Annotated in this window: 54 protein-coding genes and 1 pseudogene (1 of these 55 cut by a window edge); 32 read left to right on the forward strand and 23 right to left on the reverse strand. The window is 66.9% G+C overall.

Annotated elements, in window-relative coordinates; genetic code table 11:
* Both QTI24_RS18000 and QTI24_RS18005 read left to right on the forward strand, forming a co-directional pair.
* Positions 1–107 carry the end of an SDR family NAD(P)-dependent oxidoreductase gene (locus QTI24_RS18000; RefSeq protein WP_286602247.1) on the forward strand. It extends 658 nt beyond the left edge of the window, so the window shows 107 of its 765 coding nt (coding positions 659–765); the start codon falls outside the window, past its left edge; the stop codon is at positions 105–107.
* A 22-nt stretch (positions 108–129) separates the two neighbouring features.
* A complete protein-coding gene (locus tag QTI24_RS18005; protein ID WP_286602248.1) occupies positions 130–1365 on the forward strand; it encodes an acyl-CoA dehydrogenase family protein in 1236 nt (411 codons plus the stop codon).
* Between the two features lie 17 nt (positions 1366–1382).
* Here the strand turns inward: QTI24_RS18005 and QTI24_RS18010 are convergent, their stop codons facing one another.
* From QTI24_RS18010 to QTI24_RS18035, 6 genes are read right to left on the reverse strand one after another with little or no spacing between them, the layout of a single operon-like run.
* Positions 1383–2150, reverse strand: coding sequence for a crotonase/enoyl-CoA hydratase family protein (locus tag QTI24_RS18010; RefSeq protein ID WP_286602250.1), 768 nt, complete (start codon positions 2148–2150; stop codon positions 1383–1385).
* A gap of 45 nt (positions 2151–2195) precedes the next feature.
* Positions 2196–3380, reverse strand: coding sequence for an ABC transporter substrate-binding protein (locus QTI24_RS18015; RefSeq protein ID WP_286602251.1), 1185 nt, complete (start codon positions 3378–3380; stop codon positions 2196–2198).
* Positions 3381–3425: 45 nt separating this feature from the next.
* A complete protein-coding gene (locus tag QTI24_RS18020; protein ID WP_286567674.1) occupies positions 3426–4133 on the reverse strand; it encodes an ABC transporter ATP-binding protein in 708 nt (235 codons plus the stop codon).
* Positions 4120–4884, reverse strand: a complete 765-nt coding sequence (locus QTI24_RS18025; RefSeq protein ID WP_286602252.1) for an ABC transporter ATP-binding protein — start codon at positions 4882–4884, stop codon at positions 4120–4122. The genes QTI24_RS18020 and QTI24_RS18025 overlap by 14 nt, the downstream gene beginning before the upstream one ends.
* Positions 4877–5899 (reverse strand): branched-chain amino acid ABC transporter permease, encoded by a 1023-nt coding sequence (locus QTI24_RS18030; RefSeq protein ID WP_286602255.1) that lies wholly within the window; start codon positions 5897–5899, stop codon positions 4877–4879. Before QTI24_RS18030 ends, QTI24_RS18025 begins: the two co-directional genes overlap by 8 nt.
* Positions 5899–6765 (reverse strand): branched-chain amino acid ABC transporter permease, encoded by an 867-nt coding sequence (locus QTI24_RS18035; RefSeq protein ID WP_286602257.1) that lies wholly within the window; start codon positions 6763–6765, stop codon positions 5899–5901. Before QTI24_RS18035 ends, QTI24_RS18030 begins: the two co-directional genes overlap by 1 nt.
* Positions 6766–6948: 183 nt before the next feature.
* On the opposite strand from QTI24_RS18035, the gene QTI24_RS18040 reads away from it, so the two are divergent.
* Positions 6949–7197, forward strand: a complete 249-nt coding sequence (locus QTI24_RS18040; RefSeq protein WP_286602258.1) for a DUF3297 family protein — start codon at positions 6949–6951, stop codon at positions 7195–7197.
* Here QTI24_RS18040 and QTI24_RS18045 read toward each other — a convergent pair.
* The 6 genes from QTI24_RS18045 to QTI24_RS18070 all read right to left on the reverse strand — a co-directional run bounded on the left by QTI24_RS18045 (position 7188) and on the right by QTI24_RS18070 (position 11752).
* The gene (locus QTI24_RS18045) at positions 7188–7898 is read right to left on the reverse strand and encodes a hypothetical protein (protein WP_286602260.1); all 711 of its coding nucleotides are present in this window, start codon (positions 7896–7898) and stop codon (positions 7188–7190) included. The two genes, QTI24_RS18040 and QTI24_RS18045, sit on opposite strands and share 10 nt — an antisense overlap.
* Before the next feature lie 21 nt (positions 7899–7919).
* Complete coding sequence (locus QTI24_RS18050; protein WP_286602261.1) at positions 7920–8690, reverse strand: class II aldolase/adducin family protein; 771 nt, start codon at positions 8688–8690, stop codon at positions 7920–7922.
* Positions 8691–8762: 72 nt separating this feature from the next.
* Positions 8763–9416 (reverse strand): hypothetical protein, encoded by a 654-nt coding sequence (locus QTI24_RS18055; RefSeq protein ID WP_286602263.1) that lies wholly within the window; start codon positions 9414–9416, stop codon positions 8763–8765.
* A 90-nt stretch (positions 9417–9506) separates the two neighbouring features.
* Positions 9507–10121, reverse strand: coding sequence for a murein L,D-transpeptidase catalytic domain-containing protein (locus QTI24_RS18060; RefSeq protein ID WP_286602264.1), 615 nt, complete (start codon positions 10119–10121; stop codon positions 9507–9509).
* Between the two features lie 108 nt (positions 10122–10229).
* A complete protein-coding gene (locus QTI24_RS18065; RefSeq protein ID WP_286602266.1) occupies positions 10230–11078 on the reverse strand; it encodes an alpha/beta hydrolase in 849 nt (282 codons plus the stop codon).
* 8 nt (positions 11079–11086) lie between these two features.
* The gene (locus tag QTI24_RS18070; protein WP_286602268.1) at positions 11087–11752 is read right to left on the reverse strand and encodes a TetR/AcrR family transcriptional regulator; all 666 of its coding nucleotides are present in this window, start codon (positions 11750–11752) and stop codon (positions 11087–11089) included.
* Positions 11753–11931: 179 nt separating this feature from the next.
* Here QTI24_RS18070 and QTI24_RS18075 point away from each other — a divergent pair, with 179 nt between their 5' ends.
* The 16 genes and pseudogenes from QTI24_RS18075 to QTI24_RS18150 all read left to right on the forward strand — a co-directional run bounded on the left by QTI24_RS18075 (position 11932) and on the right by QTI24_RS18150 (position 28101).
* Complete coding sequence (locus QTI24_RS18075; RefSeq protein ID WP_286602271.1) at positions 11932–12804, forward strand: fumarylacetoacetate hydrolase family protein; 873 nt, start codon at positions 11932–11934, stop codon at positions 12802–12804.
* A complete protein-coding gene (locus QTI24_RS18080; protein ID WP_286602272.1) occupies positions 12801–13598 on the forward strand; it encodes an alpha/beta fold hydrolase in 798 nt (265 codons plus the stop codon). The genes QTI24_RS18075 and QTI24_RS18080 overlap by 4 nt, the downstream gene beginning before the upstream one ends.
* Before the next feature lie 2 nt (positions 13599–13600).
* Positions 13601–14890: a metal-dependent hydrolase family protein gene (locus tag QTI24_RS18085; RefSeq protein WP_286602339.1), complete on the forward strand. Its 1290-nt coding sequence runs from the start codon at positions 13601–13603 to the stop codon at positions 14888–14890.
* A 19-nt stretch (positions 14891–14909) separates the two neighbouring features.
* A complete protein-coding gene (locus QTI24_RS18090) occupies positions 14910–16193 on the forward strand; it encodes a metal-dependent hydrolase family protein (protein WP_286602273.1) in 1284 nt (427 codons plus the stop codon).
* Positions 16190–17131, forward strand: coding sequence for a branched-chain amino acid ABC transporter permease (locus QTI24_RS18095; protein WP_286602274.1), 942 nt, complete (start codon positions 16190–16192; stop codon positions 17129–17131). Before QTI24_RS18090 ends, QTI24_RS18095 begins: the two co-directional genes overlap by 4 nt.
* 23 nt (positions 17132–17154) lie before the next feature.
* A complete protein-coding gene (locus QTI24_RS18100; RefSeq protein WP_286602276.1) occupies positions 17155–18297 on the forward strand; it encodes a branched-chain amino acid ABC transporter permease in 1143 nt (380 codons plus the stop codon).
* Positions 18298–18313: 16 nt separating this feature from the next.
* A complete protein-coding gene (locus QTI24_RS18105) occupies positions 18314–19567 on the forward strand; it encodes an ABC transporter substrate-binding protein (protein WP_286602278.1) in 1254 nt (417 codons plus the stop codon).
* 8 nt (positions 19568–19575) lie between these two features.
* The gene (locus QTI24_RS18110) at positions 19576–20412 is read left to right on the forward strand and encodes an ABC transporter ATP-binding protein (RefSeq protein WP_286602279.1); all 837 of its coding nucleotides are present in this window, start codon (positions 19576–19578) and stop codon (positions 20410–20412) included.
* Positions 20412–20906, forward strand: a pseudogene (locus QTI24_RS18115) (ABC transporter ATP-binding protein); the annotation flags it as partial. The gene QTI24_RS18110 and the pseudogene QTI24_RS18115, both read left to right, overlap by 1 nt.
* A gap of 531 nt (positions 20907–21437) precedes the next feature.
* Complete coding sequence (locus QTI24_RS18120) at positions 21438–22655, forward strand: Tm-1-like ATP-binding domain-containing protein (RefSeq protein WP_286602340.1); 1218 nt, start codon at positions 21438–21440, stop codon at positions 22653–22655.
* 28 nt (positions 22656–22683) lie between these two features.
* Positions 22684–23514, forward strand: coding sequence for a phosphoenolpyruvate hydrolase family protein (locus QTI24_RS18125; protein ID WP_286602281.1), 831 nt, complete (start codon positions 22684–22686; stop codon positions 23512–23514).
* A gap of 20 nt (positions 23515–23534) precedes the next feature.
* Positions 23535–25232 (forward strand): flotillin family protein, encoded by a 1698-nt coding sequence (locus tag QTI24_RS18130; protein ID WP_286602283.1) that lies wholly within the window; start codon positions 23535–23537, stop codon positions 25230–25232.
* Between the two features lie 3 nt (positions 25233–25235).
* On the forward strand, positions 25236–25676 hold the full coding sequence (locus QTI24_RS18135; RefSeq protein ID WP_286602284.1) for an SRPBCC family protein: 441 nt from the start codon (positions 25236–25238) through the stop codon (positions 25674–25676).
* Positions 25676–27157, forward strand: a complete 1482-nt coding sequence (locus QTI24_RS18140; protein WP_286602286.1) for an SRPBCC family protein — start codon at positions 25676–25678, stop codon at positions 27155–27157. The genes QTI24_RS18135 and QTI24_RS18140 overlap by 1 nt, the downstream gene beginning before the upstream one ends.
* Before the next feature lie 37 nt (positions 27158–27194).
* Positions 27195–27572 (forward strand): VOC family protein, encoded by a 378-nt coding sequence (locus QTI24_RS18145; RefSeq protein WP_286602288.1) that lies wholly within the window; start codon positions 27195–27197, stop codon positions 27570–27572.
* A gap of 211 nt (positions 27573–27783) precedes the next feature.
* Entirely contained in the window at positions 27784–28101 is a 318-nt protein-coding gene (locus QTI24_RS18150; RefSeq protein WP_286602289.1) for a response regulator, read from the forward strand.
* Between the two features lie 16 nt (positions 28102–28117).
* Here QTI24_RS18150 and QTI24_RS18155 read toward each other — a convergent pair whose 3' ends face one another.
* Positions 28118–28405, reverse strand: a complete 288-nt coding sequence (locus tag QTI24_RS18155) for a hypothetical protein (RefSeq protein WP_286602290.1) — start codon at positions 28403–28405, stop codon at positions 28118–28120.
* Between the two features lie 279 nt (positions 28406–28684).
* On the opposite strand from QTI24_RS18155, the gene QTI24_RS18160 reads away from it, so the two are divergent.
* A complete protein-coding gene (locus QTI24_RS18160) occupies positions 28685–29347 on the forward strand; it encodes an RICIN domain-containing protein (protein ID WP_286602292.1) in 663 nt (220 codons plus the stop codon).
* A gap of 20 nt (positions 29348–29367) precedes the next feature.
* On the opposite strand, the gene QTI24_RS18165 is transcribed toward QTI24_RS18160, so the two are convergent.
* From QTI24_RS18165 to QTI24_RS18185, 5 genes are all read right to left on the reverse strand, one after another.
* On the reverse strand, positions 29368–29898 hold the full coding sequence (locus QTI24_RS18165; RefSeq protein WP_286602294.1) for a hypothetical protein: 531 nt from the start codon (positions 29896–29898) through the stop codon (positions 29368–29370).
* Between the two features lie 62 nt (positions 29899–29960).
* A complete protein-coding gene (locus QTI24_RS18170; protein ID WP_286602296.1) occupies positions 29961–31727 on the reverse strand; it encodes an alkaline phosphatase D family protein in 1767 nt (588 codons plus the stop codon).
* 172 nt (positions 31728–31899) lie between these two features.
* Complete coding sequence (locus QTI24_RS18175) at positions 31900–33327, reverse strand: efflux transporter outer membrane subunit (RefSeq protein WP_353506096.1); 1428 nt, start codon at positions 33325–33327, stop codon at positions 31900–31902.
* Positions 33305–36514 carry a multidrug efflux RND transporter permease subunit gene (locus QTI24_RS18180; RefSeq protein ID WP_286602299.1) on the reverse strand — a complete coding sequence of 1070 codons (3210 nt, stop codon included), beginning with the start codon at positions 36512–36514 and terminating at the stop codon, positions 33305–33307. The genes QTI24_RS18175 and QTI24_RS18180 overlap by 23 nt, the downstream gene beginning before the upstream one ends.
* A gap of 14 nt (positions 36515–36528) precedes the next feature.
* On the reverse strand, positions 36529–37692 hold the full coding sequence (locus tag QTI24_RS18185) for an efflux RND transporter periplasmic adaptor subunit (protein WP_286602301.1): 1164 nt from the start codon (positions 37690–37692) through the stop codon (positions 36529–36531).
* A 200-nt stretch (positions 37693–37892) separates the two neighbouring features.
* Here QTI24_RS18185 and QTI24_RS18190 point away from each other — a divergent pair, with 200 nt between their 5' ends.
* The 4 genes from QTI24_RS18190 to QTI24_RS18205 all read left to right on the forward strand — a co-directional run bounded on the left by QTI24_RS18190 (position 37893) and on the right by QTI24_RS18205 (position 41331).
* Complete coding sequence (locus tag QTI24_RS18190) at positions 37893–38999, forward strand: calcium:cation antiporter (protein WP_286602302.1); 1107 nt, start codon at positions 37893–37895, stop codon at positions 38997–38999.
* A gap of 137 nt (positions 39000–39136) precedes the next feature.
* Positions 39137–40333, forward strand: coding sequence for an SMP-30/gluconolactonase/LRE family protein (locus tag QTI24_RS18195; RefSeq protein ID WP_286602304.1), 1197 nt, complete (start codon positions 39137–39139; stop codon positions 40331–40333).
* Between the two features lie 85 nt (positions 40334–40418).
* Positions 40419–40751, forward strand: a complete 333-nt coding sequence (locus QTI24_RS18200; RefSeq protein ID WP_286602306.1) for an SH3 domain-containing protein — start codon at positions 40419–40421, stop codon at positions 40749–40751.
* A gap of 28 nt (positions 40752–40779) precedes the next feature.
* Positions 40780–41331: a DUF4124 domain-containing protein gene (locus tag QTI24_RS18205; protein WP_286602307.1), complete on the forward strand. Its 552-nt coding sequence runs from the start codon at positions 40780–40782 to the stop codon at positions 41329–41331.
* 6 nt (positions 41332–41337) lie between these two features.
* Here QTI24_RS18205 and lolD read toward each other — a convergent pair whose 3' ends face one another.
* Both lolD and QTI24_RS18215 read right to left on the reverse strand, forming a co-directional pair.
* Complete coding sequence (gene lolD / locus QTI24_RS18210) at positions 41338–42015, reverse strand: lipoprotein-releasing ABC transporter ATP-binding protein LolD (RefSeq protein WP_286602308.1); 678 nt, start codon at positions 42013–42015, stop codon at positions 41338–41340.
* Positions 42008–43264, reverse strand: a complete 1257-nt coding sequence (locus QTI24_RS18215) for a lipoprotein-releasing ABC transporter permease subunit (protein ID WP_286602309.1) — start codon at positions 43262–43264, stop codon at positions 42008–42010. Before QTI24_RS18215 ends, lolD begins: the two co-directional genes overlap by 8 nt.
* A gap of 122 nt (positions 43265–43386) precedes the next feature.
* On the opposite strand from QTI24_RS18215, the gene QTI24_RS18220 reads away from it, so the two are divergent.
* Together QTI24_RS18220 and recJ are read left to right on the forward strand one after the other, a co-directional pair.
* Complete coding sequence (locus tag QTI24_RS18220) at positions 43387–44355, forward strand: hypothetical protein (RefSeq protein WP_286602310.1); 969 nt, start codon at positions 43387–43389, stop codon at positions 44353–44355.
* Positions 44356–44357: 2 nt separating this feature from the next.
* The gene (gene recJ, locus QTI24_RS18225) at positions 44358–46067 is read left to right on the forward strand and encodes a single-stranded-DNA-specific exonuclease RecJ (RefSeq protein WP_286602311.1); all 1710 of its coding nucleotides are present in this window, start codon (positions 44358–44360) and stop codon (positions 46065–46067) included.
* Positions 46068–46088: 21 nt separating this feature from the next.
* Here the strand turns inward: recJ and QTI24_RS18230 are convergent, their stop codons facing one another.
* From QTI24_RS18230 to QTI24_RS18240, 3 genes are all read right to left on the reverse strand, one after another.
* Positions 46089–46760: a PA4824 family protein gene (locus QTI24_RS18230; protein WP_286602312.1), complete on the reverse strand. Its 672-nt coding sequence runs from the start codon at positions 46758–46760 to the stop codon at positions 46089–46091.
* Between the two features lie 75 nt (positions 46761–46835).
* The gene (locus QTI24_RS18235) at positions 46836–47843 is read right to left on the reverse strand and encodes a response regulator transcription factor (protein WP_286602313.1); all 1008 of its coding nucleotides are present in this window, start codon (positions 47841–47843) and stop codon (positions 46836–46838) included.
* Positions 47840–51460 carry an ATP-binding protein gene (locus QTI24_RS18240; protein ID WP_503011277.1) on the reverse strand — a complete coding sequence of 1207 codons (3621 nt, stop codon included), beginning with the start codon at positions 51458–51460 and terminating at the stop codon, positions 47840–47842. The genes QTI24_RS18235 and QTI24_RS18240 overlap by 4 nt, the downstream gene beginning before the upstream one ends.
* A gap of 21 nt (positions 51461–51481) precedes the next feature.
* Here QTI24_RS18240 and QTI24_RS18245 point away from each other — a divergent pair, with 21 nt between their 5' ends.
* The 6 genes from QTI24_RS18245 to QTI24_RS18270 all read left to right on the forward strand — a co-directional run.
* Entirely contained in the window at positions 51482–51784 is a 303-nt protein-coding gene (locus QTI24_RS18245; protein WP_286602315.1) for an urease subunit gamma, read from the forward strand.
* A gap of 65 nt (positions 51785–51849) precedes the next feature.
* Positions 51850–52449: a HupE/UreJ family protein gene (locus QTI24_RS18250; RefSeq protein WP_286602317.1), complete on the forward strand. Its 600-nt coding sequence runs from the start codon at positions 51850–51852 to the stop codon at positions 52447–52449.
* A gap of 10 nt (positions 52450–52459) precedes the next feature.
* Positions 52460–52765 (forward strand): urease subunit beta, encoded by a 306-nt coding sequence (locus tag QTI24_RS18255; RefSeq protein ID WP_286602319.1) that lies wholly within the window; start codon positions 52460–52462, stop codon positions 52763–52765.
* Positions 52766–54484: an urease subunit alpha gene (gene ureC, locus QTI24_RS18260; protein ID WP_286602320.1), complete on the forward strand. Its 1719-nt coding sequence runs from the start codon at positions 52766–52768 to the stop codon at positions 54482–54484.
* A 55-nt stretch (positions 54485–54539) separates the two neighbouring features.
* Positions 54540–55127 (forward strand): urease accessory protein UreE, encoded by a 588-nt coding sequence (gene ureE / locus QTI24_RS18265; RefSeq protein ID WP_286602322.1) that lies wholly within the window; start codon positions 54540–54542, stop codon positions 55125–55127.
* Positions 55127–55488: urease accessory protein UreF (locus QTI24_RS18270; protein ID WP_286602323.1), on the forward strand; the 362-nt coding region annotated here is incomplete at its 3' end. The genes ureE and QTI24_RS18270, both read left to right, overlap by 1 nt.

Genomic DNA, 55488 nt, shown 5'->3' on the forward strand with positions numbered 1-55488 from the left:
TCGGAGAGCCCGACGAGATCGCCGGCGCTGCCATCTTCCTCGCCTCGCAGGCGGGGGCCTTCATGACGGGTCAATCCCTCGTCATCGATGGCGGCGTCACCTGCTGAAATCCCTTTCAAGAAAGCCCCCATGGACTTCACCCTTTCCGACAAGCAGGTGCACTGGCGCGACCGCGTCGTGGCCTTCATGAACCAACACATCTACCCCGCCGTGCCGGTGTACGTGCAGCAGATGAAGGACTTCGGTGAGAACCGCTGGCAGGTCGTTCCCATCGTCGAGGAACTCAAGGCCAAGGCCAAGTCAGAGGGGCTGTGGAACCTGTTCCTGCCGCGCGACTCGGTGCCGGAAGGCAGCCCCTACCGCGGCGCGGGCCTGACCAATCTCGAATACGCCGTGTGCGCGGAAGAGATGGGCAAGGTCGGCTTTGCCTCCGAGGTCTTCAATTGCTCGGCGCCGGACACCGGCAACATGGAAGTGCTGATCCGCTACGGCAGCGACGCGCACAAGGACCGCTGGCTGCAGCCGCTGCTGGCTGGCGAGATCCGCTCGGCCTTCCTGATGACCGAGCCCGACGTGGCTTCGTCGGACGCGACCAACATCCAGACCGAGATCCGCCGCGACGGCGACAACTACGTCATCAACGGCCGCAAGTGGTGGTCGTCGGGCGTGGGTGATCCGCGCTGCCAGATCGCCATCGTCATGGGCAAGACCGACCCCGAGGCGCCGCGCCATTCGCAGCAGTCGCAGATCCTCGTGCCGCTGGACACGCCCGGCATCGAAATCGTCCGCATGCTGCCGGTGTTCGGCTTCGACGATGCGCCGCACGGCCATGCCGAGGTGGTGTTTCGCGACGTGCGCGTGCCGGTGTCCAACCTGCTGCTGGGCGAAGGCCGCGGCTTCGAGATCGCGCAGGGGCGTCTCGGCCCGGGACGCATCCACCATTGCATGCGCACCATCGGCAGCGCCGAAGCCGCCCTGGAGAAGATGGTCAAGCGCCTGCAATCGCGTGTGGCCTTCGGCAAGCGCATCTCCGAACAATCCGTGTGGGAGCAGCGCGTGGCCGAAGCGCGCATCGACATCGAGATGACGCGCCTGCTGTGCCTCAAGGCGGCCGACATGATGGACCGCGTGGGCAACAAGGTCGCGCAGCTCGAGATCGCGATGATCAAGGTCGCCGCACCGCGCATGGCGCTGAAGATCATCGACGACGCCATCCAGGCGCATGGCGCGGGCGGCGTGACGACGGACTTCGGCCTGGCCAAGCAGTACGCCAGCATGCGCACGATGCGGCTGGCCGACGGCCCCGACGAAGTGCACAACCGCGCGATCGCCCGCATGGAGTACGGCAGGCACCGCGTGGCCTGACGATTCGCCGGCGTCCCCTACGTGCCGTGACGGCCGGCGCCGGCGACGAAGCGTGCCGCGCCGGCCTCGCCTCCCGCCAGCACCACGGGCACGCCCTGCGCGCCTTCACGACGAAGTGCCACGTCGAGCGGAAGATCCCACTGCTCGTACGCTGACCTTCGATCGGCCAACATGCATTGCTGCGGAAAGGCGGCGATCTGCCGGGCCAGTTCCTGCGCCGCGGCCAATGCGCCGCCCGGCGGGGTAAGCCGGTTGACCAGGCCCATCGCCAACGCTTCGGGTGCTGGCACGGCACGTCCCGTGAGAATGAGGTCGAGCGCACGCCCCATCCCGACGATGCGCGGCAAACGCACGGTGCCGCCGTCGATCAGCGGCACGCCCCAGCGGCGGCAGAACACGCCGAAGGTCGCGTCCTGGTCCGCGACGCGAAGATCCGCCAGCAGCGCGAGTTCCAGCCCTCCGGCCACCGCATAGCCGTTGACCGCAGCGATCAGCGGCTTCGACAGCGCCATCCGCGTCGGCCCCATCGGCCCGTTCCCGCCGCCTTCGGGGTCGAGTTCGTTGCGCTCAGCCGGATTGCTGACCGCGCCGAGATCAGCGCCGCCGCAAAAGTGACCACCCCCGCCTGTCAGCACGGCGACGCGCAAAGTCTCATCGGCCTCGAAGCGCTCGAACGCGGCCAGCAGTTCTGCCGCGACAACACCGTTGACGGCGTTGCGCTTCTCCGGCCGGTTCAGCGTGATGGTGCAGACCGCCTGATCGACTTCGAATGAAACATGGGACATGGCATGCCTCTCTTCCTTCGAGTGGACCGGGCGCGGCCCACCGGTTTACTTCATCAGATCGCTCAGGTTCACGGGCTTGATCTTGCCACCCTCGACCGTGGCGACCAGCGGATCGACGATCGTGCCGCCGACGGCGTCCACGCCGTTGAAGTTGCCGGCGTTCGTTTCCTTCGGCAGCTTGGTGAGCGCCTCGCCGATCTTGGAGCGGATGGCGGTGGCGTCCGTCGTCGTGCCGGCCAGCTTCATGGCGAGGGCCACCGCATGCGTCAGCGCGTAGTTGTACGAGGACTCGGTGGTCGGGTCCTTGTCGGCGCCGTAGGCCTTGCGATAGGCGGCGGCGAAGGTCTTGGGGCCCACGCGATCGTCGTACGACACCGGCAGCACGCCGATCGATCCTTCGAGCGGCGCGAGGCCGCCCGTGACCTTCGCCATCTCGTCGAGCTTGGCCTGGTCCATGATCAGGAAGCCGCCCTTGAAGCCCAGCTCGCGCGCCTGCTTGGCGACCAGCGCGGTCGGCTCCGACGGGCCGCCGACGAAGAGCACATCCGGCTTCTCGGCCAGCACGCGGCTCACGCCGCTGTAGAAGTCGGCCGAGCGGTTGTAGGACATCGGGTTGTTGGATGCGATGGTGCCGCCCGCCTTCTCCCAGGCCGGACCGAAGAGCTGGGACCAGTTCTTCGCGTATTCGTGGTCGCCCGGCAGCATGCCGACCTTCTTGCCGAACTTCTTCATCTCGTACTGGGTGAAGGGCTCGATGTACGAGTTGAAGGTCGGCGGAATGCGAATGGTGAGCTTGTTGCCGGTTTCGGTGATCTTCGGCGTGCTGGAGTACGCCATCACGATGAACTTTTCCTGCTCGTTGAACGCCTGCATCGCGTAGATGCCGCCCGAGTGCGGCACGAACACCGCCGGTGTCTGGTACTGCTGCACCAGGCGGCGCGCGTTGATCGCGGCATCGGCCGGCGAGTACTTGTCGTCCAGCGCCACCAGTTCGAGCTTGACCTTCTTGCCGCCGACCTCCAGGCCCGCGGCGTTGATTTCCTTAATGGCCATTTCCATGCCGTTCACCACGTTCTTTCCATAGAGCGCGGCGCCGCCGCTCAGCGGACCGGTGAAGCCGATCTTGACCGTGTCCTGCGCGAGGGCGCTGCCGGCGCCGAACGCACCCGCGAGGGCCACGGCGATGGGCAGCAGGTTCAGGCGACGGCGGGAAATTGCAGATCTGTTCATGAGGGAATGTCTCCGGTTGATGGAAAGAAGAAGAAGGGCGTCGGCTCAGGCGCCGATGTAGGCGGCGCGCACGGCCTCGTTGTGGAGCAGCGAATCGCGATCGCCTTCCAGCGTGATGTGGCCGCGCTCGATCACATAGGCGCGGTGGGCGATGGCCAAGGCCGAGTAAGCGTTCTGCTCGGCCAACAGTACGGTGGTGCCGGACTGGTTGATGCGCTGGATGACTTCGAACACCTGCTTGACGATCAGCGGCGCGAGGCCGAGCGACGGCTCGTCGAGCAGCAGCAGCTTGGGTCGCCCGAGCATCGCGCGGCCGATGGCCACCATCTGCTGCTGCCCGCCCGACAGCGAGCCGGCCGGATCGTTCTGCTTTTTCTCGAGGATCGGAAACAGCTCGAACACCTCGTCGAGCGAGCGCTGGATGCCCGCCTTGTCGCGCCGGTGCACGTAGGCACCGAGCGTGAGGTTCTTCTTGACCGACATCATCGGGAACAGCTTGCGTCCCTCGGGGCAATGCACCAGGCCCGCGCCGACGATCTGCGCGGGCCGCTGGCCCACGAGTTCGCGATCGCCGAAGCGGATGCTGCCGGCGCTCGGCTTCTGGATGCCGCTCGCGGCCATGAAGATCGAGGTCTTGCCCGCGCCATTGGCGCCCAGCAGCACGACCAACTCGCCGGGCGCGGCGTGCAGGTTGACGCCGCTCAGCGCGCGGAAGCTGCCGTAGTGCAGGTCGACGCCTTCAAACCGCAGCATGGTCGGCTCCCAGGTAGGCCTCGATCACGTGCGGATCGCGCCGGATCTCGGCGGGCGTGCCCTCGGCGATCTTGGCGCCGTTGTTCAGCACAACGATCTTGTCGGCCAGTCGCATGATCATGTCCATCTTGTGCTCGATCAGGCACACGGTCTTGCCGTGGTCCACCAGCTTGCGGATCAGGGCCGCGAGGCCCACCGTCTCCTCGGGGTTCACGCCGCCGGCCGGCTCGTCGAGCAGCAGCAGTTCCGGGTCGGTCGCGAGCGCCAGCGCGAAGGCCACGCGCTTGCGTTCCTCCTGCGTAATGTCGGCCGCGATGCGGTTGGCAACGTGCGACAGGCCCACGAAGTCGAGCGCTTCCTGTGCCTTGTCGCGGCACAGGCGCTCTTCCTCCTTCAGCCGCCGCGTGTTCGCGAGCACGTCCCACAGCCCCGACTTCGTGCGCAGCCGGCGGCCGACGATCAGGTTGTCCAGCACGGTCGCGTTGTCGAACAGGTGCGTGGTCTGGAAGGTGCGCGCGATGCCCAGCTTGGCGACGTGATCGGGCCGCATGCCCGTGACGTCCCGGCCGTTGAAGGCGATGCGACCGGAGGTGGGCTTGTGCGTGCCCGCCACCAGGTTGAAGAAGGTGGTCTTGCCCGCGCCGTTCGGTCCGATGATGGCGCTGACCTGCCCGCGCTCGAAGCGCGTCGATACCTGGTCCACCGCGGTGAGGCCGAAGAACTGCTTTGTCAGGTCGTTGATCTCAAGCATTGCCTTGTGCCTCCCTCGCGCCTGCGTCGACGACGACTGGTTCCGCCGGCCGCGCTTTCGCCGCCTTGGCCGCATCCGCGCGCTGCGCGCGCCGCTTGAGCCAAGTGCCGACGATGCCGTCGGGCAGGAAGATGATCAGCGCAATCAGCACGGGGCCGAACACCACCATGCGGTAGTCCTGCAGGAACTGCAGGCTCTGCGTGAGCCAGGTGACCAAAAAGGTGCCGACCAGCGGCCCGAGCAGCGTGCCGATGCCGCCGACCAGCGTGAACATGACGAGGTCGAAGGTCACCACCTCGCTCGCGAGATCCGGCCCGAGAAAGCGGACCTGCCCCGCGTACAGCGCGCCAGCAAACCCGGCATAGACCACGGACAGTACGAAGGACAGCGTCTTGGTGCGCATCAGGTCGATGCCGAGCGCTTCAGCCAGGTCGTCGCTGTTGCGCACCGCCATGAAGCTGCGGCCGAGCAGCGAATGCACGATGCGCGACATGATCCAGATGCCCAGCGCGAGGAAGGCGAGCACCAGGTAGTACTGCGAGAGCGGCGTGCCGAACTGCACCGGCCCGATCCCCGTGGGCGCCGGGATGCCCATGATGCCCACCGGCCCGTGCGTCAGGCTCTCCCACTTCTCGATGAGCAGAAACATGATGTAGCTCACGCACAGCGTGAAGATCGAGAAGTAGTGGCCCTTGAGCCGCAGTGACAGCAGGCCGATGAAGAAGCCGAGCACGCCGGTCACGACACCGGCCAGCACGAAGGCCAGCCAGAACGCGACGTGGTGATCGACCGTCAGGATGCCGACCGTGTACGCACCGACGGCCATGAAGGCGCCATGCGCGAGATTGAACTGGCCCGTGTAGCCGGTGATCAGGTTCAGCCCCAGCGCGGCGATGGCCATGATGAAGGCCTGCGTCGCCACCGAGATCAGGTAGTTGTTCTGCGCGAAGTAGGGGAACACGAGCGCCACGACGGCGAGCAGCGCCCAGCCCGTTCTGCCTTGAAGCCAGTTCATCAGCGCGCCCCTTTCGCGGTGAAGAGGCCCTGCGGCCGAAAGGACAGGATGACGACCAGCAGCACGAAGGCGATGATGTCCTTGTAGTCCGTCGAGAAATAGAAGCCGCCGAAGCTCTCGGCCATGCCGATGATCAGCCCGCCGACGATCGCCCCCGGGAAGCTGCCCATGCCACCCAGAATGATGATCACGAAGGCCTTGGTGATCACCAGGTTGCCCATGGCCGGGTAGACAAGATTGATCGGCGCATAGAGCACCGCCGCGATCGCGGCCAGCGCGCCCGAGATGGCGAACACCAGCAGCGTCACGCGCGTCGCGTCGATGCCGACCAGCGCGGCGCCGTCGCGGTTCTGCGCCATCGCGATGATCGTCGAGCCGAGCACCGTGTGGTTGAGGAACAGGTGCAGCAGCACCATCAGCCCGAAGGCGCCCGCGATGATCAACAGGCGCTGCAGCGGCGCGGTGAGACCGAAGATCTCGACCACCTGCCCGTAGGGCGTCGGCATGCGGTGGAAGTCCGCTCCGAAGAGGGCCTGCGCACCCGCCTCGAGGAACAGCAGGATGCCGATGGCCGCGATCATGTCGTGCAGTTCGGGTGCATTGCGCAGGGGATGGAACACCAGCCTCTGCGCCAGCATCGCGATCACCGCGACGATCGCCGCCGCCCCGGCCATGGAAAGCCAGTAGTTCACGCCCAGCTTGGCCATCAGGTAGTAGCCGGCGAACGCTCCGGTCATGTAGAACGCGCCGTGCGCGAAATTGGGCACGTGCAGGATGCCGTACACCAGTGTCAGGCCCAGTGCCACCAGGCTGTAGACGCCGCCGATGGTGAGGCCGTTCAGAAGTTGCTGAAAAAAGAGCTCCACGTGTTCCTCGGAATGACTCGGGGGGAACGACGCCGGTGCGGCATCGAGGCGAGGCGCTGATTGTGGAAGTGGCACCGGTCGTACGGCCTCAAGGTTTCACCTGAGAGTGCGTCACGTGTGAGACACCTGTTTCTACCGGCTGGTAGGTAATTCAGAATAGAGGCCCCGAGGAATCTCTATTTCATGACCGAAACTTCTCCAAAGCCACCCCTGCCCGACCACCTGTCGATCGACCCGCGCAGCCCGCATCACATCCCGGCCGTGTTCGACCACGACATCGGCATCCGCTTCAACGACAAGGAGCGCGGCGACGTCGAGGAATACTGCGTCAGCGAAGGCTGGATCAAGGTGCCCGCCGGCCGTACGCTGGACCGCAAGGGCAAGCCCCTGCTGATCAAGCTGAAGGGCAAGGTGGAGGCGTTCTACAAGTAGGCACCCGAATCCGGGCACACGCTGGCGCGCGCTCCGTTCAGCCGAACTTGCTCTTCATCCAGTTGCGACGAGGTTGCGGGGTCGATGTCGAGCGCGATCCCAAGTGCGCGTCCGACGTCGGCATGCTCGATGGGAAGCTCCCAGGTCAGGAAAATCTGGGTGCAATCCTCTTCAGGCGCGAAGTCAGCCACATCGAAGCCGCTGCTGCCGCGCCGGATGACGGCGTGCGGCTGCCCAGTGTCGAAAATCAGGGCCGTGCCCCTGACCAGGGGGATTCGCCGGCCTGCAGCGGGGAAATGAACGTCCAGCCCCCTGTCCTCGCTCACGAAGAGGTTGCAGAAGGCCGCGCCGCCATATTGGGCGCCGTCATGGTGGTACCTTGCACCTCGGCAGGCCATCAGGGCGACATCGCTGGAGGCCAGCACGTCGTGCAGACCGAGCGCGCGCGTCCAGTCGGACACCGCCTGCACGCAGTGCCTGTAGTCCGGCCAGCGCACACGCGCTCGCGCCAAGGGCAATGGCTCGACATCCCCGGGTTCGAGGCCCACGCGCAACGATATCTCCCGCTCCCAATCGGCCGTCAGCCTTGCAGGAGGCGCCGGCACGTCGAGCGTGCCCGACAGCACGACATCGCTCACGCTTCGGCTGCGGATGGCATCGCCGCTCCAGAAATAGGAGGCAAGTCGAGGGGGTTGGCTCATCGGGAGGACTACTGGCTTGCTTCAACCCACGAGATCCGGGTCGCTCGCAATGATGTCATCCCACAGTGTTTGAAACGAGAGCCAACCGAATGTTGGTGAGCCCAGTACCGACGCGAGCCAGCGGGCATCTTCCGTCTGCCAGTGGGTCGGCTTTCCTGCCGCCTCGGCCAAGAGTTGCGATTCGCAGCATCGATTCATCAGAACGAACCACCAGGCCGCCTCGTCGATGCTCTGCCCCGTCGTGAAGATGCCATGCCCGCCATGGATCGCGACGCGCTTGTCGCCGAATCCGGCAGCGAACCGGGCCGCAGCCTCCGCGTCGCGTACCACCCTCGGTTCCCGAATGAGCGCCTGGTTCTCGAAGAAGATGCAGGCATCCTGCGTGATGGGGTCGAGCAATCGCTCGAATGACGACCAGGTCGATGCATGCAAGGCATGCGCGTGGCAGACGGCGCCCACCTCCGGGCGCGCTCGATGGATGGCGGTGTGCAACAGGAGCCCGACGGGATTGACCATGCCGCTGCCGCGCACCACTTGTCCCTGATGGTTGACCTGAACCAGATCCGATACCTTGACGCGGTTCATCGCGACGCCGACCGGATTGACCCAGAAGTGATCAGGCAACTCGGGGTCACGCATCGTGATGTGCCCCAGAAGTCCCTCGGAAAATCCGCGCCGGCCAAAGATGCGACAGGCGGCGGCGAGGCGTTGCAGCAGGTAAGTCCGCTCGGCGGGTTTGTTGTCGAAACGCGGTGGAACCCGGGATGCGAAGCTCTGTACGCCGATCTGCACGATGGGTCTCCTGGAGTTCAGCCCCCGCTGGTTGGAGGGTGGGCGACAGTAGCACGTCCGCTCAGTGGTCCGTCAGGCGTTGTCGCACTGTCCCGGAAAGAGAAACCCGAACAGTGCCCTGACCGCTGGCGTCATGCTCCGGGCCTGCGGTCGCAACAGCCCTTCCTCCGCCACTAGCACCTTCGCGTACACGGCTTCGTACACGCGCTTGACGACGCCCGGCGCCACGAGTTCCCGGTCGAATCCAGGCGTGATGCCGACCAGCCGCCATCCCATACGCTCGAAGGTCGCTTGCATGTGCGGGTAGTGCATCGTGGCGAGGCCGTACGCCATCCCCATGCCCATCGCGCGGCCCAGCGCCTCCTCGAGCAGGGGAACGCTCCTGCTCAGGTGCGCGCCCCGATGCTTTGGCGAAATGGCGCAGATGCGCCCGTACAAGACCTCGCCGTCCGGATCCCGCTCGCCCGAGAACACGCCTGCCAAGTGGTCGCCCTGCTTGATCAGGACAACCATGAAGTCTCGATCGAGCTCGTCCTCCAGACACACCCTGTGCAGGTAGAAGTCCTCGCGCAGGTGACAGCTTGCGTTGCCGACAGCGATGCCCGGATACCACGCTCCAAGCGCCGAAATCAGCGCAGGGATCTGGCGCCGGTCAAGCAGCTCGTAGTGGTAGCCCGACGGCAATGGAGCGCGCAAGCCGAGCTCGGCGGCGGAGGGCCACTGCATAGTGTTCTCCTGAGGTTCGGCGCCCATTCTTTCTGTCGTGGCTCGCGGTGGATGTGCGCTTTGGCACACCCGCGCACCGAAAGGCGTCCGTCAGGCCACTCCGGCCACCGCGAAGATCAGCGCCCCTCCGCGCAACAGGTCGATCACCGTATCTCGATCGGCGGAAGAGAAGACCAAGCACCCGTCGCTGCGCCCCGCCTTGCCGTACAACGCGACGAATTCCGGCTCGACGTACCACTGAGCGTGGATGACGATCAGCCGCTTGTAGGCATTGCTGTTCGTCGGCGAAAGGCCGCGCAGGCGCATGGAGAGGCCGTTGCCCTCCGTCGGGCTCATGTAGATCTCGTCGGTCCTGAACAGGCCGATGCTGCTGGCGAAGCTGTCGGGCACATCCAGGAAGACCTGCGGGATGCCGTCGTTGTCTTCCGGCTCGGACCCGATGCCGTGCGCGACCACGAAGCTGTGAGCGATGGTCCGGGTCGAGCGATCAATCACATGAAAGCGCGGCTGGCTCGAGTGCACCGAATAGTCCAGCACCGCGGAGTAGGGATGTTCGGAGGGCTGCTCCAGCACATAGGCAATGGCCGGCCCCAGCAACGGCGAGCGGGCGGGCATGCCCTGTTGGGCCGACGCCGGACTCGCGGCCAGGTAGCCGCGAGCCAAGATGACGCCCAGCGCTGTTCGCAGCCACCATCGTCTGGTCACACCGCACCTCTCCGACGCCCACCAGAGGCATTGCTCGGCGCAGCCTAGCGTCTTCGTCCCTGGATTTGAATAGCACTTTGGTGCAACGCAGCCCGGACATTCGGCAACTCAGAGCCCAAGAAGCTGCAGGGCCTGCCGATTCGTTGTCGACTGCGGATCGGCAAGCTGATTGAGCACATCCATGTGATTGCGCCCCGCCTCGATCTCCGAAGCGATCACGACGCGCAGGCCCCAGGCCTTGGCGATCAGAGCGGCCTGCCTATGGAACTCCTCGCTTTCGGCGCCGCCCACCACCGTCACTAATGATCCGCGCGAAGGTGCTGGCATCGCAGCGGGACTGAGGCGCAGGGCCGAGGCTGCGGTCAGGCCGATATCCGCGGCGAGGAAGGGCGCATGCCGAAGCGGCTCCAATTCGTATAGGCCCGAGATCGACAGGGCCGACTTCACGAGGTCCGCCGGCAGGTCCGATGCCACCGCCTGCCAGTCGCAGGCCAGCAGCATCGTTGCCAGATGCCCGCCCGCGGAATGGCCCGCCACGACGATGCGCTTCGGGTCGCCGCCATGCACCGAGGCGTTCCGCCAGACCCAGGCCAGCGCCTTCACGAGTTGCAGGGCGATGTGTTCGATGCTCACCGAAGGACACAACGCGTAGTTGAGGTTGACGACCATCGCGCCAGCGTCCGCCAGCGGCGGCGCGACGAAGGCGTGGTCGCGCTTGTCGAGCGCGCGCCAATAGCCGCCGTGGATGTAGACGAACACCGGTGCATCTGCGCCCGCGGGAAGAATGTCGAGCCGTTCGCTCGGGTCGTCTCCGTAGGCCACATCGAACACCCAGCCCGGCCGGGCCAGCGCGCGCGCCGATGCATCGGCCCAGTGCTGGAGGATCGCCGGATGCTCGGAGATGCGTGCGCGGCTGTTGTACTGGGCGTCGAACCACTCGGGCGATCGATCGGGCATGGAACTCCTCAACTTGTCTTGCGCCTGGGCGGCGGCTTCTGCTCGGATTCGCGCAGCGCCGCATCGATCAGCGCATCGGCCATCCACAGCGCAGTGCGTTCGACCTCGCGATCGCGCAGGCCCCAGATGTCCTTGAGGATCACGTAGGGCTCGATGCCGTAGACGACGGACAGCGCGTGATGCAGCCGGTCCCGCACCGCAGGCCGCATTAGTGGCGCGAGTGGCTCGATCGCATGCTGGAGGATGCGCACGCGATGGCCTCGCCGATAGGGCTCCTCCTCCAGCAGCCCTGCACGCTCCAGGCCCCATTGCTCCAGCGACAACTGTGCGGCGGCGCGCAGTTGCGCCTCGAATTCCTTGAATCGCGGAAAAGTCTGCAGGAACAGCTCATGCACCCGCTCGCGGCCGTTGGGGTTGTCCGAAGCGAGCCTTCGCACCGGGCCGAGCGAGCTGTCGATCACTGCCGTCACCAGCGCGCTCCGGCTCGGGAAGTAGCGGTACGCGGTGGCGCGCGACACCTTCGACCGCGCCGCGCATTCGGCCACCGAGGGGATGTGGCCGCTCTCCTGGATGATGGTCATGGCGGTGTCCAGCAGCAAGCGGAAAGTCGCGGCCCTGACTCCGCGTTCGGGGGGTGTCGGGGGTTCGCTCAGCTTGTGCTTCAGTCGGGCCATGGGGTTTGTACGGGGCTCGGACAGGTCCGGAATCTATTGTGAACAGCTGCGGCCGGACCGTATGATGCAGCGATCCCGATTTGAGACGCAAGTCTCAAACCTGTCATCCGAGACTTCCGAGATCCCGAGGCAACTGGCGCACACCAGCAAGACCACGGGACGCCATGGAGACAAAGTCGATGCGTTTGGCCAGCTGGAATTGGGGTGGTCGCGACTGCGTGGGCACGATCTCGCCGGACGGGCGTGAAGCCACGCCGCTGGGCGTGCGCGACGCATCGCTCGGCGCCCTGCCGCTGATCCAGGCGCTGGCCCGCGGGGAGCCGCTGCCGCAACCTTCGGGCGTGCGCCTTCCGGTCGAACTCGTCACCCTCCGCGCGCCCTTGCCGCGCCCGCTGCGAAGCCTGTTCTGCGTCGGGCGCAACTACCGCGCGCATGCGGCCGAGCTGGCTGGCTCGGTGTTCCGCTCGGCCATGCCCGAGAGCGACCCCTGGCCCATCGTCTTCGGCAAGCTCGGCGAATGCGTGGTCGGCCCGCACGACACGGTGCGCCTTCCCTCGCCCGCCGCCTCGGTGCAGATCGACTACGAATCCGAACTCGCCGTCGTCATCGGCCGTGGCGGCCGTGACATTCCAGCCTCGCGCGCGATGGACCACGTGTTCGGCTACACCATCGTCAACGACGTGACCGCGCGCGACGTGCAGATGCGCCACCAGCAATGGGACCTGGGCAAAAGCTTCGACACCTTCTGCCCGATGGGCCCCTGGATCGTGACGGGCGACGAACTCGACGGCCGCGCCACCCGCGTTCGCGGCTGGGTCAACGGCGCGCTGCGGCAGGACGGCCAGACGCGCGACATGATCTTCGACATCCCCACGCTGATCGAAACCTGCTCGCGCGGCATCACGCTCCATCCGGGCGACGTCATCGCCACCGGCACGCCCTCCGGCGTGGGCATGGGCCTGAACCCGCCGCAATGGCTGAGGTCGGGCGACGTGGTGCGCATCGAGGTCGACGGTGTCGGCGTCATCGAGAACAGGTTCGAACCATCATGAGCTTTCAGTTGATCGACCGCATCGCGGTGGAAGAGGAAGGCGAAGGCCCCGCCGTCGTCTGCGTGCACGGGCTGGGCGGCAGCTCCAACAGCTGGACGCCGTTGATGCCCGCGCTGGTGCGGCATCGCGTGATCCGCATCGACCTGCCGGGCAGCGGACGCTCGCAGCGGGCCGAGGGCGAGCTGTCGATCGAGCGCTATGTCGAAACGCTGCTGAACATCTGCGAGCGGCTGAGCGTCCCGCGCGCGCACTGGCTCGGTCACTCGATGGGCACCATCGTGTGCCAGCACATCGCGGCGGCGCATCCGAAGCGGGTGGCGAGCGTCGCGCTGTTCGGCCCGCTCATCGCGCCGCCCGACGCGGCGCGCACGGCCATGAAGGCCCGGGCCGCGAAGGCGCGCGAAGGCGCTGCGGGCATGCACGAGATCACCCAAGGGCTGCTCCAGGCGGCGATTTCGCGCGACACGCGCGAGCGCCTTCCGGTGGCCGCGGCCTTCGTGCGCGAGAGCCTGATGCGACAGGACGGCGACGGCTATGCGCGCAGCTGCGAAGCGCTGGCCGGTGCGCAGCCCGCGGCGGTCGAGAACATCGAGGCGCCCGTCCTGCTGGTGACGGGCGACGAGGACGGCGTGGCACCGCCGCAGGCCGTGCGCGCCATGGCCGACCGGCTGCACCGCGCCGCCAGCAAACGCGTGGTTGTGCTCCCGCGCTGCGGGCACTGGACGCCGGTCGAGCGCCCCGAGGAGTGCCAGCGCGAGCTGCGCGACTTTCTTGCAACCCATGCAAGGGACTGATGATGGCCGACGTCCTCTTCACGAACGTGCGAATCTTCGACGGTGGTGGCGAAGCGCCCTTCACCGGTGACGTGCTGGTGCAGGGCAACCGCATCGCGCGCGTCGTCAAGACCGCCTACGGCGCGCGATCCGCACCCATCAGCGGCGCGCAGGTGATCGACGGCGCCGGCGCCTTCCTCATGCCGGGCATGGTCGAGGCGCACACTCACTTCTCCTGGAACGACCAACCCAGTCTCGACGCGATCCAGCGCATGCCACCGGAAGAACACATCCTGTGGTGCGCCGAAGTCGCGAAGCGCTATCTCGACATGGGCTGGACCAGCTGCGTCGGCGCCGCCACCGCCAAGCCCCGACTCGACGTGGTCATCCGCAACGCGATCAACGACGGCACCATCATCGGCCCGCGCTACCTGGCCGCGAGCCAGGAGATCACCGTGCCGGGTGGGCTGGGGGACACCACGAAGCCGCACCTGCCACAGCCGGAGTTCGCCTTCGGCGCGGTCGTCAGCGGTGCGGAGGAGATGCGCCGCTGCGTCCGCATGTTCGCCAAGTACGGCGTCGACTCCCTCAAGATCAATCTCTCCGGCGAATCGATCACCGGCATGCCGAGCGAGATGAGCCAGTTCACCGAAGAAGAGATCACCGTCTGCGTCCAGGAAGCCAAGGCGTGGGGCAAGCGCGTGGCGGCACATGCGCGCTCCACCTGGTCGATCAAGCAATGCGTGAAGCAGGGCATCGAGGTGATCTACCACGCCAGCTTCACCGACGAGGAAGCGCTCGACATGCTGGAGGCGAAGAAGACCGAGCACTTCATCGCGCCCGGCCTGGCCTGGCTCATCAACACCTGCCATCACGCGAGCCAGTGGGGCCTGACGCCCGAGGTGACGCGCAAGATGGGCTACCACCGCGAGCTCGAAGCCGCCGTCGAAAGCATGCGCGCCATGCGCAAGCGCGGCATCCGCATCCTGCCGGGCGGGGACTACGGCTTCGCGTGGACACCGCACGGCACCAACGCGAAAGACCTGGAGTACTTCGTCAAGTACGTCGGCATGAGCACGATGGAAGCGCTGCTCTCCGCCACCGCATGGGGCGGCCCGATGATGCGCATGGGCAAAGTGCTGGGCTACATCCGCGAGGGCTACCTCGCCGACATCTTGCTGGTCGACGGGGACCCGCTCGCCGACATCACCGTGCTGCAGGACAAGTCGCGAATCATGGCCGTCATGAAGGACGGTGAATTCCACCGCGCCCCGCCCGTGCGCTCCGCGCGCACCACCCGCTGGGCCGCATAGGTCGCACAGGAGATACGTCATGGCCGATGTCGTCTTCACCAACGTCCGCATCCTCGACGGCACGGGGCAGAACCCCTACACCGGCAGCGTACTCGTGCGCGGCAACCGCATCCGCCAGGTCGGGCGCAGTTCGGCACCCATCGCCCCCGGCGGCGCGACCGTGATCGACGGCGCAGGCGCCACACTCATGCCCGGCATGTGCGAGGCCCACACGCACTTCTCTTGGAACGACGCGGCCACGCTCTCGGCCATCCAGACCATGCCGCTCGAAGAGCACGTGCTGTGGTGCGCCAAGGTGGCGCGGCGCTATCTCCAGGCGGGCTTCACCTCCTGCGTCGGCGCCGCCTGCGCCAAGCCGCGCCTCGACGTGGTGATCCGCAACGCCATCAACGCGGGGCAGATTCCCGGCCCGCGCTACCTCGCCGCCAGCCAGGAGATCACGGTGCTCGGCGGCCTCGGCGACGAGACCTTGCCGCACCTGCCCTTCCCCGAGTTCAGCTTCGGCGTGAACATCTCCGGACCCGAGGAGATGCGCAAGGCCGTGCGCATGTTCCTCAAGTACGGGGTGGACTCTGTCAAGCTCAACCTCTCGGGCGACAACTTCACGCCCGATTCTCCCTCCGAGACGACCTGGATGATGGACGAGGAAGTCGAAGCCGCCATGCGCGAGGTGCGCATTCGCGGCAAGCGCGGCATCGCCCACGCGCGCTCGTCGGACAGCGTGAAGCAGGCGCTGCGCCACGGCATCGACCTGATCTACCACGCGAGCTTCGTCGACGACGAGGCGATCGACATGCTCGAGGCTGCGAAGGACCGCGTGTTCGTCGCACCGGGCATCGCGATCCTCTACGCGATGCTGCACGAGGCCGAGCCCTACGGCATCACGCGCGCCATGGCGGTCGACATGGGCTACGAGACCGAGTGGGAGGCGGCCTGCGTGTCGCTGTCGAAGATGCACAAGCGCGGCATTCGCGTGCTGCCGGGCGGCGACTACGGCTTCGCCTTCACGCCGCATTGCCAGAATGCCCGGGATCTGGAGTTCTTCGTCAAGTACCTCGGCTTCACACCGATGGAAGCGATCCGCTCGACCACGCTCTACGGCGGCCAGATCATGATGAAGCCGGACGAACTCGGTGTCATCAAGGACGGCTACCTGGCCGACATGCTGCTGGTCGACGGCGACCCGCTGGCCAATCTGTCGATCCTGCGCGACCCGAAGCGCATCCTCGCGGTGATGAAGGACGGCGAGTTCGCCAAGGCGCCGGAGATTGCCTCGCAGCGGGGCTGGGAGCGCGCCGCGTGAGCCGAAAGAACTGGGCGCTCCTGCTGCTGTTCGGCGTGCCGGTCGCGGTGTTCGCCGTCTGGGCGATCGTCGACAACGCCTCGCTGTTCTTCAAGACCCTCCTGAACGGACTCACGCTCGCTTCGCTGTACTTCCTCGTCGCGAGCGGCTTCACGCTGGTGTTCGGCTTGATGCGCAACGTCAACCTCGCGCATGGTTCGCTCTATCTTTTCGGGGCCTATGTCGGCTGGTACGTGGGCGAACACACCGGGTCATGGGTACTGGCGGTGATCGCGGGCTTTCTCGCAGCCGCCGTGATGGGCCTGCTCATGCAGGTGCTGGTGTTCCGCCACATGCAGGGGCAGGACCTGCGGCAGACGCTCGTCACGATAGGTCTGTCGATCGTGCTCGCGGACCTGATGCTCTGGGCCTGGGGTGCCGAGATCTACACCTTCGATCCGCCGTCATGGATCTACGGTTCGACCACGCTGCCGCTGGTCAACAAGTTCCCGACCTATCGCATCGTCGTGCTGATCGCCTCCATCGTGATCGGCGTCGGCCTGTGGCTGCTGCTCGCGCGCACCCGCATCGGCATGATGATCCGCGCCGGCGTGGATGACCGGGGGATGCTGGCGGCATCGGGCGTCAACGTGCAGCGCGTCTTCGCGCTGACCTTCGCCATCGGTGCGGGCTTGGCTGGACTGGCCGGCGTCGTGGGTGGCACCGCACTGTCGATCTCGCCGGGAGAGGACACGCGCTACCTGCTCGCATCTTTGGTCGTGGTGATCGTCGGCGGAATGGGCAGCGTGGTGGGCGCGGCCATCGGTGCGCTGCTGATCGGTCTGGCCGAGCAGTTCGGCCTCGCCTACGCGCCGACCTACAGCGTAGTCTTCACCTTCGTGATCATGGTGGTCGCGCTGGCCTTCAAGCCGCGTGGGCTGATGGGGAAGAATTCGTGAGCGCGGCAAAGTGGCGGCGCGCCATGAACTCGTCGTCCGCCGCGGCGGCGGAGGCTGCGCGCGGCGTGCGCGATACGAGCCGGCCGACGGTCGTGCATTCCACCGCACAGGCGCTGCCCTCGCGCGGCGTCGCAACAGAGGCACGCTTCTCGAGTTGGTGGCGGTCCGTCGTGCGCGCCGTGAAGTGGCGTCACATCGCGGTCATCGTCTTCGTCTTTGCCTACCCGTTCTTCGCCACGCCCTTCTTCACTTTCCAGATTGGCGCGCAATCGCTGGCGCTCGGCCTCATCGCGCTGTCGCTGATCTTCCTCGGCGGCTACGGCGGCATGGTCTCGCTCGCGCAGATGACGGTCGCGGGCTTCGCGGCCTACATGCTGGCGATCTTCGGTACGAGCAGCAACGTGGCGATCAGTCTGGGATGGCCGTGGTGGCTGGCGCTCATCGTCGCGATCTCGCTGGCAACGCTGGTGGCCGCCGCCATCGGCTGGCTGTCGGTGCGCACCGAGGGCATCTACACCATCATGATCACGCTCGCGGTGGGTGTCGCCTTCTTCTACCTGGCGCAACAGAACTACACGGTCTTCAACGGCTTCCAGGGCTTCAGCCGCATCGCGGCGCCGAGGGTCTTCGACCTGGACCTGGGCCAGCCGATGCCCTTCTACTTTCTGGTGCTCGCCTGCTCGCTGGCCGGCTACTTCTTTGTCAAGCACCTGATCCGCGCGCCCTTCGGCATCGCGCTGCAGGGCATCCGCGACAACCCGCGCCGCATGCAGGCGCTGGGCTACAACGTGACGGCGCATCGCGTCGGCGCCTACGCGGTGGCGGGCTTTCTCGCGGCGGTGGGCGGCATCCTGATGGTCTGGTACAACGGCCGCATCTCGCCCGGCACCGTCGGCGTCGGCGCGATGATCAACATCCTCATCATCGCCGTGCTCGGCGGCATGAAGCACCCCATCGGTGCCTTCATCGGCGCGATCGTCTTCGTGCTGCTGCAGAACTTCGCGATCGACCTGGTCGACCGCGAACGCTTCAATCTCGTGATCGGCGGGGTCTTCCTCGCGATCGTGCTGTTTTCACCCGACGGGTTGCTCGGCTTGTGGCAAAGCCTTCGCAACCGCCTGGGCTCCGCTTTCACCCACCGCGGCCATGGCCGCATTCATCGATGACAAGAAGGAGCGAGACATGAGCAAAGGCAAGAAATCGTTCGGGCGCAGCATCGTGGCTGCGGCAGCATTGGTCGCCCTGGGCGGCGTCGCGTACGCCCAGGAGACCTTGAAGATCGGGCTGCTGGCGTCACTGGAAGGGCCGTTCGCGGCGCCCGGGCAGGACGGCATGCGCGGCGCGGACCTCGCGCTGAAGGAAAAGAACGGCATGGCCGGCGGCAAGAAGATCGAGTTCGTCAAGGTCTCGTCCGACGCGACGCCCGACAAGGCCGTGAACTCCACGCGCAAGGCGGTCGAGCAGGACAAGGTGCAGATCATGATCGGCCCGCTGTCGGGTGACGAAGGCATCGCGGTCAAGAACTATGCGAAGACGCAGCCGAACATCACCTTCATCAATGGATCGTCGGGTGCGCAGGCTGCGACCTGGGGCGATCCGGCGCCCAACTTCTACCGCTTCAACACCGAGGGCGCGCAGTGGATGGTGGGCCTGGGCGAGCATGCGCTCGCCAAGGGCTACAAGAAGACCTTCCTGATCGCAGAGGACTACGGCTTCCCGTACTCGCAGGTGCAGGGCTTCATGGCCAGCTACTGCGCCAAGGGCGGCAAGGTGGTCGACAAGGCGTGGGTGCCGCTGGGCACCAAGGACTACGCCTCGGTGATCGCGAAGATCCCGAAGGACGTCGATGCGCTGGTCGTCGTGCTCGGCGGCTCGGACGCGGTGAACTTCCTCACGCAGTACGAGCAGGCCGGTGGCGACAAGCCGATGGTGGGCGGCTCGATCACGGTCGACCAGACGGTGCTGAACTTCAAGGGCAAGCGCCGCGAATCGTTGCTTGGCACGGCTTCCGCCGGACCGATGGCCGATTCGATCGACACGCCGGAGTGGAAGAAGTTCGTGGCCGACTACAAGGCCAACTTCAAGGACGGCTTCCCCAGCCCGTCGCTCTTCGCCTACCTGTACTACATCAACACCAAGGCGGCGCTCGACGGACTCGATGCGGTCAAGGGCGATCTGTCGGGCGGACAGAAGGCGTATCGCGATGCGCTGCAGAAGACCAAATTCAACGGGCCAGCGGGCGTGGTGCAGATCGACGGCAACCGCAATGGCGTTGGGACCACCTACATCACGGAAGTGACGAAGGCGCCGGACGGCTCGTACTACAACAAAGTGGTGAAGTCGGTGCCGAACATCACGCAGACGCTCGGGTTGCCCGAAGCCGAGTTCAAGAAGATGGGCCTCGGCACTCGCGACGTGCCCGATTGCCGCAAGTAAGCACCGAAATGGCTTCGATCACCCCGCTCAGGCCCAGGACGTCGCGCAGCGGCGCAGGGTCCGGCCCGCATGTCGGTGCCGGCGCAAGCACGCAATTGCTATCGGGCGACGCGCTGCGGCTGGACGGGGTGACGCGTGCCTTCGGTGCGCTGCGTGCGGTCGATGACGTGTCGCTCACGGTCACGGCCGGGCAGAAGTACGCCATCCTCGGCTCCAACGGTGCGGGCAAGACCACGCTGTTCAACGCCATCACCGGCGACTTCCCGCCCACGGCCGGGCGCATTCATTTCTTCGGCGAAGACATCACCGAACTGCCGCCGCACGATCGCATCCGCAAGGGCCTGCGGCGCACCTACCAGTCCTCGCTGCTGTTTCGCGACCTGACGGTGCGCGACAACCTCTTTCTCGCGGTGCGCGGCGTAGCCAGCGGCCGGTTCAGCTTCCTGAGGGCGCGCGCGGGAAACGCCTCCACGCGGGCCACCAACGACCTGCTCGAACGCTCGCGCCTGAGCCACATCGCCGATGAAAGAGTCGCCAATCTCGCGCACGGGCAGCAGCGCCAGTTGGAGATCGGCATGGCGCTCGCCGGTGCGCCGCGCCTGATCCTGTTCGATGAGCCGGCCGCGGGCCTGTCGCCCGTCGAGCGGCGCGAACTGGTCGCGCTGCTGGGCTCACTGCCAGCGCACATGAGCTTCGTGCTGATCGAGCACGACCTCGACATCGCGCTGCGCGTGGTCGACCGGGTCACGGTCATGCACAACGGACGCACCCTGCGCACCGGCACGCCGGACGAGATCGAGAACGACGCGCAGGTGCAGGCAATCTACATGGGGAGCAAGCACTGATGGCATGGTTCGGCACCGATCGCAAGGCGGCAGCCAGCGGCGCGCCGGTGCTCGTCATCGAGGCACTCGACGTCTTCTACGGCCGCGCCCATGCGCTGCAGGGGGTCAGCCTCGTGCTGGAACGCGGCGTGCTCGGCATCGTCGGGCGCAACGGCATGGGCAAGACCACGCTGTGCAACGCCATCACGGGGCTGGTGCCGGCGCGTGGCAGCATCCGCCTTGCGGGCGAGGAGATCCTGGGCCTGGCGCCGAACGAGGTCACGAAGCGCGGCATCGCCTACGTGCCACAGGGCCGCCGGGTGTGGGCTTCGCTGTCGGTCGACGAGACACTGCGGCTCGTCGCCAGCCGGCGACGCGAGGTCGACCGGGTCTATGCGATGTTCCCTCGGCTTGCGGAGCGGCGCGGCCATGGCGGTGCGCAGTTGTCGGGCGGCGAACAGCAGATGCTCGCCATCGGCCGCGCGCTGCTGCTCGACCCGAGGCTCCTCGTGATGGACGAGCCTACCGAAGGGCTGGCCCCCGTAATCGTCGATCAGGTCGCACAAGCGCTGCGCAACCTTGTGGCGGAAGGAAGCATCGCGGTGCTGCTGATCGAGCAAAACCTCGGCGTCGCGATGTCGGTGGCCGATCGCATCGGATTGATGGTCAACGGCCGCATCGCGCAAGAGATGCCGGCGTCGCAGCTCGCGGCCGATCGCGAGTTGCAGGAGCGCTTGCTCGGCGTGCGCTCGGGCGGTGCCGACGACGAGGTCGAGGGCACCGGCGCATCCGCCGAGGCCGAAGCGCCGGCGTCCACACAGGTCTTCACGGTCCGGCGCGCGCATGGCGACGGCGCGCCGTCGCTCGACGACTTGCCCCCCGCCACGGTGCGGGGGTTCACGCGGTGGAACGCGGGCGGCACCGCTGCCCCGGTTGCGGACATTGCCCGCGCGGCGCCGGCACCCACACCGACGCCTGTCGCATCACCTGCCGCATCCACGTCACCATCGCCCCGGGTCTTCGAGTTCCCCGTAGCCGTCGGCAGCGTGCGCTCCGCCTACGTCGCGGGCACCTTCGACACCAAGGGCCGCGAACTCGCCTTCCTGCGCCAATGTCTCGAAAAGCTGGGCATGCGCGTGGTGACCGTCGATCTCGCGACCTCCGGCAAACCATCTCCCGCCAGCATCCATCCACGCGAAGTGGCGCGCCATCACCCGCAAGGCGAATCGGCCGTCTTCAGCAACGACCGCGGCAGTGCGATGGCCTCGATGGCGCTCGCCTTCGAAGCCTTCCTCACCTCGCGGCGCGACCTCGGCGGGATCATCTCGGCCGGCGGCTCCGGCGGCACCTCGATGGCGACGCAGGCCATGCGCGCGCTGCCCATCGGCGTGCCCAAGATGATGGTCTCGACCATGGCCAGCGGCGACACGCGCCCCTACGTGGGGCCGAGCGACATCTGCATGATGTACTCGGTCACCGACGTGCAGGGCATTCACCGCATCAGCGAACTCGTGCTGACGAATGCGGCGAACGCGCTGGCCGGCATGATCGCGCACCCGCCCGTCACCTCGACGATCACCAGGCCGGCCATCGGCCTCACGATGTTCGGCGTGACCACGCCTTGCGTACAAGCGGTGACCCGACGGCTCGAAGACAGCTACGACTGCCTGGTGTTTCACGCCACCGGGGTCGGCGGCCAATCGATGGAGAAGCTCGCCGACTCGGGCCTGGTCGCGGGCGTGATCGACGTCTCGACGACGGAGATCGCGGACGAGATCGTCGGTGGCACCCTCTCGGCCGGCCCGACGCGGTTGGACGTGTTCGCGCAGCATGCCCTGCCCTACGTCGGCTCTTGCGGCGCGCTCGACATGGTCAACTTCGGCGCCTGGGACACGGTGCCCGAGCGCTTCAAGGGGCGCCGGCTATACCGCCACAACCCGACCGTGACGCTGATGCGCACCACGGCCGACGAATGCCGCGCCATCGGCGAATTCATCGCCACCAAGCTCAATGCGATGCGGGGCCCGGTTCGCTTCCTCATTCCCGAAGGCGGCGTGTCTGCCATCGACCGGCCCGGCCAGCCCTTTCACGACCCTGAGGCTGATCGGGCGCTTTTCACTTCAATTGAAAGTGGCTTCCGCACAGGCCCCGACCGCAAGCTGCTGCGGCTGCCGCTGCACATCAACGACGAAGCCTTCGCCGACGCGCTGGTCGGCGCATGGCACGAAGTGGCGCGCACGGCGCCGGGCGCGCGGCGCGCTTGAACAGCAACACGCGAGGAGACCGACGACCATGCCCCGCATCGCCCGATCGACACTGCTGCAGCGCTTCCGCGAGAAGATCGACGCCGGCCGGCCGATCATCGGCGGCGGCGCCGGGACCGGCCTGTCCGCCAAGTGCGAGGAAGCCGGCGGCATCGACCTCATCGTCATCTACAACTCGGGCCGCTACCGCATGGCCGGACGCGGCTCCCTCGCAGGGCTGATGGCCTACGGCAATGCCAACGAGATCGTCTGCGAAATGGCGCGCGAGGTGCTGCCGGTGGTCCGGCACACGCCCGTGCTCGCAGGCGTGAACGGCACCGACCCGTTCATGATCCCCGAAGAGTTCCTGAATCGGCTGGTCTCGCTCGGCTTCTCCGGGGTGCAGAACTTCCCGACGGTCGGGCTGATCGACGGCGTCTTTCGCGCCAACCTCGAAGAGACAGGCATGAGCTACGCGCAGGAGGTCGAGTTGATCGCCCGCGCCCGCGCGCTCGACCTGCTGACCACACCCTACGTCTTCAGCGAAGCCGATGCGCGCGCCATGGCCGAGGCCGGCGCCGACATCGTGGTGTGCCATCTCGGCCTGACGACGGGCGGTGCCATCGGCGCGGAAACCGCGCTCACGCTGGCCGACTGCGTGCCGCGCATCAACCAGTGGGCCGCCGCAGCGCATGCAGTGAAGCCCGATGCCATCGTGCTGTGCCACGGCGGCCCGATCGCCACGCCGGAGGACGCCCAGTACGTGCTCGCGCACTGCCCGTCTTGCGCCGGCTTCTACGGCGCAAGCTCGATGGAGCGCCTTCCGACCGAGACGGCCCTCACCGAGACCACGCGACGCTTTGTCCAGATCACGCGATAGATCAACAGGAGACGACACCCATGTCAGGCGCTCAATTCGGAAGTTTCATCCTCGGGCTGATCGTCGTTGCGATCGTCGTGGCGATCGCAGTGTGGCTGCTGCACTGGCTCTACCTGCGCAGCTCGAAGGAACGCGCCTTCGTGCGCACCGGCCTCGGCGGGCAGAAGGTGGTGCTGGGGGGCGGCGCCTTCGTGCTGCCCATCGTGCACGACGTGATCCCCGTCAACATGAACACGCTGCGCCTCGAAGTCAGCCGCGGGCGCGACAAGGCGCTCATCACCAAGGACCGCATGCGGGTCGACGTAATCGCCGAGTTCTACGTGCGCGTCGCCACCAACGAGGATGCCGTGGCGGCCGCCGCCCAGACGCTCGGCCTGCGCACCATGGAGCCGGAGCAACTCAAGGAACTGGTCGAAGGCAAGTTCGTCGACGCCTTGCGCACCGCCGCCGCCGAAATGACCATGGAGGAACTGCATGAGAAGCGCGGTGCCTACGTGCGGCGCGTGCGCGACGCCGTGGCCGAAGACCTGACCAAGAACGGCCTCGAACTCGAAGCTGCTTCGCTGACGCAGCTCGACCAGACGGGCATGGAGTTCTTCAACCCCAGCAACGCCTTCGACGCCGAGGGCCTGACGCGTCTGACCGAACAGATCGAGCACCGCAAGAAGCAGCGCAACGACGTCGAGCAGGACACGCTCATCGCCATCCGCAACAAGAACCTCGAAGCCGAGAAGCTCTCCCTCGACATCGACCGCGAGAGCGAACACGCGCGCCTGGCGCAGCAGCGGGAGCTGGAGATGGCGCGCGCCCGCCAGCGCGCCGAGGTGTCGACCGAACGCGCGCAACGGGAGCAGGAAGCCGAGGGCGCGCAGATCTCCGCGAAGCAGACCATCGATACCGCACGCATCCGCTCCGAGCAGACCATCGAGGAGGAGCGCATCGGCAAGGAGCGTGCGATCCAGAGTGCGGAGATCGAACGCCGTCTGTCGCTCGAACTCGCGGAGCAGCAACGCGCGATCTCGATCGCCCGCGAGAGCAAGGCGCAGAGCGAAGCACAGGCCGAGGCCGAGGTGGCACGCGCCACGGCGGTGGCCGCGGAAGAAAAGGTCTTCACCGCGCGCGAGGTCGAGATGGCCGAACGCAAGAAGGCCATCGACCTGATCGCCGCGGCGCAGGTGGCCGAGCGCGATGCCTTGCGTCTCACGTCGTCGGCCCAGGCCGAGAGCGATGCAAGCGCGGCGCGCGGCGCAGCGATTCGTGCACAGGCCGAGGCCGATGCGGACGCCGACAAGATCCGCTCGTTGGCGATGAAGGTGCGCGCCGAGATCGAGGCCGACGCGGCGCGCATGATGAACGAATCGCACAACATGCTCTCCCCTGAGGCGCGCATGTCCGCGCTGCGCATGAAGTTGGTCGAGAAGGCCGAGGCGATCATCCGCGAATCGGTGCGGCCACTGGAGAACATCGAGGGCATCAAGATCCTGCATGTCGAGGGCCTCGGCGGATCGTCGGGCGACGGTGCCCGCAACGGCGACGGCGGCAACTTCGCCGACGGGCTGGTCAACTCCGCACTGCGCTTTCGCGCGCAGGCGCCGCTGGTGGACCAGCTCTTGCGCGAGATCGGCATCGAAGGCGGCGACATCCAGCGGCTGGTGGGCGACACCAGTGGCGCCCATGCCGCCCTGCCTGCCGGCGCGAAGAAGGAACGGCAGGAATAGCGCATGGTCAACGTCTATGTTTCGAGCGTCATCGACGCGAGCGCCGACAACGTGTGGTCGCGCGTGCGTGACTTCAACGGCATGCCACAGTGGCATCCGCTGATTGCCGACAGTCGCATCGAGAACGGACAGGCGGCCGATCGCGTTGGGTGCATCCGGCACTTCCACACACGCGACGGCGGGACGATCCGCGAGAAGCTGCTGGCCCTGTCGGACTACGAGTACAGCTGCACCTACGAGATCCTCGAAAGCCCCATGGGCGTGACGAACTACGTCGCCACACTCAAGCTCACGCCGGTGACCGACGGCACACGCTGCTTCGCCGAATGGAGTGCGGAGTTCGAATGCGAGCCTGGCCGCGAGGGGGAACTGACGCAGTCCATCGGCCAGGGCGTGTTCCAGGGCGGCTTCAATGCGCTGAAGCTGCACTTCGGCGGGCGCTGATGGCAGGCCTGCAGCGCGTCGTTCGCTCGACCGTCATCGACGCGCCGATCGAGCGGGTGTGGGCCGTGCTGCGCGACTTCAACAGCCACGACCAGTGGCACGACGTAGTGGAACGCAGCCGCATCGAAGGCAACGAGCGCAGCGACCAGGTGGGCTGCGTGCGCAGCTTCACGCTGCGAGACGGCAACCGCATTCGCGAGCAGTTGCTGACGCTCTCGGACACCGAGCACAAGAGCACCTACTGCATCGTCGAAGCGACCTTGCCGCTGCAGCGCTACGTGGCGACTGTGACGCTGAAACCGGTGACCGATGGCAACCGCACTTTCTGGCATTGGGAATCGACCTTCGCGACGCCGCCCGGGATGGAACGTGAGCTCCGCGACACGGTTGCGCAGGGCGTGTACGAGGCTGGTTTCGAGAATCTGCGACGGCACCTGCGGCAGGGGAGTGACCAACGGGCGGTGGGTTCCGCTGCGATGCCCACCGCCATGCCAATGCCCACGCGCCGCGTCGGCATCGAACGCTACGGCGGTCCGGAAGAACTTCGGCCACAAGACGGCGAGGCCACCGCGCCGCGCGAGGGCGAGGTGCGCATCCGGCAACGCGCCATCGGCGTCAACTTTCTCGACGTGTACCTGCGCCGCGGCTGGGTGCCGCAGATGCTGCCGGTCTCCGCCGGGTCGCCAGGCGTGCCCGGCATGGAGGCGGCCGGCACTGTGCTCGATGTCGGCGCACAGGTGTCGGGCTTTCTCCCAGGCGACCGCGTGGCCTACCTCGGCCCGGCGCCAGGCGCGTACTGCACCGTGCGCAACGTGCCGGCCGAATGGGTCATTCGTCTGCCCGCCGCCGTCGAGGACGACGCGGCCGCTGCGCTGCTGCTCAAGGGCATCACGGCCGACTACCTGCTGCACGACCTGGGGCGCGTGCAGCGTGGCACCCGGCTGCTGGTGCACGCGGCCGCTGGTGGCGTGGGCCTGCTCGTGTGCGCCTGGGCGCGCCGGCTCGGCGCGGTGGTGATCGGCACCGTGTCGAGCGAGGAGAAAGCCCGCGTCGCACGCGAGTACGGCTGCGAACACGTGATCGTGACCCGCGACTACCGCTTTGCCGACGCCGTGCAGCGCACCTGCGGCGGCGCCGACGTGGTGATCGACGGCCTGGGCGATGCGGCCCGCGAGGAGAACCTCGCCGCCCTCGCCCGCCGCGGCCACTGGATCAGCCTCGGCCAGGCCAGTGGCCCTTTGACGCCGCTCGCACCCGATGCGCTGGTGGCGAAGTCGTTGAGCTTCTCGCGGCCCGTGGTGTTCGACTACGTGGCGACGCAAGCATCGCTCGCCGAGCGCGCGCAGCGCGTGTGGAACGCGCTAGCCGATGGCGCGATCAGGCTGCCGCCCATCGAACGCTTTTCACTCGAATCCGCTGCGCAGGCGCACGCGCGGCTCGAATCGCGCGGCAGCACTGGTGCGCTGGTGCTGTTGCCATGACCCCGCTCAAGACCCAGACCCGAACAGGAGATTCCCCATGATCGTCGGCATGAACCATTTCACCGTGACTGCGGAGGACGAGAAGAAGACGCTGGACTTCTATACCGGACTGCTGGGGCTAAAGGTGGGGCATAGGCCGGACCTCGGGTTTCCCGGGGCGTGGCTCTACGGGAGCGGTCCGCAGGCCGTGCTCCATCTGTACTTCGGGCGGCCGGTGCCCGAGCAGCGCACAGGGGTCATCGACCATATGGCTTTCACGGCGCAGGACTTGCGGGCAGTGAAAAAGCGCTTCGACGAGAGCGGCCTGAAGTACGACTTGCGACAGCAAGCAGGGGCCGGGATTTGGCAGTTGTTCTGCCTGGATCCGAATGGAGCGAAGGTGGAGTTGGACTTCGATGCATCGGAGAAGCCTTAGCGACGACCCAGCCCGGGCAGCACGTACGTGAATGCTGCGTGGCCGCCGGGATCGACGCCGCGTCGACGCGCGCTCACCATTCCCCCTGGAAAGGGCCGACAAGGTGGCATGTCTTTGGCGAGCCCGCGGCGCGTCGAGTCGGACGAGTCCCCTTGTCGAAGTTGATGCCAACCACTGCGTACGTCGTCGTCGCCAGTTCGCCCGATCGCGCATGGATCGCTTCGGCGCTCGCGCCCGGCGTGGTGTGGACGCCGTGGTGTTCGCGAATCACGATGCCGCGCAGATTGCCAACTTGCCCGATGGGCCAGCGGATTGCCTGATCCTCTCGGCCGATGAGGACGAAGCCTCGACGCTGCGGCTGGTGCGCGAACTCAGGCGCCTGGGAAGCGCCCTTCCCGTGATCGTCCTGGGTCCGCACACTGCGTTTCGCACCGCAGTGGAGATCGCGCAGTTGGACGCAACGGATTTTCTTGAGCGGCCTGTCAGCGTGCGGCAGCTCCGCGCCGCGATACGCCGGATCCTTCCATGAGCGTCGCTGGCAGCCGTCAGCGAAGCTTCGAAACGTCCAGTCCCTGAAGCGCACGGACAGCCTTCTGGACACCGTGGACGTCGCCGACCTCTGCAGCTGAGGTCATCTCCTGCAGCGCGGACTCGACGCGGCACGCCTGCTCGACGTCACGTCGGATTTGCGGTTGGATCTCGGCCCACAAGACGCTCATTTCCGCTACGTGGGCCTTCAACCCGCCGCTCCAGCGGGGATATTCGTCCGGTGCGATGCTGACTGCCACAGCGACACACGCCGCAAAGTCATCCAGGATTTCGAGAAATCCCACAGCGCTTCCTTTGGTGATCTTGTTGTCGCAACTGTATTCGTCTTGGCCTCAACGCGCCTCCGCCGCTTCCGGTGCATCTCAGGCGTACCCTTTCCATCGAAGTCTCGTGCTTCATCAGCCGCGCCGCAATAGCCCTTTGGGGCAGATGCGGCTGGGCGAAAGCACGCAGGACCATATTGACGCAAGCAGGCCAAAGGTTCAGTCTTGCCGTCCCGAGGCCCGTCGGCGATGTCGCAGTGGTTGAGGCATCGCGTCGGGGCGTCACGGACGGAGGTCGTCATGCATGCTGATCGCAATGCGCGCCGCAGTTCCAGGACGCGGCCCCTTGTCGCACTGGCCCTTGTCGCTGCGACCGCCCTTGCCGGAGCACCTCAGGCTGCGGTTGCCGACGTCCCCTACTTCTACGTCGTCAATTCGGGCACCCGCATGATGGCCGAGGTTCTTGGACGCCGTACCGACGATGGCGCACCGGTAGTCCTTTGGCCGAACTACGGTGGGCCGAGCCAACAGTTCAGCCTCAACCGGCTACCCCGGCCCGTCAATCCGGACTCCTCTCAGGACCAGTGGTTCATGCTGCAGGCAAGACATTCCGGCAAATGCCTGAAGACCAGCGGCCTCCAATCCGGAGCAGTGATCGTCCAGGAGACTTGCAGTGGCGACGCGTCCCAGATGTGGCGGCTGCGGATCATCGCCATGACAGCGGCGGAATGCACTGTTCGAAGTCAGTGCCTCATGGGACGGCGCACGGTCCTGGAGAACTACTACGGCCGCGGGCGTCGCTGCCTGGATGCGGCCCACGGCCACCTTCCAGGCATGCCCGAGCAAGGCGCGAGCTTGCAAGCCTGGGCATGCATCGCCGGATCCAGCGCACCCAACGCCGTCAACCAGGAGTGGGAACTGGTGGACGTGCAGGAATGGGACGCTGCGTTCGTCGTCAGGTGATGGCTCGGCAGGCCGCCTTTTCAGCGCTTTGGCGGTCGCGCAGGCAGCAGGTCGGCGTCATCCTCGATGGGAGGGTTTTCAAGCTCGGCAATGAACTGCTGCGTTGGACCCGATGTTGTTCGTTCGAGCACCCTTTGTCGCTCCCAGTCCTGCGTCTCCCTGATGCGTCGATCGCGATCCGCTCCACGTCGGCGCCATGCGATGAATGCGCCAATCAAGGCTGTGCAGGCGGAGAAGGCGAGAAAGCTGGCAGCGGCGACGATGGCGTTGATCCAGTCCGGAGGAGCTTTCCTCTCATAGATGAGCAAGGCAAAAATCCCAAGGCCCACCAAGCTCAGCGCCAGAGGTGGATAGAGGCGCGCGGGGTGCCTCCTTCGCACCGAGCGTCGGACCATCATCCCGAGTCCGAACAACGCCGCCGCCGCATAGAACACTGCCAACGCAGGCGCGCTCCCGGGCTTTGTTGCAAGCCCGCTGATCTCGTTCGCGGCCAACATTCCACAGACGAGCCATACGCCTAGCCATGCCATGCGTCCATCATCGATCGACATGTGCAGATCGAAGTGCCTGGTTGTAAGCGGAAGCACGTCTTTCGATGTCGCGGTTTGGGCGGCTAGACCGGCAGCACATCGAGGCCGCCTTCGCCGGGCAGGGCATGAAGGCTCATCGCGAGCCGTGCGCTGTAGTCGCGGCTCAGCACAGTGCTGATCTCCATGAAATCCGCGCGTGCCTCGGCGGGCGTCAGCGTGATCACGACGTAGCCGCGCTTGCTCGTCTCGGCATAGCGCAGGTCCTTCACCATCTTCGGAAAGGCATCGGACAGCACCGTGCTGCCGATGAGCGGCAGCACGCGCTCGAAGCCCGGTGACGAGATCGATGCGGTCGCGAACTCCACGCCCACACGCTGGCCGTTGCCGTCGGTCAGGTTACTCGCCCAGGCGTTGTGCGTGTCGCCGGCGAGCGAGACGAGGTTCTTGCCCATCGAATGCGCGGCAGCCAGTACGCTGTCTCGCGCGGCCGGGTACCCGTCCCATGCATCCAGGTTATAGGGGACACGCCGCTGCGCGAGCAGCGCTCGCTGCTCATCGTTGCGCAGCGGTTCGGGTGTCGTTTGCGCAAGAAGGAAGTCGCCCAGGGTCTCCGCGGTGAACGCGCTGGCAACGCTCAGCGGGATCTCCATGCGGGCCATCAGGACCTGTGAGCCGAGCAGCTGCCAGGTCGCACTGGAGGCGGTCATGCGCGTCGACAGCCAGGCAGACTGCTCGGAACCGAGGAGCTGGCGCGATGCCGCGGATGCACCGCCGGCGAGGTAACTATCGAGGTCCACCTGCTCGTCGCGGCCGATCAGGCGCGTATCGAGCATGTGCAGCGACGCGAGAGTGCCGAAGTCGAACGAGCGATAGATCTTCTGCGGATCGGCCGCATCCGGCATGCGGATGGGAAGCCATTCGCGAAATGCCTGCGTCGCTGCTGCGCGACGCGCGGCGAAGCTTCCCTCGTTGGCCGGATCATGGTTCTGGGCGCCACCGGACCATGCGTTGTTCGCGACATCGTGATCGTCCCACACCGCGATCACGGGCAGCTTCGCATGCAGCGCGACCAGGTCCGGGTCCGAGCGGTTCTGACGATGGCGCTGGCGATAGTCGTCGAGTGACAGGATCTCTCGCGACGGCGTCGATTCGCGGTCGATCGCGATCGCAAGTTGTGATGCGTAGCCCAGCACGCCGTACTCGTAGATGTAGTCGCCCAGGTGAAGCACGGCATCGATGTCAGTGCGCTTCGCGAGATCGGCGCAGACATTGAAGTAGCCTGCCGGGAAGTTCGAGCACGAGACGACAGCAAGCCGAAGCTGCGACACGCTGCCGACCGGCAAAGTCTTGGTTCGTCCCACGGGCGAGGCCTCGGAACCAAGAAAGAAGCGATAGAAGTACACGCTCGCGGGCTGCAATCCGGTCGCGTCTACCTTGACGGTGTAATCCTGCTCGGGCCCGCTGCCGATCGTGCCTCGCGCGACGATGGCGCCGAAGTTGGAATCGCTCGCAACCTCCCAGGTCAGGTTGAGCGCCCCCGGGCTGGCGACCGTGACGCGGGTCCAGAGAATGACGCGATCGGACAGTGGGTCGCCGCTGCCGACTCCCTGGGCAAAGGTCGGCGTCGTCTCGGGCGGCGGCGCACCGCCCGTGCCGCCAAGGCCCGCACCGAATCCGCCACCGCCACCACCACCGCAGCCATACATGCTGACGCCGGTGCCCGCGAACATGGCGTAGAGGATCGCGTTGCGAATGAAACTTCGGCGCGAGGGTTCGGCCGAGGTGGCGTCGGGGGCCGGCTCTGGGGCCGGCTCTGGGGCCGGGGCATTCGGACCGGTGGCGTCGCGCATGGTTCGCTCCTTGAGCCCGACGAGCCGGTCACGACCTTCGTGCCGACCTCCTGCCGGAGGGAAGCTGCATTGGAGATCGCGCTTGCGTCGACGCCCGTAGGCCTTGGCCAAGCGATCGCGTGCGGCAATCGCTTACAAGTTTTCGCACTCGGTTGCGCAACGATACATCGGATCAGGGCCCGGCAAATCCGCCCCCCAGCGCCACATAGAGCGACACCCCGTTCTGCAACGCAGTCGCCCGCAGCTGTATCAACTGCTGCTCCGCAGAAAAGAGATTTCGACGTGCATCGACCACCTCGAGGTAGATCGAGATGCCGTTCTCATATCGGAGCTCCGCCACCTCGGCGAGGCGTCGTTGCGCGAGCACCGCCGCCTCCTGCGCCGCAATCTGCTCCTGGTAGCGCCGCCGCCCGATCAGGGCTTCGGACACTTCGCTGAAGGCGGTCTGCACGGTGCGCTGGTAGAGGGCCACGAGTTCATCGCGCCGTGCCTGCGCCACGTCGAGTTGAGCCTGCCGCTGGCCGCCATCGAAGATCGGCAGGCTGACGAGACCCCCGACCGACCATGCCTGGTTGCTGCTCTTGAACAGGTCGCCCAGTTCCGCCGAGGCAAAGCCCAGGTTGCCGGTCAGCGCGATGCGCGGAAAGAACGCTGCGCGCGCGGCGCCGATGTCGGCGTTGGCGGCGCGCAGTTGCTGTTCGGCCTGCAGCACGTCCGGCCGGTTGACCAGCAAGGCCGAAGGCAGGCCGGCATCCAGTTCGCCGAACTGGCCCGGGTCCTCGATGGCGCGCGTGGGTGGCAAGGGTCCCTCCACCGGCTTGCCGACCAGCACCAGCAGTTGGCTTCGCCGCTGCTCGGTCGTTCGCTGAAGCTCGGCCAGTTGCGTCTGCGCCTGCGTCACGAGGATGGAGGCCTGGTCGTAGTCGACGGTGGAAGTCACGCCGGCATCGAGGCGCAGCTTGGCAATCTCCAGCGCGTAGCGACGTGCCGCGACGGTGTGTTGCGCCAAGTCGATGCCCTCCTCCCCGGCGCGGATGCTGTAGTAGCTCGCGGCGACGTTGCCGATCAGCGAGAGCCGGAAGGAGCGTTCACCCTCCACAGTCGCGAGATAGCGCCGTCTCGCCGCCTCGCTGAGGTTGCTCACGCGGCCCCAGAAGTCGAGCTCGTAGGACGCCATCGCGGCCTGCACGTTGTACTGGTTGAAGATGACCGAGGCGCTGGTGTTTGCCAGTTCGGGATCGATCGTGCTCAGCGGGGCCTGCGTGCGCGATGCGTCGGCATTGGCGTTGACCTGCGGCAGCCGCGCCGCGTCCTGGATGCGGTATTGCGCGCGAGCCTGTTCGATGCGGGCCACCGAGGCGACGAGGTCGCGGTTGTTGGCCAGGGCCGATGCGATCAGAAAGCGAAGCTGCGGGTCGCCGAAGAAGCTCTGCCAGCCGATCTCCGTGGCGAGCCGGCTGCCGGCCGGATCGGCCGCGTCGAAAACCTCGGCCACGGGCAGATCCGGCTGGCGATACGTCGGTGCGTGGTTGCACGCAGCCAGGGCGCAGCATGCCGCCAGGCACAGAACGACCGACTCACGCCTCACCCGAGCCTCCACGCGATTTGCTGCTCAACGCCCGCAGCGCCAGCTCGTCCGCCTCCTCGCTGTGTTTCTTCTCGCGGCTCAACCACTTGCGCGCGGCCACATAGAACAGCGGCGTGAAGAAGATGCCGAAGAAGGTCGCGGTGAGCATGCTGCCCATGACGCCGGTCCCCACCGCCTGCCGGCTCGCCGCGCCCGCGCCCGTGGCGAGCACCAGCGGCATCATGCCCAGCACGAAGGTGACGCTGGTCATCAGGATGGGGCGCAGCCGCTGCTGCGCGCCGTTCTTGGCAGCGGTCGCTGGGTCCTTGCCCTCGCTCTCTTCCTTGATCGCGAATTCGACGATCAGGATCGCGTTCTTGGCGGCGAGGCCGATGATGGTGATCAGGCCGATGTTGAAGTACACGTCGGCCGAAAGACCGCGCGCCATCGTCAGCAGCACCGCGCCGGCAACGCCGAAGGGGATGATGAGCAGCACCGCGACCGGGATGGCCCAGCTCTCATAGAGCGCCGACAGCAGCAGGAAGACCACCACCAGCGACAGTCCGAGCAGCAGAGGGATCTGTCCACTGGCCTGCCGCTCTTCGAAGGCCGTGCCGGTCCATTCGTAGGCGAGGCTTCCTGTCAGCACGCGCTTGGCGATGCGCTCCATTTCGACAAGGGCCGCGCCGCTCGACTGTCCGGCCGCAGCTTGTCCAGAGAGCGTGGCCGACGGAAAGCCGTTGTAGCGTTCGAGCTGCTGCGGCCCGGAGATCCAGCGCACCCGCGTGAAGGCCGAGAAGGGGACGGATTCGTTCTGGTTGTTGCGCAGCCTCAGCGCGAGCACGTCCTCCGGGCGCATGCGCTGTGCCGCATCCGCCTGGATGAACACGCGCAGCACGTTGCCTTCGAAGACGAAGTCGTTCACGTAGTTGGAGCCGAAGCTCAGCGACAGGGCCTGGTTGACCTGGCCGATCTGAAGGCCCAGCGCGCGGGCCTTGATGCGATCGATGTCGACATAGAGCTGCGGTGCGGGCGGCAGCCCTTCCGCGCGCACGCCGGCCAGGATGGGACTGGCGGCCGCCTCGGCCATCATCTGCTGGGTCGCCTGCTGCAGCGCCGCGCCGCCGATGCCGCTGCGGTCCTGGATCTTCATCGTGAAGCCGGTGGCGTTGCCCAGCGATGGAATAGCGGGCGGGTCGAGCGCAAAGATCAACGCCTCGGGGATGTTCCTGAACGCCGCGTTGCTGCGCTGGACCAATGCGCTTGCGCTGTTCTCGCTGCCGGTCCGCTCCCCCCAGGGCTTCAGGTCGACGAAGGAAAGCGCCGCCGACTGTCCCTGGCCGAAGAAGCTGAAGCCCGTCACCGTCGCGACATTGCGCACCTGCGGCTGCTGCTGCAGAAAGGCTTCGACCTGGTCGACCGCATGTTGGGTGCGGGCCGTCGTCGACCCCGGCGCGCCGGTGTAGGTCACGAAGATGTGGCCCTGGTCCTCGGTGGGCAGAAAGCCACCGGGCAGGCGCGCGAAGAGCCAGGCCGTCACCACGCAGGCAACAACAAAAACCAGAAGCCAGCGAAAGGGCCTGGCGATCATCCCGTCGACACCGCGGATGTACTTCGAGGTGCCGGCGTCCAGGCCCGCATTGAACCCGCCAAAGACGCGGTTCAGCATGCGCGCGGCGGCCCCCGGCTTGCGGCCTTCTGCCTCGCGTGCAAGCGTCGCGTCATCCTTGAGCAGCGCCGCGCACAAGGCCGCGCCGAGCGTCAGCGCGAGCACCGTCGACAGAAAGATCGACACCGTCAACGTCACCGAGAACTGCCGGTAGATGCCACCCGTCGACCCCGGGAAGAAGGCCATCGGAATGAACACCGCGACCAGCACCAGCGTGCTCGCGATGACGGCGCCCGAGATCTGCCCCATGGCCTTGACCGTCGCCTGGCGTGCGTTGAGGCCCTCCTCGCGCATGACGCGCTCCACGTTCTCCACGACCACGATGGCATCGTCGTTCAGGATGCCGATCGCGACCACCATGCCGAACAGCGACAGCAGGTTGATCGACATGCCGAACAGGTGCAGGCCGACGCAGGTTCCGATCAGCGCGACCGGAACGATCAGGGTGGGAATCAGCGTGGCGCGCCAGCTCTGCAGAAAGAGAAACACCACGACGGTGACCAGCAGCAGCGCCTCGATCATGGTGCGCACCACGCTGTTGACCGAAGTGTTGATGAAGGGCGTGGTGTCGAAGGGCACGCTCCACGTCATGCCCTGCGGAAAGGTCGGCTGCAGCTCGGTCATGCGCCGGCGCACTTCGGACGCCACGGCCAGCGCATTGGCGCCGCTCGCGAGCTGGATCGTCATGCCGGCGGCTTCCTTGCCGTTGACGGTGAAGCCGAAGCCGTAGCTGTCGTTGCCCAGCTCGACCCGCGCGACGTCGCCGAGCCGGACTGTGGAGCCGTCCGGGTTGGCGCGAACGATGATCTCGCGGAACTGCTCGGGCGTGGAGAAGCGGCTCTGCGTCACGATCTGGGCGTTGAACTCCGTCCCGCCCGCGACCGGCTGGTCGCCCAGCCCGCCGCTCGCGGTCTGGCTGTTCTGCTCCTGCACGGCGGCGAGTACTTCGCTCGCCGACAGGCCGAAGCCGCCGAGCTTGTCGCGGTCGAGCCAGATCCGCATCGCGAAGGACGAGCCGAAGAGCTGCACGTCGCCCACGCCCGCGATGCGCCGCAGTTCGTTGACGATGTTGTTCGACGCGAAGTTGCCGATCGCCGTCACATTGGACGCACCGCCCGTGGACTGCAACGCGATCAGCATCAGAAAGCCCGACGAGGCCTTGGTGACGGTGATGCCCAGCTGGCGCACCTGCAGCGGCAGGCGCGGCTCGACGCGGCTCAGGCGGTCCTGCACCTGCGTGCGCGCGATGTCCAGATCGGTTCCGGGCTTGAGCGTGACGGTGATCTGCGCGGTGCCGTTGGATCGGCTGATCGCGGACATGTAGAGGAAGTTCTCGATCCCGTTCATCTCGTCTTCGATGATCGAGGTGACCGTGCGGTCGAGCGTCTGGGCATCCGCGCCGCTGTAGACGGCCTGCACGTTGAGCGAGGGCGGCGCGACGTCCGGATACTGCTCGACGGGAAGGAGCAGCACCGCGATGAACCCGAAGAGCACCATGAACAACGCGATCACCCAGGCAAACACCGGGCGATAGACGAAGAAGCGATCCATGGATTGGCGTTCGCTCAGCGGGCTGTTCGAGCAGGTGCCGGCGCGGGCTGCGCGCTCACCTTCTGGCCCGGGCGGACCTTGTGCCAGCCATCGACGATGACCTGCTCGCCTGCCTGGAGGCCATCGAGGACGACCCACTCGCCGGCCTCCTGCGCACCGACCGCCACGTTGCGACGCACGACGGTGCCGTCGGGCGCGACGAGCGCCACACTGGCCGAGTTGGCATCGATCTGCACCGCACGTTCGGGCACGCGAATGCCCGTCTTGTGGATGCCCGATGCGATGCGCCCCCGCACGAACTGGCCCGGCAGCAAGGTGCGCGACGCATTCGGAAACTGCGCGCGGATCGTCTGTGTGCCGGTAGAGGGATCGACCGCAAGATCGGTGAAGTCGAGGTAGCCCGGCTCGCCGTACTCCTGCCCGTTCGCCAGGATCAGCCGCACTTCGACATGCGCCATGTCGGGCACCTTGAGCGCGCCCGCCCGCACCTGCTGCATGAAGTCGAGGATCACGGTGTTGGACTGCGTGAAGATGGCGCTGATCGGCTGCAGCTGGTTCACCTGCGTCATCAGCGTCGCGGCACTCGCGCTGACCAGCGCGCCTTCAGTGACCTGGGCGCGGCCCACGCGGCCGGCAATCGGTGCCCGCACGGTGCTGCGCTCGAAACGCAGCTGGGCGCGCGTCACTTCGGCACGCGCATCGCTCACGTTGGCCTCTGCTTGCCGCAAGGCGGTCTCCGCCGCTTCGAATTCCTGTGCGCTCACCGCCTGCCGGCTGACCAGCGGCCTGAAGCGCGAGACGATGGAGGCTGCATTGGAGCGCGCCGCCTCCGCCCGGCTCAACGCAGCCTTGGCCTGCTGCAACAGGGCGCTGTAGTCACGCGGGTCGATCAGGAACAAGGGCGCGCCCGCGGGCACGTCCGTGCCTTCCTGGTACAGCCGGCGCTCGACGATCCCGTCGACACGGGCCCGCACTTCCGCCGTCCGGACGGGCTCGATCCGGCCGGGGAGTTCGACGGTACTGGAAACAGGGGCTGCTTCGACCTTGACCACCAGAACGGTCGTCGGCGGTGCAGCGGCCATCGGCGAGGCTTGATCGTTGTTGCCACAGGCAGCGCAGGCGAGCGCAAGCAACTGGACGGCAATCAATGCAGGGCGTCTGGCTGATCGATGCGGCAATCGATGTTCCTTGGAGAAGGGATTCTTCGCGTTGGGATGCTCGACAGAATAGCAAAGTAGCGTGTCGGCGCGAGGCGCATCTTCGTCAAGCAGCGCGCCTGCCGACAGCAAGAACGTCCAGGTTTACAAGCGAGCGCCGTGCCGGTAAAAGCCACGAGCCCGCACCTGTTCGAGGCAACTCACCGGAGCCAAGTGGGAACATGATCTTTATGGGGCGTCTTGCCATTGCATGGGCGACGGTGGTGCTGTTCTTCCTTCTTGGAGATGCATGGCTGGCCGATCCCGGTGCGGGTTTGCGCGCGGCGGTGCTATTTCTCTGGCTGTTCGCGGCGATCCTCTGGTGCGCGTTCGGCGTCGTGGAGCAAGCGGACCATCTCGCGAACCTCCTCGGCGAGCCGCTGGGCTCGCTGGTGCTCACGCTGTCCATCGTGATCATCGAGGTCGTGCTGATCGCGGCGGTGGCGCTCGGCAGCGAGGCCACGCCGACGCTGGGACGCGACACGATGTTTGCCGTGGTGATGATCGCGCTGAACGCAGGGGTCGGGCTGGCCCTGCTACTGGGCGGGCTGCGACATCGCGAACAGGCCTACAACCTGCAGGGCGCCGTGGCGTATCTCGCGGTGATCATCCCGTTGGCGTCGATCGCGCTCATCCTGCCCAACTTCACGCAGGCTGTTCCGTCCGGGAGCCTGACGACTATCCAGGCGGTCTTCTTCTCGCTCTTCACCCTTCTGCTCTATGCCATCTTCCTGTTGATCCAGACCCAGCGCCACCAGGGATTCTTCGTCGAGGCGCCGGCCGAGGGGACCGCTCGAGCAGCTGCAGGCATGCACGAGAAGCGCAGTCCATCAGGCGCCGCGTTGGTGCGTCACACCTTCCTGCTCCTGGTCACGTTGCTGCCCATCGTGCTTCTGTCCGGGCGACTCGCCATGTTGATCGACCACGGCACTGCCGCGCTCGGAGCCCCTGCTGCCTTGGGCGGGGTACTCATCGCGATCATCGTCTTTGCGCCCGAAGGGATCACCGCGTTGGCGGCGGCGCGTGCCAATCAACTGCAGCGGTCGATCAACCTGTGTCTCGGGGCTGCGACCTCCACCATAGGGCTCACGGTACCGGCGATCCTCGTCATCGGGCTCATGACTGGAAAGACCATGATCCTCGGTCTCGAACCGACAGGCGTGACTTTGCTCGTTCTCACCTTGATCCTGAGCACGCTCACGTTCTCCGGGCCGCGCACGACGGTCCTTGAGGGTGCAGTGCACCTGGTCGTGTTCCTCGTCTACGTGGTCCTGATCTTCAGCCCTTGAACCCGGTCTGGTGTAACCGCAGAGAAGGGCATAGGATGCGAACCCTTCGCGACCTCGCGTTGTCCAGCTTCTTCCAACGATGTTTGTGGAGGTGAGTCATGGCGCATAGAGAATCCGAGCCGCATCCGAATGCTGCAATGCAGCGCCGCAGACTGATCTGCGGGATCGGAGCGACCTTGGGTGCCGCAATGGTCGTCCCGCGCGGCGTGCACGCACAGGCTGCCAAGGCCGCGCCGGTGGGCCCGCCCAGCACCATCACGCAGCCGCCCCGCGACTTCAGCCACCGCGGCGCGCCGACCACCTATTTCACCGACCCCGACGTGCTGACGGTCGATCCGGCCTTCGACGGCCTGCGTCAGCCCAACGCCCCGATCCAGCGGCTCTGGACCGGCGCCTTGTGGGCCGAAGGGCCGGCATGGAATTCGGTTGGCCGTTTCCTCGTATGGAGCGACATCCCGAACAACCGCCAGCTTCGCTGGAGCGAGGATGACGGGCACGTCAGCGTGTTCCGGTCGCCCTCCAACAACAGCAACGGCAACTCGTTCGATTTCCAGGGACGGCAGCTCTCCTGCGAGCACCTGACGCGAAGAGTCGTGCGCTACGAACTCGATGGCTCGGCGACGATCCTCGCTTCGACCTTCAATGGCAAGCGGCTCAACTCGCCCAACGACATCGTTTCCCATACTGACGGCAGCTACTGGTTCACCGACCCACCCTACGGCGCCCAGCTCTATGAAGGCACGGTCGACGCCGCCGGCGGGCCCGCCAACAAGGCCGGGCGCCTGAACCCCAGGCTGGGGCAACCGCCGGAGATCGGCTCCTACAAGCGCGAGTTGCCGACCGCGGTCTACCGGCTGGACAAGAACGGCACGCTGACGCAGGTGGCCGGCGAAGACATCGTGCCGGACCCCAACGGCCTGTGCTTCTCGCCCGATTTCAAGAAGCTCTACATCGTCAGCACCGGCCAGGGGCCGGGCGACACCATTCCGGGTGGCAAGGGCGAGATGCATGTGTTCGACGTCGGAGCGGACAACAAGCTCAGCGGCGGCAAGCGCTTCAGCGACTTCATGATCGACGGCGTGAAGTGCGGGCCCGACGGTGTCCGGGCCGACGTGGACGGCAACCTCTGGTGCTCCAGCAACGCCGGGCGCAACGTGGGCTACAGCGGCGTGACGGTGTGGACGCCGCAAGGCAAGCTCATCGGCCGCATCCGGCTGCCCGAGGTCTGCGGCAATGTCTGCTTCGGCGGGCCCAAGCGCAACCGGTTGTTCATGGCGGCCAGCCAATCGCTGTACGCGGTCTACACGGCGACCCAGGGAGCCGCGCCGGCCTGAAGCATCCTTCTTCGAAGGGCTGGCGGAGCCCGGCGCGCATATAGTGAAGGCGGATCGGACGTGATCCCTATTGCCGGAGCTGCCCATGTCGCTTGCGAAATCGAAGTCCTGCCTTCTCGCCCTGCTGCTCTGCGTGCCGCTCTCCGCGCTCGCCATGACGACGACGACCACGCGCCCGCTCAATGTGCGCGGCGGCCCCGATCGGGCCTTCGAGGTGGTGGCTGTTCTTCCTGCACGGACTTCCGTTCGCGTGAACGGTTGCATCAGCAACTGGCGCTGGTGCCGCATCGACTCCCGGCGTCACCGCGGGTGGGTCGACTCCCGGTACTTGCAGCACTCCGTTCGCGGCCGGGTGCCGGTCATCAACGACAGGCGCTGGTCGCCGTCCGGACCTGGACACTCCCGCCCTGCAGGCTGACGCCTCCTCGGGCGACAATGAACGCTCCATGCGCCAGTTGCTCATCCTCGCGATCGCGACCACGCTCGGCCTCGCGGCCGACGCCGAGGTGATCCGCTGCGAGGACGCCGCCGGCAACGTGAGCTATACCGATGGTTCGTGTTCGGCCGGCTCCAGGCCGGTGGGGCGCGTGTCGGTGCCGGAACCGGCGAGGCCGGCACGCGGTGGCGAGGATGTTCCCCGCGCCGCACTGCCACAGGGTTATCCGGGGGACGCCGTTCGGCCGATGCCGCAACCGTCAGGCCCCGCCATCATCGACTCCCGTGGCGCATCCGGCAGCAACGAGCAGTCCACCGATTCACGCTGGAGCGACCGTGGCGACGACCCCGTAGTGATCGACTACGGCTACCCCTACCCCGGCGGCGCCTATCGCCAGCCCCAGCGGCCGCGCGACATGCGGCCCCGAATCCGCAACTGCGACGCGCAGGGTTGCGAGGACAAGCAGGGCAACCACTACGACCGCTCCGGCCAGTTGGACCGCTACCGGAGCATCGACGGCAAGACCTGCCGGCCGGTGGGGACGACCACCATCTGCCGCTGAGCGGGGTCAGTTCGCGAGCCGGCCCGCAGTCAGCCGCAGCACGCGATCGCAGCGCAAGGCGAGGCTCTCGTCATGCGTGACCATCACGAAGGCAGTCCCCCGGTCGTGCGCCAGCTGAAGCATCAGCGCAAAGACGCCGTCGGCGGTCGCGCGATCGAGGTTGCCGGTCGGCTCGTCGGCCAGCACGCAATCCGGCTGCGTCACCAGCGCACGCGCAATGGCCACGCGCTGGCGTTCGCCGCCCGACAGCTCGGCGGGCCGGTGCTGCACCCGTTCGCCGAGGCCCACGGCTTTGAGCATGGACACTGCCGCATCCGTCGACTGGGCGGGTGGCATGCGCCGGATCTTGAGCGGCATCGCCACGTTGTCGAGCGCGCTGAACTCCGGCAGAAGGTGATGGAACTGATAGACGAAGCCGAGGTGCATGTTGCGCAGGCGGCCCTGCTCGGCCGCGTCCACGTGCGCGATGTTCTCGCCATGCAGTTCCACGCTGCCGGCCGTGGGCGCGTCGAGCCCGCCCATCAGATGCAGCAGCGTGCTCTTGCCGGAGCCCGAGGCGCCGACGATCGCGAGCGTCTCGCCCGCGTGCACGTCGAGATCGACGCCATGCAGCACGGTGAGATCGATGCGGCCTTCATGGAAGCGCTTGGTCAGTCCGCGGACTTTCAGCACCACATCACTCATAGCGCAACGCCTCCGCGGGATTGACGCGGCTCGCGCGCCAGCTCGGGTAGAGGGTTGCCACGAAAGCGAGGATGAGCGAGATCACCGTGATCGGCACGATGTCGCCGCGCTGGGGGTCGCTCGGCATCTTGCTGATGAGGTAGATGTCCTTCGGCAGGAAGCTCGCATGGAACAGCCGCTCCAGCGCCGGCACGATCACATCGATGTTGTAGGCAATGCCCAGCCCCAGCAGCAGGCCGCCGAGCGTGCCGATGACGCCGACCATCGCGCCCTGCACCACGAAGATGCCCATGATGCTCTTCGGGCTCGATCCCAGCGTGCGCAGGATCGCGATGTCGGCGCGCTTGTCCGTCACTGTCATCACCAGCGTCGAAACGAGATTGAAGGCCGCGACGGCGACGATCAGCGTGAGGATGATGAACATCATGCGTTTCTCGACCTGCACGGCCGCGAACCAGGTCTTGTTGGCGCGCGTCCAGTCGCGGATCAGGAAGGAGCCCGGCAGCGTGGCGCCGAGTTCCTCGGCCACCTCGCGCGCCTGGTGCAGGTTCTTGAGCTTGAGGCGCACGCCGGTCGGGCCTTCGAGCCGGAACACGCGTGCGGCGTCCTGCTCGTGGATCATGGCGAGCGCCGAGTCGTATTCGTAGTGGCCCGAATCGAAAGTGCCGACCACGGTGAACGGCTTGAAGCGCGGCAGCACGCCGGCCGGCGTGACCTGTCCGCCCGGCGCCACCAGCGTGACCTGGTCGCCCACGCGCACGAAGAGCGATCGCGCCAGTTCGACGCCCAGCACGATGCCGAACTCGCCCGGCACCAGTTTGTCGAGCGCGCCCTGCTGCGCGGTCGTGGAAATGTCGGTCACCTGGGGTTCCAGCGTCGGCTCGATGCCGCGCACCAGTGCGCCCTTCATGTCTTCGCCGCGCGCGATCAGCGCCTGCGCGGCAATGAAGGGCGCGACGCCGACCACCTGGGGGTTCTTGCGCGCGCCGGCCATGATCGCGTCGAGATCGCCGAGCGCCTGGCCGTCACGCGAGAAGATCTCGATGTGCGAGATCACGCCGAGCATGCGGTCGGTCACTTCCTTCTGGAAGCCGTTCATCACGCTCAGCACGATGATCAGTGCCGCCACGCCCAGCGCGATGCCGAACATCGAGACACCGGAGATGAAGGAGATGAAGCCGTTGCGCCGCGTGGCCCGGCCCGCGCGCGTGTAACGCCAGCCGAGTTGCAGTTCGTAGGGAAGTCGCATCAGGCCTCCCGCCGGGCCATCCCAAGGAAGGCCTGCGCCCCCTCGGGGGGCAGCGAATACACGAAGTGATGAGCGTGGGGGCTGTTCATCGCCGGGATTGTGGCATCCCGGACAATAGGCCCATGTCAGCCTTGCTCTCTTCCCGCCATCTCCTGATTCCCTTCGCCGGCCGTGGCTCGCCCGCTTGCCGCGAGGCGCTGGCGGGATTGCGCCTGCCGAAGCTCGAAGCGCTACTGTCCCGGCTGACGCTCGTCCACGAGGACGTGCAGGACGACAGCACACTCTCGCCGCCGCACGAGCGTGCGCTCGCCGATGCCCTGGGCATTGCAGCAGCGGACGGCTGCATCCCCTGGGCAGCGCTGGAAGCAAAGCAGTCCGGCCTGGCGTCGGCCGAGGACAGCGCAAGCTGGGGCATGGCGACGCTGTGCCACTGGCAGGTGGGCATCGACGACGTGGTGCTGGGCGACCCGGCGGCGATCGAGATCGACGCCGCCGAATCCGCTGCGCTGCTGGCGGCCGCGCACCCCTTTTTCGAGGAAGATGGCATCGCGCTGCACGCATCGGCCACGCCCGGCCGTTGGCTGGCAAACGGCAAGATCTTCGACAACTTGTCGACGGCATCGATCGATCGCGCGGTCGGCTTCCCCATTTCGCAGTGGTCGCCTTTGTCCGATGCGGCGCGACCCCTGCGCAGGCTCCAGAACGAAATGCAGATGCTGCTCTACACCGAGAGAGTGAACGACGCGCGCACGGCGCGCGGCGTGCCACCGATCAATTCCTTCTGGCTCAGCGGCACAGGCCGCCTGCCGGATTCCTTCGCCCCGAACCATCCCGCCCCCATCGTCGCCGACACGCTGCGCACGCCCGCTTTGCGCGATGACGGCGCCGGATGGGCGTCAGCGTGGCAGGCGATCGATGCCGGCCCAGTGGCGGAACTGCTCGACGACTACACGCGCGGCGCCGAGGTCACGCTCACGCTGTGCGGCGATCGCGGCACGCGACGCTTCGGCGTGCAATCACGCGGCATGGTGCAGTGGGCCAAAGGCCTGTTCAACCGGCCGGGCGCGGCCATCGCGCTGGAGGCGCTGTGATCATGAAGATCGTCGCCCGCGACATCCCCCCGCGCAGCGCCTGGGCGCTCGAACAGGCCGGCGTGCATCCGCTGCTGGCGCGGCTCTACGCCGCGCGCGGCGTGCTGGGCAAGGAAGAACTCGACGACGGCCTCGCGCGCCTTCTGCCGCCCAACACGTTGCGCGGCACACGCGAGGCGGCCGTGCTGCTGGCCGATGCGATACGCGACGACAAGCGCCTGTGCGTCGTCGCCGACTACGACTGCGATGGCGCGACCGCCTGCGCCGTCGCCGTGCGTGGGCTGCGCCTGCTCGGCGCCAAGCACGCGAGCTATCTCGTGCCCGACCGCGTGATCGATGGCTACGGCCTCACGCCTCCGATCGCCGAGCGCGTGGCGGACAGCGGCGCCGACATGCTCATCACGGTCGACAACGGCATCGCGAGCGTCGAAGGCGTGGCGGCCGCCAAGGCACGCCATCTGTCGGTGCTGGTGACCGATCACCACCTCCCGGGCTCGTCGCTGCCCGAGGCCGACGTGCTCGTGAATCCGAACCAGCCCGGCTGCGACTTCGAGAGCAAGAGCATCGCCGGCGTGGGCGTGATGTTCTACGTGCTGCTCGCGCTGCGCTCCGAGTTGCGCACGCGCGGCGTGTTCGACGTGGCGACGCAACCCAAGCTCGACGCCCTGCTGCCCCTGGTCGCGCTCGGCACCGTGGCGGACGTGGTTCGGCTCGACGCCAACAATCGCCGGCTGGTCGCCCAGGGCCTGCGTCGCATCCGCGCCGGTGCCATGCCTGCCGGCATCGCGGCGCTCTTCAAGGCGGCAGGCCGCAATGCGGCATCTGCAACCACCTTCGACTTCGGCTTTGCGCTCGGCCCGCGCATCAACGCCGCAGGACGTCTTGCCGACATGACGCTCGGCATCGAATGCCTGCTGACCGACGACGCCGGCCGCGCGGATGAACTGGCGCGCACGCTCGACGGCATCAACCGCGAGCGGCGCGACATCGAAGGCGGCATGCGCGACAAAGCGCTCGTGCTCGCGGAATCGCTGTTCGACGACACACAAGCACCGCCTGCTGCGATCAGCGTGTTCGGCGCGGATTTCCATGAAGGCGTGGTCGGCATCGTCGCCTCGCGCATCAAGGAACGCTTCCACCGGCCGACTTTCGTCTTCGCGGCGAGCGGCGCCGATGGCAAGTCGCACGAGCTCAAGGGCTCGGGCCGATCCATTCCTGGCTTTCATCTGCGCGATGCACTCGACCTCGTCGCCAAGCGGCATCCCGGCGTGCTGCTGCGCTTCGGCGGCCATGCGATGGCGGCCGGCTGCACCGTGGCGCGGGAGCAATTCCCGACCTTCGAACAGGCGCTCGCCGAAGTGGCACAGGAGTGGCTCGACGCCGCGACCCTCACACGCCGGCTGGACACCGACGGACCGCTCGCGCCGGAGTACCTGCGCGTGGATCTGGTAGATACGCTGCACCGCGAGGTGTGGGGCCAGGGCTTTGCGCCGCCGACCTTCAGCGAGGAAGTGGAAGTAGTCTCGCAGCGCCTCGTCGGCGAGAAGCACCTGGCGCTGAAGCTCAAGCACCGCGGCAAGCCGGTGGACGGCATCTGGTTCGGTCACACCGAGCCGCTGCCGCCGAAGGTGGTGATCGCCTGGCGGCTCGACGCGGACGAATGGCAGGGGGTGCGTCGCGTCAGGTTTCTCGTGGAGGGCGCGGAGGTCTGAAGCTTCCGGGCCTGCCGCGCTTCAGAATCCCTTGAACTCGTGGTTGAGCCCGATCACGTACACCCTAGGGCTGCCCGCCACGCTGCTGCGCGCGGCGCTCACATCGACACTGATCAACGGCGTGACGCTGAATCGCGCCCCCACGCGTGACGTCCAGAAACCGAAGGCGCGGAAGCGCTCGAACATCAGGCTCACCCGGTCATTCAGCGCCCATTCGCCCTGAAGCCCGCCGCGCCCTGTGCGTTCGCCGGTCACCGTCGACCAGTCGGCCCCGAGATTGGCGTTGATCCACAGGCTGTCGAGCGCGCGCCAGCTCACGGGCAGCAGGACCTGTCCGCCCGTGTGGCCGCCGTGCGTGACATCGGCAACGACGCCCGCGGACACCGCCGCGACCAGCGTCGCATCGGCGCCCTGGCCGAACCAGGTCCACTTGACCTGCGGCCCCAGCACCACGCCATACAGCTCCGGCACGGAATAGCGATCGAAATTGAAGCTCAGTTCGACGGGTCCGACCCGGCATGCGGGCCCCAGGTGAAAGTCCGTGACGGGCTCGGGCCCGAAGCGCCCGTACCAGGTCTCGTTCTGGCATTGGCCGGGGTCCAGCGTGAAGGCGTCGTCGACATCGAAGTGGCCGCCCGCCCGCGCGGTGACCGCTAACAGCCACAGCAGGATGAGGACGAAGTGTCGGCGCATGGCGGCGGATTCTAGAAGCCGTGCATGTCGGCTTCGCGGCCATCATGCGCTTGCCGCGCCCCACCGGCGACGGTTTCAGATCTCGAACTGAGGTTGCAATTCGCGGATGCGCTTCATCGCCACGCCGGCCGCTGCCGTGCGTGTCTCGACGCCAAGCTTCACGTACACGCGTTCCAGATGCTTCTTCGCCGTGGCGGGGCTGCTGCCGAGGATTTCGCCGATGTCCTTGTTGGTTTTGCCCTTGACGACCCAGTAGAGCACCTCGGCCTCGCGCGCGGTGAGCTTCAGGCTCAGGCTCATGGCTTCGATGACCGCGGTGTCGGAGACCTCGCGCATGATGATCAGCCAGTCGTCGCCATCGTCGTCGTGGCCGGTCTGCTGGTGCAGGCGCACATTGAGGCCCGTCGCGCCGTGCTCGATCGTCAGCACGGGCGGTTCGATCTGGCGCTGCTGCGCATCGGGCAGATGGCGACGCAGCCAGTCGAGCACGACGGGCGGTGTCACCGGCGCGCTGGTGCCGCAGTAGCGCAGCAACAGGTCGCGCGCGAGCACGGTCTGCCAGATCAGCTTGCCCTCGGGCATGCGCACGGTGAAGCTCGCGTAGCCGAAGGCATCGAGTGCATTCCGCGCCTGGCCGGCCTGCTGCGCCTCCTGGCGTGCGCGACGGGCGCCTTGCAGATGCACGTTCATGCGCGCCAGGACTTCCTTGGGCTTGATCGGCTTGGTGACGTAGTCGACGCCGCCCGCTTCGAGTGCGGCGACCAGGTGCTCGGTCTCGGTGAGCCCGGTCATGAAGACGATCGGGATGTGCGCCGTCGCGGCGTCGGCCTTGAGGCGGCGCGCGACTTCGAAGCCGTCGATGCCGGGCATCATCGCGTCGAGCAGCACGATGTCGGGCCGCGCCTGCGCGGCGCGCTGCAAGGCCTGCTCGCCGCTGGTGGCGACGAGCACGGTGTAGCCGGACTCGTCGAGCGCGTCGTGCAGCACGGCGAGGTTGTCCGGCACGTCGTCGACGATCAGAACCAGGTCGCTGTTGCCCGCGCTGCCGCGCAACGTGCTGACGAGTGGCGTGGCCGTGCTCAAGATGTGCCCACCGCCGCAGTCAGGACGCGACTCATCGCCTCAAACTGAAATTGACGCGCCAGAGCGCGTTGTGCCGCTGTCCATGCGGCGCATTCAGGCTGTGCCGAATCGATGTCATCGAGCTGGTTCATGATCCCTCGAAAGTAACCGAGGCCTACTACCTCTTCGAGCGCGCGCAGGCGCTCGGCGGAAGGCACCACGGCAGTGGCTGGTGCGGACGCAGGCGGCTCCGCGGCCTGGTCGTTCCAGCGGAGCTCCAGCCGGCGTTCCAGCCAGTCGAGCAGTTCGCTGTGGCGCACCGGCTTGACGAAGAAGTCCTCTGGCGCGATGCCGACGTCGTTGTCCAGGCGCTTGTCGAAGGCATTGGCCGACACGATCGCGACCGCGGCGTTCGCGAGGCCGAGCGCGCGCGAACGACGGATCGTCTCCCACCCGTCGATGCCCGGCATTGCCAGGTCGACGAACATCGCATCGGGCCGCCAGCCGGCCGCGATCAGGTCGAGCGCATCGTGGCCGCTCGCCGCCGTGCGCAGTTCGAATCCCAGCGGCGAGAGCACGTGCGAGAGCAGTTCGCGATCGGCCTCCTCGTTGTCGACCACCAGCAGCCGCCGGCGCGGGCCTTCGTAGCCCCGCCGCACACGCACCACGGGCGCCGCCACCCTCCGCACGCTCGCAGCTTGCACCTCGTGCACATGAGGCAGGAACAGGCGCAGGCGAAACACCGAGCCTGCGCCGGGCGTGCTCTGCACGGTCATCTCGCCGCCCATCAGATCGATGAGCATCTTCGCGATCGTGAGTCCGAGGCCGGCGCCGGGCGCTGCAGGGCCGGCGATCGCTCCACGCGCGAAGGGCTCGAAGATGCGGCCCAGTTCCTCGACCGACATGCCCGGCCCGGTGTCCTCGATCTCGATCGCGGCGAACTCGCGTGCATACCTTAGGCGCAGCGTGACCTGTCCCACGGCGGTGAACTTGATCGCATTGCCCAGCAGGTTGATGAGGATCTGCCGCACACGCTTCTCGTCGGCACGCACCAGTTCCGGCAAGGCGCCGGTGGGCTCGAAGCGGAAGGCCAGGCCCTTGTCCTCGGCCTGCAGTTCGAACATGTCGGCGAGCTCGCTCATGAGTTCGGCGAACTGCATCGGCTTCGCATTCAGCCTGAGCTTGCCGGCTTCGATGTGGGCGATGTCGAGCGTGCCTTCGATCAGCGACAACAGGTGCTCGCCGCCTCGCTTGATGACCGCGACCGCTTGCCGGCGATGCGGCGGCACGGCGGCGTCCTCGCCCATCAGTTGCGCATAGCCCAGGATGCTGTTGAGCGGCGTGCGCAATTCATGGCTGATGGCGCTGATGTAGCGGCTCTTGGCCTGGTTGGCCTGGTCTGCCTGTTCGCGCGCCTGGTCGGCGGTCTGCTTGGCGGCCTGCAGTGCGCGGTCGGTCTCGCGGTGCAGTTCGATCTCGCGCACCAGCAGATGGGTCTGGCGGTTCGATTCCTCCTGCGCGACCTTGCGGCTCTGATGCGCGAGCACCAGCCACCAGGCGACGATGCCCGCGATCACCAGCAGCGCCATGTAGGCCTTGAGGAAGCCCGAGCGCAGCGAAACGGGCCGCAGGTCGGCCAGCGCGCTCTCGGTCAGGGCGGTTTCGCCGAGCGCGCGCAGTTCCTGCTGATAGAGCACGCCGAAGACGGCGGCCAGCAGCGGCACGACGATCAGCATCAGCAGCAGGAAGTGGCCGAGGCCCGTGTCGAGGTACGGCCACACGCGGCGCGGCAGCAGCCAGCGCAAGGCGCCCGACCATTGCGCGGACAGGCTCGCCTGCGGCTTGCACAGGTCGCCGCAGCGCGCATCGAGCGTGCAGCACAGCGAGCAGATCGGCCCCTGATAGGCCGGGCAGTGCGCCATGTCCGGCCCCTCGTACTCGCGTTCGCAGATGGCGCAGCGCTGTGTGCTGAGCCGGCGGTAGTTGCCCGCATCGGATTCGACGCGCGCCCAGCGCACTGCAGAGCGTCGCGCGGCCGGCGCGAACGGAGCGGCACCGCGTTCGTCGGAGACACGCGCGATGTAGTACTTGCCGCGCGTGGCCCAGGCGATAAGCGGCGCCGTGACGAAGGCCGTGCCCAGCGCGATCAGCGCCGAGAAGGCCTGCGCCAGCGGCCCGAACACGCCGAGGTGCGCGGTGATCGACAGCACGGACGCCAGCGCCATGGCGCCGACGCCGACCGGATTGATGTCCCACAAATGCGCCCGCTTGAACTCGATGCCCGGCGGGGAGAGACCCAGCGGCTTGTTGATGACCAGGTCGGCCACGACCGCCATCATCCAGGCGATGGCGATATTGGCGTACAGGCCGAGCACGTCGCCCAGGGCCTCGAACACGTTCATCTCCATCAGCATGAAGGCGATGAGCGCGTTGAATACCACCCACACGACGCGCCCCGGGTGGCTGTGCGTCACGCGCGAGAAGAAGTTGCTCCACGCCAGCGAGCCCGCATAGGCGTTGGTGACGTTGATCTTGAGCTGCGAGATGACGACGAACACCGCCGTCGCCGCGACCGCCCAGCCGTAGTTGGGAAAGACGTACTCGTACGCGGCGAGGTACATCTGGTTCGGATCGACGGCGCGCTCGGGCGGCACCATGTGACTGATCGCCAGGTAGGCCAGCAGCGCGCCGCCCAGCATCTTGAGTACGCCGAGCACCACCCAGCCCGGCCCGCCCGCGAGCACCGCCGCCCACCAGCGCCCCCGATTGGCGGCGGTGCGCGCCGGCATGAAGCGCAGGTAGTCGGCCTGCTCGCCCATCTGCGTGATCAGCGCGATGCCGACCGTGAGAGCAGCACCAAAAAGGTGCAGATCGAAACCGATCGAAGACGACTTGACACCGACATAGTGCGAGATGCCCGAGAACGCACCAGGATCGCGCGCGAGCACGTAGCCGAAGGGCACGACCAGCAACAGCAACCAGATCGGCTGCGTCCAGACCTGCAGCCGGCTGATCGCCGAGATCCCGTGCGTAACGAGCGGGATCACGACCAGCGCGCACACCAGGTAGCCCCAGACCGGGGGGATGCCCAGCGCCAGTTCCAGCGCATAGGCCATCACCGCTGCTTCGAGCGCGAAGAAGATGAAGGTGAACGACGCGTAGATCAGTGAGGTCAGCGTCGAGCCGATGTAGCCGAAGCCGGCGCCGCGCGTGAGCAGGTCCATGTCGACGCCGTAGCGCGCCGCGTAGACGCTGATCGGCAGGCCGGCCAGAAAGATGATGAGCCCCGTGACCAGGATGGCCCAGAAGGCATTGACGAAGCCGTACTGCACCAGAAGGGTGGCGCCGACCGCCTCCAGGATCAGGAACGAGGCCGCACCGCCGAAGGCCGTGTTCGCGACGCGCCATTCCGACATGCGCCGGAAGCGCTGCGGCGTGTAGCGCAGCGCATAGTCCTCCAGCGTTTCGCTGGCGACCCAGCTGTTGTAGTCGCGCCGGACCTTGACGATGCGCTGCGGCGCTTCGTCGCTCGGAGCGGGGGGAACGGCGGTGGAGTGCACATAGGGATGCGTGCAACAGTCATGCCCGTTCGAGAGCCGCCACGGAACCGGCTTGGAGGGGTGCGCAACAGAAGGCATGACTGTTGCAAAGACTTGGGCATGGAACTGACACCGCGCGAAAAAGACAAGCTGCTGATCTTCACGGCGGCGCTGCTGGCCGAACGGCGCCGCGCCCGCGGCCTGAAACTCAACTACCCGGAAGCCATCGCGCTGATTTCGGCGGCCGTGATGGAGGGCGCGCGCGACGGCAAGAGCGTCGCCGCCCTCATGAGCGAAGGCCGCAACGTGCTCACGCGCGCGGACGTGATGGACGGCATTCCGGAGATGATCCCGGACATCCAGGTGGAAGCCACATTCCCGGACGGCACCAAGCTGGTGACCGTGCACCAACCGATCGTATGACTCACCCCCAGGCTCGCGCACTTCGTGTCGCTCTCCTGAAACTGAATAACAACCGAGGATCTGCCATGCGTTTTTATCGTTTTGCACCTGCACTTGCCTTGCTTGCAGCACTGCCGCTGGTTGCCAGCGCGCACACCGGCGTCGACGGCGGACACCACCACGGCTTCGTCGCCGGTTTCTTTCACCCCCTGACCGGTGCAGACCACCTGGCCGCGATGGTGGCCGTGGGCCTGTGGAGCGCGCTCACGGCGCGCCGCGCCTGGCCCGATCTCCTGTGGGCGCCTCTGGGCTTTTCCGTGATGCTGCTGGCCGGCGCGGTGGCAGGCCTGGGCGGCGTGCAACTGCCGGCGGTCGAGCCGATGATTGCCGCCTCGCTGCTGGTGTTGGGGCTGCTGGTGGTCACGCAACGCCGTCTGCCGGCCTTGGCGGCCGCAGCGCTGGTCGGCGTCTTCGCCGTGTTCCACGGCATCGCGCACGGCCAGGAGCTGGCCGGTGAATCTGCGGCCGCGATGACGCTCGCGGGCATGCTCGCCGCCACCGTGGCGCTGCACGGGGCAGGCATCGCGGTCGGTTGGTCGCTGCGCCAGAGCCATCGCTGGCTGCCGCGCCTTGCCGGCGCCGCCGTGGCGATGTTCGGCGTCGCCCTCCTCGGCGGCCTGGCCTGAGGCAGCGCCGATGATCCCCGGCGAACTCATCACCGACGAGGGCGAGCACATCCTCAACCCCGGACGCCGCACGCTGACGCTGGTGGTGCAGAACACAGCCGACCGGCCGATCCAGGTCGGCTCGCACTATCACTTCGCGGAGACCAACGGCGCGCTGGGCTTCGACCGCGAGGCCGCGCGCGGCATGCGCCTGAACATCGCATCGGGCACCGCCGTGCGCTTCGAGCCCGGCCAGCAACGGACGGTCGAACTCGTGGACTTCGCCGGCGACCGCGTGGTCTACGGCTTTCGCGGCCTGGTACAAGGAAAACTCTGAATGGCAACGATCGGCCGCCGCGCCTACGCGGAAATCTTCGGCCCCACGGTGGGTGACCGCATCCGGCTCGCCGACACCGACCTGGTGATCGAAGTCGAGGAGGACTACACGCTGCATGCCGGCGGCTACGGCGAAGAAGTGAAATTCGGCGGCGGCAAGACCATCCGCGACGGCATGGCACAGGGCCAGCGCACGCGCGCCGAAGGCACCGTGGACACGGTGATGACGAATGCACTGATCCTCGACCACTGGGGCATCGTGAAGGCCGACATCGGCCTGAAGGACGGACGCATCGTCGCGATCGGCAAGGCCGGCAACCCCGACGTGCAATCGGGCGTGGACATCGTCATCGGTCCGGGCACCGAGGTGATCAGTTGCGAAGGCAACATCGTCACCGCGGGCGGCATCGACAGCCACATCCACTTCATCTGCCCGCAGCAGATCGAGGAGGCGCTGGCCTCGGGCGTGACCACCATGCTCGGCGGCGGGACCGGACCCGCCACCGGCACCTTCGCCACGACCGCGACGCCGGGGCCGTGGCACATCGAGCGCATGCTGCAGGCGGCCGACGCCTTCCCGATGAACCTCGGCTTTCTCGGCAAGGGCAATGCAAGCCTGCCGGCCGCGCTGCACGAGCAGATCGACGCGGGCGTGATCGGCCTCAAGCTGCACGAGGACTGGGGCACCACGCCGGCCGCGATCAGCAACTGCCTGGACGTGGCCGATGCGACCGATACGCAGGTGGCGATCCACAGCGACACGCTCAACGAATCGGGCTTTGTCGAGAACACGATCGCGGCCGTGAAGGGCCGCGCGATCTGTGCCTTCCACACCGAAGGGGCCGGCGGCGGTCACGCGCCGGACATCCTGCGCGTGGTGGGCGAGGCGAACTTCCTGCCTTCGTCGACCAATCCGACGATGCCCTACACCGTGAACACGCTCGACGAGCACGTCGACATGCTGATGGTGTGCCATCACCTCGACGCCGGAATTCCCGAGGATCTCGCCTTTGCCGAAAGCCGGATTCGCAAGGAAACGATCGCGGCCGAGGACATCCTGCACGACATGGGCGCCATCAGCATGTTCAGCTCCGACAGCCAGGCCATGGGCCGTGTAGGCGAAGTGATCATCCGCTGCTGGCAGACCGCCCACAAGATGAAGGCGCAGCGAGGCAAGCTTCCGGAAGACGAGTCACGCAACGACAACTTCCGCGCCAAGCGCTACGTCGCCAAGTACACGATCAACCCGGCGATCTCGCACGGCATCGCGCACGAAGTGGGCAGCATCGAGATCGGCAAGTGGGCCGACCTGGTGGTGTGGAAGCCAGCCTTCTTCGGCGTCAAGCCATTCACGATCATCAAGGGCGGCAGCATCGCGATGGCCGCGATGGGTGACCCGAACGCATCGATCCCGACGCCGCAGCCGGTGCATTACCGGCCCATGTTCGGTGCCTTCGGCGGCTCGCTGGCAAGGAGTTCGCTGACTTTCGTTTCGCAAGCCGGGCTTGCGGCGGACATCGGCCGGCGCTACGGGCTCGCCAAGAAGCTGAGCGCGGTGAAGAACATCCGCGGCGTGCGCAAGCAGCACATGGTGCACAACGCGTTCACGCCGACGATGGAGATCGATGCGCAGACCTATGCGGTGCGCGCCGACGGGCAACTGCTGACCTGCGATCCGGCAATCTCGCTGCCGATGACGCAGCGGTATTTCCTGTTCTAGGTTCGAAGATGCGCGCGGATCGACAATCCGCATTCATTCGAACAACCTGCCTCTCATGCTCACCGCCAACAAACTCATGCCCCAGGGCGGCGGCCTCGCGCTCGTCCTGCTCAAGCGCGCCGCCACTGTCGAACTCGACTGGGACGTCCGCCAGAAGAGCCGCTTCGACACCACCGATTCGCAGGGGCGCCGGATCGGCGTGTTCTTGCCGCGCGGCACGGCCGTGCGTGGCGGCGACGTGCTGGTCGCCGAGGACGGCTCGCTGGTCAAGGTGATCGCCGCGCGCCAACCGGTGCTGGTCATCACGCACTGCAGCGAACACGGCACGCCCTTCGACCTGATGCGCGCGGCCTATCACCTCGGCAACCGGCACGTGCCGATCGAACTCAAACCCGACCACCTGAAGATCGAACCCGACCACGTGCTGGCCGGCATGCTGCGATCGATGCACCTGATCGTGCGCGAGGCCGATGAAGCCTTCGAGCCCGAAGGCGGGGCCTATGGCGCGCATGGTGGTGGACATGGGCATTCGCACGGCGCGGGGCCGGTAGGGCCGGTGCTGCATCCGGACGCCTATGCCGGCTCGCACACCCCTGGCGATCACGATCACGACCATGACCACTCGCACGGCCATTCGCATTGATGGATGACGCGCCGGCCGCCCTGTCCGCAGCGAGCTTCCTGCAACTGATCTGGCTCGCGTCGCCCGCGCTGCCGGTGGGCGGCTTCTCCTATTCCGAAGGGTTGGAGGCCGGCATCGAATGGGCCGGGCTCGGCACCGAGCGGGCCGCTTCCGACTGGCTCGTCGACCAGCTTCACCTGAGCCTTGCGCGCACCGACCTCGCCGTCCTGGCGCAAGCCATCCCTGCCTGGCGCAGCGGCGACATTCCACGCGTCAGCGCGCTCAATGCCTGGGTCTTCCAGACCCGCGAATCCGCCGAGTTCCTGTTGCAGACCGAGCAGATGGGCCGCTCCTTCGTCGAATGGCTCAAGCTGCATCACGA

It is taken from the genome of Variovorax sp. J22P240 (assembly GCF_030316855.1).
Taxonomy (GTDB): Bacteria; Pseudomonadota; Gammaproteobacteria; order Burkholderiales; family Burkholderiaceae_C; genus Variovorax.

Excerpts from the sequence above, each read along its gene's own strand:
- QTI24_RS18085 (WP_286602339.1), top strand. The coding sequence starts at position 13,601 with ATGGCCGACGTCCTCTTCACGAACGTGCGAATCTTCGACGGTGGTGGC.
- QTI24_RS18230 (WP_286602312.1), bottom strand. The coding sequence starts at position 46,760 with ATGCGCCGACACTTCGTCCTCATCCTGCTGTGGCTGTTAGCGGTCACC.
- QTI24_RS18045 (WP_286602260.1), bottom strand. The coding sequence starts at position 7,898 with ATGAGCCAACCCCCTCGACTTGCCTCCTATTTCTGGAGCGGCGATGCC.
- QTI24_RS18015 (WP_286602251.1), bottom strand. The coding sequence starts at position 3,380 with ATGAACAGATCTGCAATTTCCCGCCGTCGCCTGAACCTGCTGCCCATC.
- QTI24_RS18110 (WP_286602279.1), top strand. The coding sequence starts at position 19,576 with ATGGCTTCGATCACCCCGCTCAGGCCCAGGACGTCGCGCAGCGGCGCA.
- QTI24_RS18140 (WP_286602286.1), top strand. The coding sequence starts at position 25,676 with ATGGCAGGCCTGCAGCGCGTCGTTCGCTCGACCGTCATCGACGCGCCG.
- QTI24_RS18080 (WP_286602272.1), top strand. The coding sequence starts at position 12,801 with ATGAGCTTTCAGTTGATCGACCGCATCGCGGTGGAAGAGGAAGGCGAA.
- QTI24_RS18070 (WP_286602268.1), bottom strand. The coding sequence starts at position 11,752 with ATGGCCCGACTGAAGCACAAGCTGAGCGAACCCCCGACACCCCCCGAA.
- QTI24_RS18190 (WP_286602302.1), top strand. The coding sequence starts at position 37,893 with ATGATCTTTATGGGGCGTCTTGCCATTGCATGGGCGACGGTGGTGCTG.
- QTI24_RS18055 (WP_286602263.1), bottom strand. The coding sequence starts at position 9,416 with ATGCAGTGGCCCTCCGCCGCCGAGCTCGGCTTGCGCGCTCCATTGCCG.
- QTI24_RS18160 (WP_286602292.1), top strand. The coding sequence starts at position 28,685 with ATGCATGCTGATCGCAATGCGCGCCGCAGTTCCAGGACGCGGCCCCTT.
- QTI24_RS18065 (WP_286602266.1), bottom strand. The coding sequence starts at position 11,078 with ATGCCCGATCGATCGCCCGAGTGGTTCGACGCCCAGTACAACAGCCGC.
- QTI24_RS18040 (WP_286602258.1), top strand. The coding sequence starts at position 6,949 with ATGACCGAAACTTCTCCAAAGCCACCCCTGCCCGACCACCTGTCGATC.
- QTI24_RS18135 (WP_286602284.1), top strand. The coding sequence starts at position 25,236 with ATGGTCAACGTCTATGTTTCGAGCGTCATCGACGCGAGCGCCGACAAC.
- QTI24_RS18005 (WP_286602248.1), top strand. The coding sequence starts at position 130 with ATGGACTTCACCCTTTCCGACAAGCAGGTGCACTGGCGCGACCGCGTC.
- lolD (WP_286602308.1), bottom strand. The coding sequence starts at position 42,015 with ATGAGTGATGTGGTGCTGAAAGTCCGCGGACTGACCAAGCGCTTCCAT.
- QTI24_RS18170 (WP_286602296.1), bottom strand. The coding sequence starts at position 31,727 with ATGCGCGACGCCACCGGTCCGAATGCCCCGGCCCCAGAGCCGGCCCCA.
- QTI24_RS18165 (WP_286602294.1), bottom strand. The coding sequence starts at position 29,898 with ATGTCGATCGATGATGGACGCATGGCATGGCTAGGCGTATGGCTCGTC.
- QTI24_RS18130 (WP_286602283.1), top strand. The coding sequence starts at position 23,535 with ATGTCAGGCGCTCAATTCGGAAGTTTCATCCTCGGGCTGATCGTCGTT.
- QTI24_RS18075 (WP_286602271.1), top strand. The coding sequence starts at position 11,932 with ATGCGTTTGGCCAGCTGGAATTGGGGTGGTCGCGACTGCGTGGGCACG.
- QTI24_RS18150 (WP_286602289.1), top strand. The coding sequence starts at position 27,784 with ATGGATCGCTTCGGCGCTCGCGCCCGGCGTGGTGTGGACGCCGTGGTG.
- QTI24_RS18220 (WP_286602310.1), top strand. The coding sequence starts at position 43,387 with ATGTCAGCCTTGCTCTCTTCCCGCCATCTCCTGATTCCCTTCGCCGGC.
- QTI24_RS18090 (WP_286602273.1), top strand. The coding sequence starts at position 14,910 with ATGGCCGATGTCGTCTTCACCAACGTCCGCATCCTCGACGGCACGGGG.
- QTI24_RS18195 (WP_286602304.1), top strand. The coding sequence starts at position 39,137 with ATGCAGCGCCGCAGACTGATCTGCGGGATCGGAGCGACCTTGGGTGCC.
- QTI24_RS18105 (WP_286602278.1), top strand. The coding sequence starts at position 18,314 with ATGAGCAAAGGCAAGAAATCGTTCGGGCGCAGCATCGTGGCTGCGGCA.
- QTI24_RS18025 (WP_286602252.1), bottom strand. The coding sequence starts at position 4,884 with ATGCTTGAGATCAACGACCTGACAAAGCAGTTCTTCGGCCTCACCGCG.
- QTI24_RS18215 (WP_286602309.1), bottom strand. The coding sequence starts at position 43,264 with ATGCGACTTCCCTACGAACTGCAACTCGGCTGGCGTTACACGCGCGCG.
- QTI24_RS18180 (WP_286602299.1), bottom strand. The coding sequence starts at position 36,514 with ATGGATCGCTTCTTCGTCTATCGCCCGGTGTTTGCCTGGGTGATCGCG.
- QTI24_RS18240 (WP_503011277.1), bottom strand. The coding sequence starts at position 51,460 with ATGCCTTCTGTTGCGCACCCCTCCAAGCCGGTTCCGTGGCGGCTCTCG.
- QTI24_RS18205 (WP_286602307.1), top strand. The coding sequence starts at position 40,780 with ATGCGCCAGTTGCTCATCCTCGCGATCGCGACCACGCTCGGCCTCGCG.
- QTI24_RS18145 (WP_286602288.1), top strand. The coding sequence starts at position 27,195 with ATGATCGTCGGCATGAACCATTTCACCGTGACTGCGGAGGACGAGAAG.
- QTI24_RS18245 (WP_286602315.1), top strand. The coding sequence starts at position 51,482 with ATGGAACTGACACCGCGCGAAAAAGACAAGCTGCTGATCTTCACGGCG.
- QTI24_RS18125 (WP_286602281.1), top strand. The coding sequence starts at position 22,684 with ATGCCCCGCATCGCCCGATCGACACTGCTGCAGCGCTTCCGCGAGAAG.
- QTI24_RS18200 (WP_286602306.1), top strand. The coding sequence starts at position 40,419 with ATGTCGCTTGCGAAATCGAAGTCCTGCCTTCTCGCCCTGCTGCTCTGC.
- QTI24_RS18250 (WP_286602317.1), top strand. The coding sequence starts at position 51,850 with ATGCGTTTTTATCGTTTTGCACCTGCACTTGCCTTGCTTGCAGCACTG.
- ureE (WP_286602322.1), top strand. The coding sequence starts at position 54,540 with ATGCTCACCGCCAACAAACTCATGCCCCAGGGCGGCGGCCTCGCGCTC.
- ureC (WP_286602320.1), top strand. The coding sequence starts at position 52,766 with ATGGCAACGATCGGCCGCCGCGCCTACGCGGAAATCTTCGGCCCCACG.
- QTI24_RS18255 (WP_286602319.1), top strand. The coding sequence starts at position 52,460 with ATGATCCCCGGCGAACTCATCACCGACGAGGGCGAGCACATCCTCAAC.
- QTI24_RS18100 (WP_286602276.1), top strand. The coding sequence starts at position 17,155 with ATGAACTCGTCGTCCGCCGCGGCGGCGGAGGCTGCGCGCGGCGTGCGC.
- QTI24_RS18030 (WP_286602255.1), bottom strand. The coding sequence starts at position 5,899 with ATGAACTGGCTTCAAGGCAGAACGGGCTGGGCGCTGCTCGCCGTCGTG.
- QTI24_RS18020 (WP_286567674.1), bottom strand. The coding sequence starts at position 4,133 with ATGCTGCGGTTTGAAGGCGTCGACCTGCACTACGGCAGCTTCCGCGCG.
- recJ (WP_286602311.1), top strand. The coding sequence starts at position 44,358 with ATGAAGATCGTCGCCCGCGACATCCCCCCGCGCAGCGCCTGGGCGCTC.
- QTI24_RS18010 (WP_286602250.1), bottom strand. The coding sequence starts at position 2,150 with ATGTCCCATGTTTCATTCGAAGTCGATCAGGCGGTCTGCACCATCACG.